General features: G+C 70.0%; 48 protein-coding genes and 1 pseudogene (2 of these 49 cut by a window edge). 31 read left to right on the top strand and 18 right to left on the bottom strand.

The features are described 5' to 3' along the window. Positions 1 to 318, top strand: partial view of a discoidin domain-containing protein gene (locus OCT49_RS23065; protein ID WP_283853740.1) — the final stretch only. 2,334 nt of this gene lie to the left of the window's left edge; only the last 318 of its 2,652 coding nucleotides appear in the window; its start codon lies off the left edge, out of view; its stop codon occupies positions 316 to 318. Between the two features lie 73 nt (positions 319 to 391). Here the strand turns inward: OCT49_RS23065 and OCT49_RS23060 are convergent, their stop codons facing one another. After that, a complete protein-coding gene (locus tag OCT49_RS23060; RefSeq protein ID WP_283853739.1) occupies positions 392 to 1,237 on the bottom strand; it encodes an N-acetylmuramoyl-L-alanine amidase in 846 nt (281 codons plus the stop codon). Between the two features lie 618 nt (positions 1,238 to 1,855). On the opposite strand from OCT49_RS23060, the gene OCT49_RS23055 reads away from it, so the two are divergent. The 9 genes and pseudogenes from OCT49_RS23055 (at position 1,856) to OCT49_RS23015 (ending at position 15,300) form a co-directional block, all read left to right on the top strand. After that, positions 1,856 to 3,391, top strand: a complete 1,536-nt coding sequence (locus OCT49_RS23055) for an alpha/beta fold hydrolase (RefSeq protein ID WP_283853738.1) — start codon at positions 1,856 to 1,858, stop codon at positions 3,389 to 3,391. 200 nt (positions 3,392 to 3,591) lie between these two features. Beyond that, positions 3,592 to 9,375 (top strand): hypothetical protein, encoded by a 5,784-nt coding sequence (locus tag OCT49_RS23050; protein ID WP_283853737.1) that lies wholly within the window; start codon positions 3,592 to 3,594, stop codon positions 9,373 to 9,375. A gap of 5 nt (positions 9,376 to 9,380) precedes the next feature. Continuing rightward, the gene (locus OCT49_RS23045; RefSeq protein ID WP_283853736.1) at positions 9,381 to 10,826 is read left to right on the top strand and encodes a hypothetical protein; all 1,446 of its coding nucleotides are present in this window, start codon (positions 9,381 to 9,383) and stop codon (positions 10,824 to 10,826) included. Positions 10,827 to 11,354: 528 nt separating this feature from the next. Next, positions 11,355 to 11,921 carry a DUF2690 domain-containing protein gene (locus tag OCT49_RS23040; RefSeq protein ID WP_283853735.1) on the top strand — a complete coding sequence of 189 codons (567 nt, stop codon included), beginning with the start codon at positions 11,355 to 11,357 and terminating at the stop codon, positions 11,919 to 11,921. A 679-nt stretch (positions 11,922 to 12,600) separates the two neighbouring features. After that, entirely contained in the window at positions 12,601 to 12,876 is a 276-nt protein-coding gene (locus tag OCT49_RS23035; RefSeq protein ID WP_030222583.1) for a hypothetical protein, read from the top strand. Further along, the gene (locus tag OCT49_RS23030; RefSeq protein WP_283853734.1) at positions 12,873 to 13,280 is read left to right on the top strand and encodes a PIN domain-containing protein; all 408 of its coding nucleotides are present in this window, start codon (positions 12,873 to 12,875) and stop codon (positions 13,278 to 13,280) included. Before OCT49_RS23035 ends, OCT49_RS23030 begins: the two co-directional genes overlap by 4 nt. 494 nt (positions 13,281 to 13,774) lie before the next feature. Beyond that, positions 13,775 to 14,482: a carbon-nitrogen hydrolase family protein gene (locus tag OCT49_RS23025; protein WP_283853733.1), complete on the top strand. Its 708-nt coding sequence runs from the start codon at positions 13,775 to 13,777 to the stop codon at positions 14,480 to 14,482. A 155-nt stretch (positions 14,483 to 14,637) separates the two neighbouring features. After that, positions 14,638 to 14,718 (top strand): annotated as a pseudogene (locus tag OCT49_RS23020) (IS5/IS1182 family transposase); the annotation flags it as partial. A 63-nt stretch (positions 14,719 to 14,781) separates the two neighbouring features. Beyond that, positions 14,782 to 15,300 carry a hypothetical protein gene (locus OCT49_RS23015; protein ID WP_283856038.1) on the top strand — a complete coding sequence of 173 codons (519 nt, stop codon included), beginning with the start codon at positions 14,782 to 14,784 and terminating at the stop codon, positions 15,298 to 15,300. On the opposite strand, the gene OCT49_RS23010 is transcribed toward OCT49_RS23015, so the two are convergent. Then, entirely contained in the window at positions 15,287 to 15,472 is a 186-nt protein-coding gene (locus tag OCT49_RS23010) for a transposase (protein ID WP_283853732.1), read from the bottom strand. The genes OCT49_RS23015 and OCT49_RS23010 overlap by 14 nt on opposite strands. A gap of 268 nt (positions 15,473 to 15,740) precedes the next feature. Then, a complete protein-coding gene (locus tag OCT49_RS23005; protein WP_283855907.1) occupies positions 15,741 to 16,742 on the bottom strand; it encodes an ArsR/SmtB family transcription factor in 1,002 nt (333 codons plus the stop codon). 60 nt (positions 16,743 to 16,802) lie between these two features. Between OCT49_RS23005 and OCT49_RS23000 the strand changes: the two genes are divergently transcribed. Continuing rightward, positions 16,803 to 18,032, top strand: coding sequence for an MFS transporter (locus tag OCT49_RS23000; RefSeq protein ID WP_283853731.1), 1,230 nt, complete (start codon positions 16,803 to 16,805; stop codon positions 18,030 to 18,032). Positions 18,033 to 18,257: 225 nt separating this feature from the next. On the opposite strand, the gene OCT49_RS22995 is transcribed toward OCT49_RS23000, so the two are convergent. Beyond that, complete coding sequence (locus OCT49_RS22995; RefSeq protein ID WP_283853730.1) at positions 18,258 to 18,986, bottom strand: ArsR/SmtB family transcription factor; 729 nt, start codon at positions 18,984 to 18,986, stop codon at positions 18,258 to 18,260. Positions 18,987 to 19,042: 56 nt separating this feature from the next. On the opposite strand from OCT49_RS22995, the gene OCT49_RS22990 reads away from it, so the two are divergent. Continuing rightward, on the top strand, positions 19,043 to 19,723 hold the full coding sequence (locus OCT49_RS22990) for a flavin reductase family protein (RefSeq protein WP_283853729.1): 681 nt from the start codon (positions 19,043 to 19,045) through the stop codon (positions 19,721 to 19,723). 208 nt (positions 19,724 to 19,931) lie between these two features. On the opposite strand, the gene OCT49_RS22985 is transcribed toward OCT49_RS22990, so the two are convergent. Both OCT49_RS22985 and OCT49_RS22980 read right to left on the bottom strand, forming a co-directional pair. Next, on the bottom strand, positions 19,932 to 20,285 hold the full coding sequence (locus tag OCT49_RS22985; protein WP_283853728.1) for a hypothetical protein: 354 nt from the start codon (positions 20,283 to 20,285) through the stop codon (positions 19,932 to 19,934). 23 nt (positions 20,286 to 20,308) lie between these two features. Continuing rightward, complete coding sequence (locus OCT49_RS22980; protein ID WP_283853727.1) at positions 20,309 to 20,857, bottom strand: TetR/AcrR family transcriptional regulator; 549 nt, start codon at positions 20,855 to 20,857, stop codon at positions 20,309 to 20,311. A gap of 123 nt (positions 20,858 to 20,980) precedes the next feature. Between OCT49_RS22980 and OCT49_RS22975 the strand changes: the two genes are divergently transcribed. Then, positions 20,981 to 21,316, top strand: coding sequence for a hypothetical protein (locus tag OCT49_RS22975; protein WP_502963407.1), 336 nt, complete (start codon positions 20,981 to 20,983; stop codon positions 21,314 to 21,316). Then, the gene (locus tag OCT49_RS22970) at positions 21,313 to 22,083 is read left to right on the top strand and encodes an alpha/beta fold hydrolase (protein WP_283853726.1); all 771 of its coding nucleotides are present in this window, start codon (positions 21,313 to 21,315) and stop codon (positions 22,081 to 22,083) included. Before OCT49_RS22975 ends, OCT49_RS22970 begins: the two co-directional genes overlap by 4 nt. 52 nt (positions 22,084 to 22,135) lie before the next feature. Here OCT49_RS22970 and OCT49_RS22965 read toward each other — a convergent pair whose 3' ends face one another. Then, positions 22,136 to 23,086 carry an AraC family transcriptional regulator gene (locus OCT49_RS22965; RefSeq protein WP_283853725.1) on the bottom strand — a complete coding sequence of 317 codons (951 nt, stop codon included), beginning with the start codon at positions 23,084 to 23,086 and terminating at the stop codon, positions 22,136 to 22,138. A 74-nt stretch (positions 23,087 to 23,160) separates the two neighbouring features. Between OCT49_RS22965 and OCT49_RS22960 the strand changes: the two genes are divergently transcribed. The 3 genes from OCT49_RS22960 to OCT49_RS22950 all read left to right on the top strand — a co-directional run bounded on the left by OCT49_RS22960 (position 23,161) and on the right by OCT49_RS22950 (position 25,313). Beyond that, the gene (locus tag OCT49_RS22960) at positions 23,161 to 23,976 is read left to right on the top strand and encodes an NmrA family NAD(P)-binding protein (protein ID WP_283853724.1); all 816 of its coding nucleotides are present in this window, start codon (positions 23,161 to 23,163) and stop codon (positions 23,974 to 23,976) included. Positions 23,977 to 24,408: 432 nt separating this feature from the next. Further along, the gene (locus OCT49_RS22955; RefSeq protein WP_283853723.1) at positions 24,409 to 24,795 is read left to right on the top strand and encodes a CPCC family cysteine-rich protein; all 387 of its coding nucleotides are present in this window, start codon (positions 24,409 to 24,411) and stop codon (positions 24,793 to 24,795) included. Next, complete coding sequence (locus tag OCT49_RS22950; RefSeq protein WP_283853722.1) at positions 24,792 to 25,313, top strand: HEAT repeat domain-containing protein; 522 nt, start codon at positions 24,792 to 24,794, stop codon at positions 25,311 to 25,313. The genes OCT49_RS22955 and OCT49_RS22950 overlap by 4 nt, the downstream gene beginning before the upstream one ends. 316 nt (positions 25,314 to 25,629) lie before the next feature. Here the strand turns inward: OCT49_RS22950 and OCT49_RS22945 are convergent, their stop codons facing one another. Further along, positions 25,630 to 26,157 (bottom strand): hypothetical protein, encoded by a 528-nt coding sequence (locus tag OCT49_RS22945; RefSeq protein ID WP_283853721.1) that lies wholly within the window; start codon positions 26,155 to 26,157, stop codon positions 25,630 to 25,632. Positions 26,158 to 26,180: 23 nt separating this feature from the next. Then, entirely contained in the window at positions 26,181 to 26,597 is a 417-nt protein-coding gene (locus OCT49_RS22940; RefSeq protein WP_283853720.1) for a hypothetical protein, read from the bottom strand. A gap of 201 nt (positions 26,598 to 26,798) precedes the next feature. Between OCT49_RS22940 and OCT49_RS22935 the strand changes: the two genes are divergently transcribed. After that, entirely contained in the window at positions 26,799 to 30,302 is a 3,504-nt protein-coding gene (locus OCT49_RS22935) for an ATP-binding protein (protein WP_283853719.1), read from the top strand. Between the two features lie 192 nt (positions 30,303 to 30,494). Here the strand turns inward: OCT49_RS22935 and ychF are convergent, their stop codons facing one another. Then, positions 30,495 to 31,583, bottom strand: coding sequence for a redox-regulated ATPase YchF (gene ychF / locus OCT49_RS22930; RefSeq protein ID WP_283853718.1), 1,089 nt, complete (start codon positions 31,581 to 31,583; stop codon positions 30,495 to 30,497). 403 nt (positions 31,584 to 31,986) lie between these two features. Between ychF and OCT49_RS22925 the strand changes: the two genes are divergently transcribed. Then, complete coding sequence (locus OCT49_RS22925; RefSeq protein ID WP_283855906.1) at positions 31,987 to 32,538, top strand: DUF6542 domain-containing protein; 552 nt, start codon at positions 31,987 to 31,989, stop codon at positions 32,536 to 32,538. A 156-nt stretch (positions 32,539 to 32,694) separates the two neighbouring features. Here OCT49_RS22925 and ppgK read toward each other — a convergent pair whose 3' ends face one another. Further along, positions 32,695 to 33,432, bottom strand: a complete 738-nt coding sequence (gene ppgK, locus OCT49_RS22920) for a polyphosphate--glucose phosphotransferase (RefSeq protein WP_283853717.1) — start codon at positions 33,430 to 33,432, stop codon at positions 32,695 to 32,697. A gap of 88 nt (positions 33,433 to 33,520) precedes the next feature. Beyond that, on the bottom strand, positions 33,521 to 34,528 hold the full coding sequence (locus OCT49_RS22915) for a 4-hydroxy-3-methylbut-2-enyl diphosphate reductase (protein WP_283853716.1): 1,008 nt from the start codon (positions 34,526 to 34,528) through the stop codon (positions 33,521 to 33,523). Between the two features lie 74 nt (positions 34,529 to 34,602). Here OCT49_RS22915 and OCT49_RS22910 point away from each other — a divergent pair, with 74 nt between their 5' ends. The 4 genes from OCT49_RS22910 (at position 34,603) to OCT49_RS22895 (ending at position 38,760) form a co-directional block, all read left to right on the top strand. Continuing rightward, positions 34,603 to 36,090, top strand: a complete 1,488-nt coding sequence (locus OCT49_RS22910; protein ID WP_283853715.1) for an APC family permease — start codon at positions 34,603 to 34,605, stop codon at positions 36,088 to 36,090. A gap of 222 nt (positions 36,091 to 36,312) precedes the next feature. After that, the gene (gene xseA, locus OCT49_RS22905) at positions 36,313 to 37,524 is read left to right on the top strand and encodes an exodeoxyribonuclease VII large subunit (RefSeq protein WP_283853714.1); all 1,212 of its coding nucleotides are present in this window, start codon (positions 36,313 to 36,315) and stop codon (positions 37,522 to 37,524) included. Between the two features lie 136 nt (positions 37,525 to 37,660). After that, positions 37,661 to 37,921 carry an exodeoxyribonuclease VII small subunit gene (locus tag OCT49_RS22900; RefSeq protein ID WP_283853713.1) on the top strand — a complete coding sequence of 87 codons (261 nt, stop codon included), beginning with the start codon at positions 37,661 to 37,663 and terminating at the stop codon, positions 37,919 to 37,921. Positions 37,922 to 38,169: 248 nt separating this feature from the next. Continuing rightward, positions 38,170 to 38,760: a malonic semialdehyde reductase gene (locus OCT49_RS22895; protein ID WP_283853712.1), complete on the top strand. Its 591-nt coding sequence runs from the start codon at positions 38,170 to 38,172 to the stop codon at positions 38,758 to 38,760. Positions 38,761 to 38,908: 148 nt separating this feature from the next. Here the strand turns inward: OCT49_RS22895 and OCT49_RS22890 are convergent, their stop codons facing one another. Continuing rightward, positions 38,909 to 39,427 carry a DUF4245 domain-containing protein gene (locus tag OCT49_RS22890; protein WP_283853711.1) on the bottom strand — a complete coding sequence of 173 codons (519 nt, stop codon included), beginning with the start codon at positions 39,425 to 39,427 and terminating at the stop codon, positions 38,909 to 38,911. Between the two features lie 143 nt (positions 39,428 to 39,570). Between OCT49_RS22890 and glpX the strand changes: the two genes are divergently transcribed. Then, positions 39,571 to 40,602 (top strand): class II fructose-bisphosphatase, encoded by a 1,032-nt coding sequence (gene glpX, locus OCT49_RS22885; protein WP_283853710.1) that lies wholly within the window; start codon positions 39,571 to 39,573, stop codon positions 40,600 to 40,602. 272 nt (positions 40,603 to 40,874) lie between these two features. Here glpX and OCT49_RS22880 read toward each other — a convergent pair whose 3' ends face one another. After that, entirely contained in the window at positions 40,875 to 41,258 is a 384-nt protein-coding gene (locus tag OCT49_RS22880) for a WhiB family transcriptional regulator (protein WP_148838976.1), read from the bottom strand. Positions 41,259 to 41,628: 370 nt separating this feature from the next. Then, positions 41,629 to 42,288 carry a DUF1707 SHOCT-like domain-containing protein gene (locus OCT49_RS22875; protein WP_283853709.1) on the bottom strand — a complete coding sequence of 220 codons (660 nt, stop codon included), beginning with the start codon at positions 42,286 to 42,288 and terminating at the stop codon, positions 41,629 to 41,631. Between the two features lie 312 nt (positions 42,289 to 42,600). On the opposite strand from OCT49_RS22875, the gene OCT49_RS22870 reads away from it, so the two are divergent. Next, positions 42,601 to 44,268, top strand: a complete 1,668-nt coding sequence (locus OCT49_RS22870) for a fumarate hydratase (RefSeq protein WP_283853708.1) — start codon at positions 42,601 to 42,603, stop codon at positions 44,266 to 44,268. 101 nt (positions 44,269 to 44,369) lie between these two features. Here the strand turns inward: OCT49_RS22870 and OCT49_RS22865 are convergent, their stop codons facing one another. Beyond that, positions 44,370 to 44,546, bottom strand: a complete 177-nt coding sequence (locus tag OCT49_RS22865; RefSeq protein WP_502963406.1) for a hypothetical protein — start codon at positions 44,544 to 44,546, stop codon at positions 44,370 to 44,372. A gap of 470 nt (positions 44,547 to 45,016) precedes the next feature. Here OCT49_RS22865 and OCT49_RS22860 point away from each other — a divergent pair, with 470 nt between their 5' ends. After that, the gene (locus OCT49_RS22860) at positions 45,017 to 46,318 is read left to right on the top strand and encodes a M18 family aminopeptidase (protein WP_283853707.1); all 1,302 of its coding nucleotides are present in this window, start codon (positions 45,017 to 45,019) and stop codon (positions 46,316 to 46,318) included. 151 nt (positions 46,319 to 46,469) lie between these two features. Here OCT49_RS22860 and OCT49_RS22855 read toward each other — a convergent pair whose 3' ends face one another. Next, positions 46,470 to 47,999 carry a ricin-type beta-trefoil lectin domain protein gene (locus OCT49_RS22855; RefSeq protein WP_283853706.1) on the bottom strand — a complete coding sequence of 510 codons (1,530 nt, stop codon included), beginning with the start codon at positions 47,997 to 47,999 and terminating at the stop codon, positions 46,470 to 46,472. Positions 48,000 to 48,104: 105 nt separating this feature from the next. Here OCT49_RS22855 and OCT49_RS22850 point away from each other — a divergent pair, with 105 nt between their 5' ends. The 4 genes from OCT49_RS22850 (at position 48,105) to OCT49_RS22835 (ending at position 54,260) form a co-directional block, all read left to right on the top strand. Then, positions 48,105 to 49,541: a class II fumarate hydratase gene (locus tag OCT49_RS22850; protein ID WP_283853705.1), complete on the top strand. Its 1,437-nt coding sequence runs from the start codon at positions 48,105 to 48,107 to the stop codon at positions 49,539 to 49,541. Between the two features lie 105 nt (positions 49,542 to 49,646). After that, positions 49,647 to 50,375 (top strand): cytidylyl-2-hydroxypropylphosphonate hydrolase, encoded by a 729-nt coding sequence (fomD, locus tag OCT49_RS22845; RefSeq protein WP_283853704.1) that lies wholly within the window; start codon positions 49,647 to 49,649, stop codon positions 50,373 to 50,375. Positions 50,376 to 50,746: 371 nt separating this feature from the next. Further along, positions 50,747 to 52,657 (top strand): ATP-binding SpoIIE family protein phosphatase, encoded by a 1,911-nt coding sequence (locus OCT49_RS22840; RefSeq protein ID WP_283853703.1) that lies wholly within the window; start codon positions 50,747 to 50,749, stop codon positions 52,655 to 52,657. A 133-nt stretch (positions 52,658 to 52,790) separates the two neighbouring features. Beyond that, positions 52,791 to 54,260 (top strand): catalase, encoded by a 1,470-nt coding sequence (locus tag OCT49_RS22835; RefSeq protein ID WP_283853702.1) that lies wholly within the window; start codon positions 52,791 to 52,793, stop codon positions 54,258 to 54,260. Between the two features lie 98 nt (positions 54,261 to 54,358). Here the strand turns inward: OCT49_RS22835 and OCT49_RS22830 are convergent, their stop codons facing one another. After that, a complete protein-coding gene (locus OCT49_RS22830) occupies positions 54,359 to 56,593 on the bottom strand; it encodes a transglycosylase domain-containing protein (protein WP_283853701.1) in 2,235 nt (744 codons plus the stop codon). A 220-nt stretch (positions 56,594 to 56,813) separates the two neighbouring features. On the opposite strand from OCT49_RS22830, the gene OCT49_RS22825 reads away from it, so the two are divergent. Beyond that, positions 56,814 to 57,671: the 5' portion of an SPFH domain-containing protein gene (locus OCT49_RS22825; RefSeq protein ID WP_283853700.1), read on the top strand. The gene runs 114 nt beyond the window's last position; 858 of the gene's 972 nt are visible here — the first part of the coding sequence; the start codon lies at positions 56,814 to 56,816; the stop codon falls past the right edge of the window.

Below are 57,671 nucleotides of genomic sequence, written 5' to 3'. Positions count from 1 at the left end.
ACGGCCACGTCGGAGACACCGGGTCTGTACGCGGTGGCCGCGGTGGACGGCAGCCCGGCCACGCCCTGGTCCCCGGACGGCGCGACGGGCGCCCTGACGGTGGACCTGGGGCGGGCGGCCCCGGTGACCTCGATCGCGCCGCGGTGGGCGGACGTGCCCCCCTCCTCGTACCGCCTGGAGGTCTCGAGGGACGGCGCCCGCTGGCGGCCGTACCGCTCGGGAGCCGATCCGGTGGCCCGGCTGGTGCGGCTGACGGTCACCTCCGACGACGCCCAAAAACCGCCGGGGGTGAGCGAGTTGACGGTCGGACAACCATGACCTCGAGGACGTACCGGGCGTCGGCGGCGAGCAGGTCACCGGAAAGGCCCAAGTCAAATCGCTCGACGCGCCGTCAATTCGCGGTGCGATACAGGCTTCCCAGGCTCACCGGGAGGTGCGCCCCGGCCGTGGTGCGCCGGGACCGGCCCTGGAGTTCGGCGGCGGCCTTGCGGATCGCGGGGAGCCGTGCGAACAGCGCCTCTCCCGGGCAGTCGGTGGCGAAGCCGTCCCGGTGGCCGGAAATGGCGTCGAAGACCACCGAAGTCCCCTTGGAGTAGCGGCTCTTGTCGTTCGTCGAGGTGAGCCGCACCTTGCCCGCCGGGTCGATGCCGCCGAGGCCGAGCTTCCAGGCGGCGAGGGCCGCGAGCGCCCGTTCCATGGCCGCCGGCACCGGCGTTCCCGCCCCGAAGGTGCCGATCGCCGCGATGCCGGTGGTGCCCTGGTTGAACCCGACGGTGTGGGAGCCGACGACGGCCCGCCCGGCACCGCCCGCCCGGCCCTCGTAGACGGTTCCGCACCGGTCGACGAGGAAGTTGTAGCCGAGGTCCCCCCAACTGCGGTCCCTGGTCTGGCCCGTGTACAGATTGCGCAGGGTGCGGGGGACGTCCGCGCAGTCGTAGCCGTTGGGGGTGTCGGTGTGGTGGACGAAGACCGCCGTGACCCCTCCCGCGTAACGGGCGTGGGGGTCGCGCCTGGTCTCGTCGGCCCGCCACCGGCCGCGCGAGACGATCGCGGGGCGGGGCGCGCCGTGGGCGAGGGACACCGACGCCGCCCCGAGGGCCGGGAACGTGGGCGAGAAGCCGACGGCCGGTTCGGTGGCGACGACCGCCCGCACCGGACGGGCCGCCCCCGGGGCCGTCTCACCGATGGCACCCGACGCCGTCACTCCGGTCGGCGCCGCTATGAGGGGAATGGCCATGGGGCCCGTGACCCACAGAGCTATTCGATGCAAACGCACAGGGGAACCTTCTTCGTCTTCGCCGGGAGGGCGGCGGGAGCACCGAGGGCCTGCCGGGCGGTCCTCGGGCAAGGGCCACCGACAGGCGCTTACGCCCACAGCCTCGCGGCGCGGGGGTCGCCGCGCGCGCCGGGTTAGTGCAGGCGGGCGAGGGCATGCCCCGAAGGCCCCACACCCGGCCCGGGAGCCCGCCCGGCTCGGGGGCCGACCAGTCCGGAGGAAGCCCCGCCCGGCCCGGGAGGCCGACCGGCCCGGAGAAGGAAGCTGCCTTCCTGGGCGTCGGACTCCCTCAGCAGGGTCTCGACGGCCTTCTCGTCCATGGCCGGATCCTGCCGGCCGAACATGCCGGGGCAGGGGCAGGGGCAGGGGCAGGGGCAGGAGCAGGGACACGCAGCCGGGGCCGAGGCACGCAGCCGACGCCGAGGCACGCAGCCGACGCCGGGACACGGAGGCGGTGCCGGGACACGGAGGCGGTGCCGGGGCACGGAGCCGACGCCATCCGGGTGATCGGAACCCTTGTTACGTTCCCACCATGTGCTCATGCAGGCCCCGTCATACGGGACCGGAACAGTCACCCGCATGACCACGAGTCCGCACACCCCACTCTCCCCACCCCGGTCCCCGTCCCCCTCATCCCCGAGGCGGCGGCCCCTCTCCGCACTGCTCCTCCTGGCCCTGGCCGCCTCCTCCCTCGCCGCGACCGCCCTGACCGCCCCCGGCGAGGCGGTCGCCCGGGAGTCGTCCGACGCCGCCTTCCGCGTGGCGCCGATCAGTTGGGGCGCCTGCCCCGCCTCCGAGCCGCCCTACCCCGACCCCAGCCCGCGGGCGCAGTGCGCGACGGTACGGGTGCCGCTGGACTGGTCGAAGCCGAAGGGCCCGAAGATCGGCCTCTTCGTCGCCCGCCACCGGGCCACCGACCCCGCACGGCGGATCGGCGTCCTGATGTCGAACCCGGGCGGCCCCGGGGCGCCCGGGGCCGACGACGCGCTGTACGCGGACGATCCCGTCAGCGGCTACACCCCGGACATGCTCCGGCGCTTCGACATGATCGGCTTCGACCCGCGCGGCATCGGCCGCAGCCGGAGCGCCGAGTGCGACGAGACGATCATCGAGTCGATCCCGGCCCGCCCGCGCGACGCGGCCGAGTTCGAGCGGCTGCGCACCCTGAACGGCCGACTGGCCGACAGCTGCCTGGAGCGTACGGGGCCGCTCGCCGCCCACATGGACGGCGAGAGCGTGGCCCGGGACATGGACGCGATCCGCGCCGCCCTCGGCGAGAGCCGGATCAGCTTCATCGGCCACTCCTACGGCACCTTCCTCGGTGAGCGTTACGCACGCCTGTTCCCCGGCAGGCTCCGCGCGTTGGCCCTGGACAGCGCGATGGACCCGGCCCGGCCGGACGCCGAGCGCTACCTCATCGACGGCAGCGTCACCACCGACAACACCCTGAAGCGGCTCGCGGCCTGGTGCGAGAAGGACACGGCCTGCGCGCTCAAGGGCAAGGACCTGGTCGCCGTCACCGACGAACTGTTCGCCCGCGCCGACGCCGGCACGCTCCGCGAGCCGGGTCCGGACGGCCCGACGAGCACCGAGGTCGACGCCGACCAGCTGTCCGACTTCCTGACCTTCGCCCTCGGCAAGGGCAGCCAGGAGGAGGCGGCGAAGCAACTGGCCGCCCTGTACACCGGCAGGGGCGAGGTCCACTGGATACCCCCCGGCACCGACATCTCCGCGCGGCTCGTGCTGTGCCGGGACTACGACTTCCGGATCCGCGACCACGCCCAGTACCGGGCCATCCTCAAGCGGGTCGCCGAGGCCGCCCCGCACGTCCGCTACAACTCCCAGGCCCTGGACACCGTCCTCGGCTGCCAGGGCTGGACCATGCCGCCCAAGTCCCGCCCCGCCCGGGCGAAGGGCCCCCTGCCGCCCGTCCTCGTGGTGAACGCCACCCACGACCTGGCGACCCCGCTGCCCGGCGCCCGCCGCATGGCGCACTCCTTCCCGAGGGCGACCCTGTTCACCATGGATGTCGTGGGCCACTGGATGTACCGCAGGGGCGGTACGGAGCAGGCGATGCGGGTGATCGACACCTACCTCACCGACCCGAAGGGCTGACCATCCGGAGGAGCACGGGGGGCGGGGCGGGCCGGACGTTTCCCCGCCCGCCCCGCCCTTGATCTCCGCCCGGGGCCGTCACCCGCAACGCCCCACAATCGCCTTACCCCTCACCCCGCTTCTGCCGAACGGAGCATGCCCCGACACCAGTGACCGTCATGGGACTTGGCCCTCCAAGTCCAGTCTGACAGGATCTCGTCATGGCAAGAGCGGGTGGGGACCTGAGGGCCTGGCTGATCGGGCTCGACGACGTACAGCTTCGTGAATTGATCCTGTTACCAGGACCGTTGCCCTTCTGGGCGAAGATCCCACTTCGTGGCCCGCAACCGCGTATCGGCCGTCGCGAACTGCTTTCGGGCCGGGCATGTCTGAACAGGGCTCATGCCCGCGACTTGAAGCAAATCGCCGATGCGGCAGCCGACTTGGCCCGCACTCTGTGGTCCCATCACGCAGAGGGACATTCCGTCGAGTCCGCCGAGACGGACCTCGACGCCCTGGAAGCGATGGTCGAGACCCTGCCCCCGGTACTGGCCCGGCTGACCCTGCACTCCATGTTGTTGGAAGACGGCACCCCACGGCGGGAACTGGTCGAGTTGCACCGGGACCGACTGCTCGACGCGGCGGACCGGCCGGTCACCGGCGCAGAGGTGGAATCCGAGGACCACGACCAGATCTCCGACTCGGACGTTGCGGAGCAAAACGGTGAGCCGGACACCGTGTCGCAGCAGCGGGCCGACGGTGCAGGAGGCACGGTGAAGGACGAGGAGACTCAGGACACGGAGACCGCGGTGCGTGCGTCGCCCGACACGGTAGTGAACGTGATCGGAGACGTGGCCGATGCCGCCGCGTCCGTGAACGCATTGCGGGTCCGGGCCACGGAATTCAGCGAGGCGCTGCGGCTGGCTGCGGAACGAGTGGCCGGTGGTTTTACCCTGCCCCCCACGTTGAAGGAAGAAGCCGTTGCCTGGACGCGGGAGCGTGAGGCCGTGGCCGACTTCTTCCGTAGCACGGGGCGCGACTGGGCCACCGAGGATGGTTTCGACGAACTCCAGACCCTCGTGGACAGCCTTCGGGAAGAACAGGAACGGGAAGCCGCCCGCAACGAAAGGCTTGCCGTGCTGGTCCAGCAACGGCAGACCCTGCTGCCGGTCCTGGACCTGGCCGAGCAGAGCAGCGGTGGCGCCTACTTGGACTCCCTGCGTGAGACGCTGCAGACCCTCGAAGCGGAGATAGCCGAACTGACCCCGGGCGGCAGTGGGCGCCCGGATACGACGACCGACGAGCCCGCTGCGGCCGAGACCGGAGTGAGGCCGGAGGCTGCGGACACCGGGGAACCGGCGCACTCCACCGACACCGCGCAGAACGTGGAAACTCACCGTTCCGCGCAGAACGTGGAAACTCACCGTTCCGCGGAGACGAAGGAGTCCACCGAGGCGGCCTGTGCCATTGAGCCTGCGAACCCCCCGCAGGCCGGGGAGCCCGCGGAGAAGGAAAAGCCCGCGGAACACGAGCCCGCCCCGGGCCGGCCAGTCACTGCAGAACCTGAAGCCCCCGGCGTCGAGCCTGTCCCGTCGCCCATGGCGGAGGCCGCCGAACCCACCCGGCCCGAGGAGCCCGTGCTGCCCTGGCACGCCCCCCTCACCGAGGCCGAAAGCAGCACCGACACCGCTGCCTCCCCCGTCGAGCAGTTGGTGAGCGCCGGCCGTTTCCAGGAGGCCTACTGGCTGACCGTCGCGTCTGCCGAGCCCGGTCACCGTGCGGAGTGTCTGGCGTTCGCGGACGCCGCCTTCTCCTGCGACACGCCCGAGGACGCGACCCCGGTGATGACACGGTTCGTCCCGCACCTGGAGAGCGTGCAAGGTGACCGGCCGGCGCTGGTCATGGCAGCCGTCGCCTCTGTCCGCGCGGGGTTCATCGTGGGATGGCCCAACGACCTGCTGTTGCAGACGGACCCCTGCGCCTCCCTTTCCGGCGCCTGGGGCGGACTGCTGCAATCTGCCATTGACATTTTGCGGCGCTACCAGCGGGTGGACCCCGCCACACTGCAGCCGGGCATGGAGACGAGCCCGACCCTGACACGTTCCGGGCTGGCCAAGGAGGCCGAGCGGCTCCAAGTCGACCTGCCGAAGCTCAAGATCGGCTATGCGCGCGCGACCCAGGTGCAAAACCTGCTGATGCGTGCGGAGCAGCCGTTGGGACACGCGTTGGAAGCGGTCCGGGAGTGGGCTTCCGGCAAGGCCGACGCCTCCGTACTGGATGATGCGTGGGAGACCTTTCGCAAGCGGGACTCCTCCGAACGCATCATCGAGGAGGCCGACGCGGCAATCCGCACGCCCAAACAGGCCAAGGAGCCCATCGAAGCCAAGGCCAAGCGCTCTCTGCTCAGCCGGATCGAGCAGGTCGTCACCCTCCTTTCCCAAGCCCGCGCACTCGCCGCACCCGACATCGAGGAGCGCAACGGCACCGTCACCGCTCTGCGCCATGCGCTCACGAAGGTGCAAGACCTGCCGCCGCTGCCGGGACTCGAGGGCGCGGCACTGTTGTGCCTACGGCGTTGGCTGACCGGGGGTGGCCGCTCACCGGTGTCCCGGCGAGTGCCCGACGTCGCTCACGACAGGACACGGTCGGCCCCGGACGCCGGTTTCGTGCCCGCCGCAGAGGCTCTGCTGGCCGCTGCGGACCTGCCCCGTACGGCCGAGGACGCACCCGATCCCCAGGCTCCGGGCTTCGCCCGGGCGGTGTTGTCGCTGCTGAAGCCGGTGGACGTGGCCGCCTTGGCGGTCACCTACGCCGAGCGGGGGGACCTCCACCTGGCGGACTCCTTGGTGGAGGCGCTGGAACAGGGACTGGTGCCTGCGGCGGATGCCGGTCCCGAGGCCCTGCCGTCCGACTGGCGGGTCCGCCGGGACGCGCAATGGGCCCGCTGGGCGAACATACGGGCCGAAGCCCACCGGGTCGCCACCGGGCTGCTCGCGGAACTGCGCGCCCAGAGCCTCAACCTCGTGACCGAACGGGAACTGGTCGGACGGCTGGAACAGTTGGAGCGCCCGTCGCCGGACGGCGCGTACCGGTACACGGTGGAAGCCATCCGGCGGCTGGAGGAGGAGGTACGGGACCAGATCCACACGTACGTGAGGCAGCTGAGCGAGCAGTTGGAGGAGCTGACGCTCACCGAGACGGACCGCGGGCGGATCTCCGCACTGTTGGAGGCGGGCGACACGATCACGGCGGAGGAGTGCCTGGCGCTGCTGCGCAAGGGCGACTCCCTGCCCCAGTGGAGCGGAACGGACCGCAGTGAGGACCTGAAGCAGTTCGTGGCAGGGCTGGAGTCCGTCACCCCGGTCAAGGCGGGCCAGCAGGGCTTCTCGGCGATGCCGTGGGCCGAGTACTACGCCGACGACCAGCCGTTGACCGAGGCCGCACTGGCCGGCCTCGAGTCCTGGAACGCGCTCAGCAAACCCTCCACCCGCGGCAGTGAGTGGCAGAAGCACGTGCCCACCGTCCTGCGTCTGCTCGGCCTCGAAGGCAGGCCCCCGGCCCGCGACGACAATCGTCAGCTCCGCGGTACCCTCCGGTTGACCGCGAAACTCCGGGCGAGCGGAAGCGCGCCGGGATACGTCGCCGAACTCGGTTCCGCGGCCACCACCTACACGATCCTGTTGGTATCGGACGAACAGCGTGGACGCAGTCCCCTGGAGTTGCTCGACCACAGTGACTCGGGCGCCTGCATCATCCTCTACTTGTACCCGCTGGGCCTGACCGGTCGCCGGGCGATGGCACTGCGGACACGTACCTCGGCCCAGCAGGCTCTGGTGGTGGACCCGGCCGTCTTCGGCTGGGTCACGGCACGCTCGCCCCGGTCGTTCCGGGCCCTGCAGCGCGTGACACTTCCCTGGACCGGTTTCAATCCGTACACGCCGTTCGTGGCCGGGCTCGTGCCGCCGGAGGTGTTCTACGGACGGACCCGGGAGATCGCCGCGGTCAAGGAACCGTTGGGCGCCCTCTTCCTTTACGGAGGGCGCCAGTTGGGCAAGTCGGCGCTGCTGCGGAAGGTGGAGGCCGACTTCTCCTCGACCCCCGACCACAAGGCCATCTATCTGGATCTGAAGGCGCGCGGGGTGGGCGAGGCGGAACCTGCGGACCGGATCTGGCCGGTGCTGGCCACGGAGCTCAAGCGCGTCGGGGTGCTGGGGCCGAAAGTGTCCACGGCCGTCTCCCCCGATGTACTGCTGGAGCAGGTGCGCCGTTGGCTGGAGGACAACCGTGAGCGGCGGGTCCTGGTCCTCGCCGACGAAGCGGACGCCTTCCTGACCGCGGACTCCAAGTCCGTGCGTGGCAGCGGCGGCGAGGGCACTTTCGCCAATGTGGCCCGGCTCAAGGGGCTGATGGACAGCACCGACCGACGCTTCAAGGTGGTCTTCGCCGGTCTGCATCAAGTGCAGCGGTTCAGCCGGCTGTCCAACGTGCCCCTGGCCCACGGCGGCGAGGAGCTGATAGGCCCGCTCAAGCCGGCCGAGGCGCAGCGCCTGGTGGTCGAGCCGATGGCAGCTTTCGGTTACCGCTTCGAACGCCCGGAGCTGGTTTGGCGCGTCCTGGCCGCGACCAACTACCAGGCATGCCTGGTACAGATCTTCTGCGAACGCCTCGTCACCACGTTGCGGGAGAAACCGCTCGGCTCGGCACAGTGGCCGGTCACGGTCACCGAGGACGACGTGCGGGCGGTAACGGGCTCGCCGGAGGTGCACAGAAACATCGCCGAACGGTTGCGGCTGACCATCAACCTCGAGGACCGGTACCGGGTACTCGCCCTGGTCATCGCTCTGCGCAGCCAGGCCGACGGTTTCCAGCGTGGCTACGACGCCGACGAACTGCTCAACGAGGCCAAGCAGAACTGGCCGGAGGGCTTCAGCCGGCTGACCGCCAGCGACGTGAAGATCTACCTGGAGGAGATGGTCGGGCTCGGCCTGCTGATCCAGCAGGCCGATCGTCGGCACTACGCGGTGCGCAGCCCCAATGTGGTGCACATGCTCGGCACCCGCGAGGATCTCGAACTGGAGCTGCGCCAGACGGAGTTCAGCCTGCCCTACGACTACAACCCGCGGTTCTCCCGGCGGCTGCTGGGGTCGAGCCAACAGTCCGGTGCGCATCGGTACAGCCCGCTCACCGAACAGCAGTTGTACGAGGCGACAAGTCCCGGCCTGAGTCTGGTCTGTCTGACGAAGGCCCACGGGCCGGAGCTGATGGAGTCGGCGATCCGCTCCTACGCCGGCGCGCGGGGGCTGGACGTGCACACCACCACTCCGGACACTCTGGTGGACACCCTCACGCAGGACACGCGCGGCAAGGACCCCAGCGTCGTCTTCGCCGACCTTCGCTACTGCGGCCTGGAAACGCTCGATCAGACTCTGGACCGTCTGCACCAGCACACGGTGCGCGGCAAGGCGGAGCCGTCACGCACGGGGATCATTCTGGTCGACCCGCGGGCGCAGGACGTGCTCAAGGACGAGCGGGTCACCCAGGTACTGCGGTCCGAGCGGTGGAACGCCGACAGTCTGCGTGCCTGGCCCGAGTGCCCCTTCGACACCCCGGACAAGCGGCGCCGGCTGATGGAGGCCACCGGTGGCTGGCCCAGCCTTGTGGAACGCACCGTCGACTACGCCACCCGGGGCGGGTTCACCCTGGAGGGGGCCCTGGAGGCGATCCAGGGCCAGTACGCCCAGGAAGGGGTCGCCCGCACTCATCTCGACCGGGTCGAACTCACCCCGGACATGCGGAACCTGCTGTCCGAATGGGTGCAGTACGTCGAGCCCGGTGAGGGGTGCAACCATGGCGACATCGCCGCCGTGATCGGCCTCGACCTGGCGGAGACCCGCGCGTTCACCGACCGCCTCGCCGACCACGGTGTGCTCGACGACGGCGAGGACGGATACGCGCTGGACCTCGTCACCTTCCGCGCGCTCACCACGGTGGGGAAGGAATCGTGACCGGCATGGCTGCGGCCGATGGGTTCTCCCTGCCGGGAATCAGGGTGTGGCTCGGCCGCCTGTTGGCCGACCTGGGCCGGGGCCGCAGCTGTCTGTGGCTCCTGCCCCAGAAGGTGTTGGACGACACCGGTCACCAAGCCGACCGGCTGCTCGACCACGTGCTGCACGAACTCGCCGATTTCGTACTGCTGCCCTCTGCCGAAACCCTCGCCCCGGCCTCCGCCCGCTCCACGACGGCCGGCCGGCCCCGGGCCGTCGGCCAATGGTCCGGCCTCGCCCCCGTGCCCGACTTCGACGACGGCTTGCCAGATCTGCCCACAGCCAGGATTCCCGTGCCCGTCGAGCGGGAGCCGCCGCCCCTGCCCACCCCGGCAGAAGCACTGTCCGGCCTGCTGGAGCGGCTCGCCAAGGAATTGGGCTTCACCGCCGGCCGGGACGGGGTCGGCCCGAACCCCACCGACGACGTCCTGGCCCGGCTCACCGGTGGCGGCACCGGCATCGTCGAGACCCGCCCGGTGGTCGTCCGGGCCTGGCGTGAACCGGTGCCGTCCGCCGCCACTCACCTGCTGCGACGGCTGGTGGCCACGGCCAAGGAGTCGGGTCTCCCCCCGAACCGCCGCCCCAGAGTCCTCGTCATGGCCTCCACCGGGACCTTGCCCGCGGGACTGCCCGACCAGCTGGCCCGGGAGGACATCGCGGTGCACTGGTGGTGGGGAACCACGGGCCGACTGGACACCGCCACGGTCGTCGCACTGGCACGCCCCCTCCTGCCTTCTGCCACGGAGCGTCGGCATCTGCACGAAGCGGTGGCCCAGGCCACGATCACCGAAGTGTGCGGGCCCTTTCTCGATATCGCCGACGCCCTGGCCGGCCGCTGGGAGGACGGCCGTCCGGAGACGCTGTTGCCGGCGCTCCACGACGTACTCGCAGATCTTCCTGGCCCGGCGGTGGTCCCGTCCCAGAGCATCGAGGGTGCCCGGCGCCCCGGCAGCCGCCCCGACGAAACACTGCTCGTGGCCTGGAACGCAGGCACTGTCGACAGTTGGGACGGTCGTCTCCGGGGCCGCCCCGGTAAAGACCTCACGCACGAACAGACCGTGGCCACCCGGGTGTGGCTGGCGCAGAATCATGTGTTGTTGCCGCTACTGGACGATGCCCGGGACCGGTTCACCGCCACCGTCCGTCGCCGTGCACGCGTCCCACTGACCCGGCTCGCACAGACCTACGGCCCGCGACGCGAACCCGGCGCGCCCCCCGAACCCGCCGGCTCCGCCATCGACATGATGGAGCTCGGCGCAATGTGGAGCGCCCACTGCGATGACGTCATCAGGCTCACCCCCACCGAACGCCGCCGCCTGCGTATCCTGCGCGAGGCCCGCAACCGCCTCGCCCACCGTGCCCCTCTCGACAGCTCCCAGCTTCAGTATCTGATCAAGGAGCTGTGCTGCTGACCAAGAGCCACCGGCCGTGGCAGCTCCCGGAGGAGCCGCCCCACCCGAACTGCATGTTCACCAAGCCCTCCGCCCACTCCACCGCAGGTCAGCGGCCTTGGAGACCATCGATACGGCCGTTGGCGCCAAGCACTCGACCTTGGTCGCCCAGCACACACGACCGGCCCGGGGTGGATCTTCGACGGAAGATCCACGATCACTGTCAGGGCCCGGGGCCACGGGCTGCGTCCGCTGCGTGACCCGGATGCCGTCGACCTCGACGATGACGACGACGGCCAGGAGGAGTGAGCCGTGGACGGCACCCGGCGCCGGCGCCGGGTGCGGACACCCCATTGCGGGGTCAGGCGGCCGGGCCTCCGACCGGGCGCCCGTTACTCGACCTGCGGTGCTGTCGTTGTCCGGACGAGGGGCGCATGAGAAGGCGGCTGCGCTCCTCCTACGCCTCCTGTGCCTCGGACATGAGCCTTTCCTCTGCGGCAACAGGGGTGGAATCTATCTCTCCCAGTCGGCCTACCAAGGTGGGTTCCTGTGACGACAAGCAGCAACAGCGACAACTCCGCAACGCCCCCCGAGCCCGAGTCGCAACCGTCCACACGCGGTGGACAGAACAGGCGCAACAGGCTCAGCGGTGCGACAAAGCTGGCCTATGCCGTGGCGATCGTCGGCGCCGTGGCGGCTGCCTTTGTGACCCCTCTCGGCGATCACCTGATGAAGGGCTTCCTCGAGGAACCGACCTGTCCGGGTGAAGCCTGCGAGGGGAAGAACCCTCAGAACCAGGGATGCGGCGAAGATGCGCGCACCTATAAGCCCGCCGTCGGCAACCCCGCCCTTCTCCAGCTCCGCTACAGCGAGGACTGCCAGGCGGTATGGGCCCGCGTCGAACGCGGGAGCCCAGGGGATCTGGTCACGGCAGAAGTCACAGGGGGAACCAAACGCACTGCCCAGATCGAGTACGGAGACGACAAGTTCACCGGCATGGTGAGCGTGGGTGACGGCGAGTTCCAGGTCACCGCCTGTGCGGTACCCAAGGCCGGTGGTGAGAGCACCTACGAGCGCTACTGCATCCATGCAACCGAGGCGACGGCTTGGCGGTGACCCGGGAAGCGCGACAGCAGGACGGGTGTACGACCTGAGAGGGGTTCCGGCTCCGGCCAGGTTGCCCCGCTGTCCTCGCGCGAGACAGAAAATTTTGGTCCCGCCGTAGTTGATGGCGGGAGCCCCGGAGAGCCCCTTGTCGTAGGCGGACTGCACGCGCGTGCCGCCCGCCCACCTGCCCACGCTGGTCCCGTTCCCACCGGGCTCAAATCACCGCCCGTGTCGCCCATCTCATCGTGGAGGTACGGGGCGTGAAGACCGGAAGGGTCATCACCGGCGGTCACCATGACGCCGAGATCCGCTGACACCGTGCCCACGACTCTCGCCCAGCACCTCACACGGTCGACGACCCGGCACGGGCGCTTCACGTCGTCCCAGCGCCACCCCTGCACGGGAAAACCAAGAGGCCCGACTCACAAGAGCCAAACCCCTTCTGACCTGTATGTTTGCCAGATCAGCCGCGGGGCGGTGCGTCACCCGCTACACGTTGAAGCGGAACTCCACCACAACCTGTCTGACCTGCGGTTATGTGGGCGCATCCCAGCACCATCCCAGCACGGGATTCACCGCAAAGTACAAGAAGATCCAGAAGCGCCAAGACTACGCATCAACGCCGCCCCGTACACAGGCCGCGCAGCACTCCAGACCCTGTAATAGTTTCTGTACTAGACTTGCGGCCATGAAGTCACCCCGCCCCGGCGGCACGGAGAACATCTCCGTCTCGATGCCCTCGGAACTCCTCGGTGCTCTGCGCACGCGCACCGGCAAGCGCGGCGTGTCCGCCTACGTGACCGCGGCGGTCCGGCACCAGCTGGCGATGGACGGCCTCGCCGAGATCGTGGCCGCCTACGAAGCCGAGCATGAGCCGCTGAGCGAGGCCGAAGTCCAGGCCGCGCAGCGCGAACTGTTCGGCGACGCACCGGCGCCGTACGCGTCGAACGACAGCGCCGCATGAAGGAGCCCGCCGCCAGGTCTCTGGTACTCGACTCCCAGGCGCTGTCGTTGCTGCTGCGCAACGACCGCCAGATGATCACCCGAATCGAGGCCGCTCGGCGCGTGGGCGTGCCCGTACTTGTGTCGGCGCTGACGGTAGTGGAGGCCGTCTACGGGAAAACGGACACTGCCCGGCTGCGCTGGCTGCTTTCCCGGCTTCGGGTCCAAGACGTCACCCAGGCGGACAGCCTCACTGCGGTGCAGCTCCTGAGCGACGCCGGTGGCCTGCACGGCCACAAGTACGCCATCGACGCCCTCGTCGCCGCGATGGCGCTCCGCTCCCCGGCACCCGTCCTCGTGCTGACCTCGGACCGCGACGACTGGTCGAAACTGTGCGGCGACCGCGTACAGATCAAGGACGTCTGAGGGCTTCGCGTGTAGCGGTGACCTCCTGCGGGGCAGACTCGACTCCCCGACTCACGCTCCGGCTTGAAACCGTGAAGCCCCGCCGAGGCCAGTGAGCAGCTCGGCGGCGGCACCCGGCTCTCCCGCCCGAGCACCGCAACAGGCGCGGGCCGACCCCGCTGGTCCGGTCATGAGCGCCGTTCACCCCGTCACGGGTCAAGCCGTGAGCAAGGCGCTTGCGACTGCGGCATGATCTGCTCCGCGGTGATTCCGATGACGGGAAACAATGAGGTTTTCCAACCTCAGACATGGTCACTTTCCGCGTAGTCGGGCCGGCCTGCGGACCTGGTGTCCGGCAGTTCCCGCGACCTGCTGCCACCCGTCTCAACCAGTCCACATGCCTCACGGTGATCAACGGTGGTCGCACCCGTTCCCGCAGTGCTCCCGCCCAGCAAGTTCATGACCTGCATAAACTGATCTGCGTTTCGCCTCGCCCGCCTGACCTGGAGTGCTGGATGCCTGGACCGCTGACCGTCGCAGTCTGCCAGCCCCGCTGTGCCGACCTGGACGTCGCCGCCAACGCCGCTCTGCACGCCGAGGCCGTGCTGAGCGCACAGGCCCGCCTGGTCGTCTTCCCGGAGCTCTCGCTCACGGGCTACGACCTCGCCGCCTCGGCGGTGGCCGCGGACGACCCCCGGCTTGCCCCACTCGTCGATGCGTGCCGCCGCACGGGAGCGATGGCGCTGGTCGGCGCTCCACTGCAGGGCGAGGACGGGCGCGAGTACATCGCGACGCTGGCCGTCACGGGCCAGGGGGCGGCGGCAACGTACGCGAAGATGTTCCTGCACGGAGACGAAAGGATCCGCTTCACCCCAGGCGAGAAACCAGCAGTGCTGGAGATCGACGGGTGGCGGTTGGGGCTCGCCGTGTGCCGCGATGCGGCGGTGCCGCAGCACGCGGCGGAAACAGCGGCACTGGGCATCGACGCATATGTGGCCAGCACGCTCTACGGTGCGGGCCCAGAGCAGTCGGCTCGCCGGGACGGGCACATGCAGGAGCGGGCAGCAGCGCACGGCGTATGGGTTGTGTTGTCGACCGCGGCGGGATCGAGCGGCGAGTTCCGGGAGACCTCCGGCGGCTCCGGGGTGTGGGCGCCCGACGGCACACTGGTAGCCCAGGCCGGCCCCGAGGCCGGTGCCGTGGTCACCGAGACCCTCAACTGACGGTTCGTGGCCGCCCTCCGAGTGCGGGAGGCCATCCGCGGGATCCGGTGTCCCATTTGGAGCGGGACCTGGACTCCGGAAGGAGCGAAGTTCCTGGTAGATGGGTTGTCGACCAAGATCAACCTGCCTGCCCGGAGCTTCACGTGCTTGTCTACGGGACACGATGGAGGCGCCTGACACCGGACCGGCAGGCCCTGCTCGTGTTGGCGCACCTGTGGTGCGGCCACACCTACGCAGCTCGCCACCGGGCTCGCGCCACGATCGCCACCCAGCTACTCAACGCCAAGGACCCATTATCCTTGGCTGACCTGCAGCAATGGCTAGGACACAGGGACCCATCCAGCACCCGTCACTACGCCAAGATCCTTCAGCGGACGCTATCCGCGGCCTACAAGCGCGCCGACTACTTCGCCAGGAACGTACGCACCATCCAGGTCCTCATCGACCGGGAATCCATTCTCACGGGCGCCGCCGCCGGCGGCGAGCAGCCCTGGAAGTACTACGACCTGGGCGAGGGCTACTGCTCCTACGACTTCTTCGCCAAGTGCCCCCACCGGCTCGCCTGCGCACGTTGCCCGTTCTACGTCCCCAAGACCTCAAGCCGCGGCCAACTCCTGGCCGTCAAGGACGGCATCGACGGAATGCTCGAACAGCTCAACCTCACCGACGACGAGCGAGAAGCCCTCGAAGGCGACCGCGAGGCGGTCGCCGCCCTCGCAGAACGGCTCAGCGATACCCCAACCCCAGCTGGACCCACCCCGAGAGAGCTCGGCACCACCAAGAGCTTCATCCCTCTCACCCAACTCACCGAAAGGTAACGCTCCTGCCCCGATTCTCAATAACTTGCCACTTCACGCCGTTGTCGACCAGGTAGCGCACCGCGTCGAGCATCGTCCGGTGGCAATACGCCTCCGCACGCCCGCCGCGCTTCAGGAGCCAGGCCGGCACCGGCATCACGGCGCGGACCTCGGCCCACTCCGCATCCGTCATGTCACTCGGATAGCAGCCTGCCCACCGTCCAGGAGCGAGCGAACCGAACCGGTGCACGTAGCAGTCACACCCAGGGGTGACCGCGGTGGACGCAGGCGCAGAGATGCTGCTCAACTGATCAGGCAACGGGCTTCCTTGGTCGTGCTGTGTCGTAACCGCGTCACTACCAAGGGGCCCGTTCTCTCATGCCCGCGACCGCACCCGAACCTCCGTCCGGATGATCACCCGCTGCCGCTCGAACGAGATCCGGTTTGCCACAACGCACTCACTAGGAGTCCTGCGCTCGCACCAGCGCGTCGCCGACAGCCGTGCGGTAGTAGAGCACGGACCGCCCCGTACGGCGGCGGCCTACCAGCCGGGCGTCCAGAAGCACCTTGAGGTGGCGGCCCACCGACCCGAGACCCTGGCCTGTCATCGCCACCAGGTGTGTCGTGCTCATGGGGCTGTCCAGGAGCGCCAGCACGCTCGCCCGCCCGGTCCCGAGCATTCTTGCCAGCGCCTCCGGGGTGGCTGCGCGCTCCGGCTCCGCGAGTGTGCCCGAGCACGGGTACACCACAGCGTTGCGGTGCACTGTTCCGTGGGAATCCGGCCGGTCCATGGAGATCCATCCCCTGCGCGGTGTGACCGGCGCGAGCAGCAGCTGTGCTCCTGTCAGTTGCCGGGGTGGGAAGTCGCGGGTGTTGATCTGCAGCCGGTTGCCGCCGAGCCACTGCATCTCCGGATGCATGTCGTCCAGTGCGGCTGCCCAGCCAGCCCGGCTCAGCTGGCCCGTACGCGCGACGACGTCGGCCTCGATGACGCGTCGCCGCCGCGGCCAGTCGGGCGCGACAATCTCCCGCCACACCCATTCCAGCAGGTCGGCGATGCGCTCCGGCAGATCTGTGCGCAGCAACGGGTCGGGCAGTGGTCCGCGGTGAGCGATCTCGAGGTCGGAGCGGGCAGTCTCGGCCGGCGTCTCGCGGATCCTTGCGAGCTCGTCGTGGAACTCCGCACCGCCCTGTGCCTCGCCCTCGTGGGAGGGCACCGGTGTCAGGAAGTCGGCGATCCACCGGTGTCTGCCCAGAGCGACGCGCACCAGCAGGGCTGTAACAGGATCGGCGGCCAGCCGCTCCCGGTAGGCGGGCCCGTGGCTGTCCAGCCAGCGGCGCTCGGCGGGATGCGCGGGTGAGCCCTTCGCCAGGACCATCAGGCTCGCGGTTGTCTCGCAAAGAGGCGACACGACGAACCGGCTGCTCGCGAGCGTATCCGCGTTGACTTCCCACCAGCCCAATAGTTTCACCTCCCCGCGAAACATTACATTCACGCCCGGACACCTGCCGACACTGCGGCCATGCGCACCTACCAGGAGCTTTTCAGCACCCCGGAGTTCAAACCTCTGCTCGCGGCCACCGCCGCACACGTGGCAGCCCAGACAGTGAGCAGAATGGCACTGGGCACTCTCGTCTACGACGCGACCGGCTCACCGCTCCTGACAGCCCTCAGCATGTTCGGCCCGTTGCTGGCGCAGATGATCGGCGCAAGTGTCCTACTGTCGGCGACCGACCGCCTGCCGCCACGCGTCGCGACCATCGGCCTGGCACTCTTCTTCGCCGCAGCCACCACCACGCTGGCGCTGCCCGGCCTGCCCATGGGGGCAATCTTCGCGATCCTGTCCGTACAGGGCATGCTCGGCTCGGTCGGCGGCGGAGTGCGCTACGGACTGCTCACCGAGATCCTCCCCACAGAGGGCTACCTGCTCGGCCGCTCGGTACTCAACATGTGCGCGGGAAGCCTGCAAATCTTCGGATACGCCGCCGGCGCCCTGCTCGTCAACATCCTGACGCCCCGCGGTGCCCTGCTCACCGGCGCCACCCTCTTCGTCGTCGCCGCAGCCGTCGCCCGCATCGGGCTCGCAAGACGGCCGCCGCGCGCACAAGGCCGTCCGTCCGCAAGCGAGACCTGGCGGACCAACGCCCGCCTGTGGGCGCCGAAGACGCGGCGCCGCGTCTACCTCGCCCTGTGGGTACCCAACGGACTCGTTGTCGGCTGCGAGTCCCTCTTCGTGTCCTACTCACCACGCCACGCGGGCCTCCTGTTCGCCGCCACCGCTGTGGGCATGCTGGCCGGAGACACCCTGACCGGACGCTTCCTGCCCACCCGCTGGCGCGACAGATTCGGCGCCCCGCCACTACTCCTGCTGCTCGCCGCCCCGTACCTGATCTTCTTCCTGCACCCGGCACTGCCCGTCGCACTCGCCGCCGTAACCCTGGGGTCGATCGGCTTCTCCGCCAACCTGCTGCTCCAGGAACGCCTTATGTCCATGGTCCCGAGCGAGCTGAAGGGGCACGCCTTCGGATTGCACTCCTCAGGGATGTTCACCATGCAGGGCATCGCCGCGGCCGTCGCAGGCGGCATCGCGCAACTCACCTCACCCGCCACTGCCATGACCGTGATGGCCGCCGCTTCTGCTGTGGTCACCCTCACCCTCACACCTGGTCTCCAGCACATGGGACCGCCGGCCCGAGCCGTGCCAGCCGGAGCTGAGGTTGGCCGCGAGGCTACGGACACGAACAAGGGATAGAGCACCTGACTGAAGGCGCGGCATCGCCACCCGCTATGACAGGACTCTGAGAGCTACCTCGCGGGCCTCCACCTCAGCGGGCCTCAGTGCGTTGCGGCAAACCGGATCTCGTTCGAGCGGCCCCCTGGGTCTGACTGCTACGTGCACAACGGATCCCGCGAGCGATGTGCCGGTTTGGTGCCGGTGGTCGGGTGTCAGTGAGTGTCCGCAGCCTCTCGCGGCTCCTCATTTCTGCGAAAGAAGTTCATCGGACAGGCCGAGGTGACAACGGAGTGCCTGTCGGCCGAGGGGTGTGACTGCGACGGCGCGCGTGGTGCCGACGGGGGTGATCCAGCCGGTTTCGAACGCGTGACGGCACAGGGCGGCACCGACGGCGCCGGCCAGGTGGGGGCGGCGTTCGGTCCAGTCCAGGCATGACCGCACCGACGGTCGGCGCGTGCCGGTCGGGACAGTGATGCCGAGCTCTTCGAGCCAGGTCGCGCCGGCACCAGTGAGCCCGAGTCCATGCTCCAGGTCCAGCAGCTTTCGCCCGAGCATGGCATCGGTGATGGCGACCCCGACGGTCCCCGCGAGGTGGTCGTAGCAGGTACGGGCGTGGGCGAGGGCCTGTCGACGGCCGGCCGCCGACAGGGAACGGGGTGCCGGGGTGCGCTGGGGTGCCATCGCAGCGAGGCTCTCGATCAGCTCGGCGACGTGCGGACCGGCCAGACGCACGTACCGGTGGCGGCCCTGCCGTTCCTCGGCGAGCAGGTTTCCGCGGACGAGTGCGTGCAAGTGCTCAGTCGCGGTCGAGGGCGCCACCCCCGCATGGCGTGCCAGTTCCGTCGCCGTCCACGCCCGGCCGTCGAGCAGGGCCAGACAGAAACCCGCCCGCGTGCCATCGGCCAGAAGCTTCGCCACGGTAGCCAGGTCGGGGCCGGCCGCATGTGCGCGCTGCATGTCCATGCGGTCCATTCTCACCCGTGTCACTTCGGCCGCAGCCGAAGTGTCCGGACCCTAGCCTGCTCACCATGAACACGGCACCTCTCAGCACCCTGCCCGCACGGACGGACACCACACGGACGGTCACCACACACCTGGAGATCGAGCCGAGCATCCTGTACTTCGGGACGCCGGTGGTGCTCCTGTCGACAGAAAACCAGGACGGCTCGTTCAACCTCGCCCCGATATCCTCCGCCTGGGCCCTCGGGCAGACGGTTGTGATCGGACTGGGCCGTGAGGGGCAGACAGCGCACAACCTCGGCAGCCGACCCGACCTGGTCATCAACCTGCCGGCCCCCGCCCAGTGGCCGGCCGTAGAGCGGCTGGCGCCACTGACCGGCCGCGATCCAGTACCCGCCGGCAAACCCGAGGGCTGCCGCTTCGAGCCGGACAAGTTCGCCGCCGCCGGCCTGACCAGCGAGCCCTCCCATCTGGTCCGACCGCCTCGCGTCGCCGAATGCCCGATCCAGTTGGAGGCCCGTGCCGAGCGGGTGCAGCCGGACACCTCCGGGGACTTCGTCATCGTCGAGGCCGTCGTGCGCAAGGTGCACGCCGACTCCCGCATCGTCGTTCCGGGCACCGACCACATCGACCCCGCCGCCTGGAGCCCCCTCATCTACAACTTCCGCCACTACTTCGGACTCGGCCCGGAACTCGGCCACTCCTACCGCACCCAGACACCCCGCGTCGACGAGGGACCTGCCGCATAGCCTGCGCCCGCGGACAGATGCAGCACCTCATATCGCTCGGTGGTGTCCTCGGCCTCAGGAACGGCGTGCTCCCGCAGGATGAAGCGCATCAGCTGCCAGTGACGGACGAGTTCCAGGGCTTGAGTGCTCACCGGCTGTGTGCGCTGAAGCCACGGGCCCACCGCACGTTCACACGCCGCCCCTGAAGACGCATCTCGGTCATGCGGGGTCAGTTGGACAGGGCGTTCTCCACGAGTGCCACACTCGCGTGGGGATCGGAAACCTGGACCACGAGGCGGGCGTAGCGCTCGTCGGCGAGTTGGACGACCACCGCCTTCGCAGGATCGCGGACGTCCCAGAAGACGCGCTCACCATCGACGTGGAAGGTGCCCGCGGTGATGAGGCCCGGGAAATGGGTGCCCGGAGCCCGAAGCCCCTTGGGCTCCTTGACGATCCCGGGGTCGACTGTGGCGCCGCGCACGTGCGCCAGTGGAATGGTCAGACGGCTCTTGAGCGTCCAGAGTTTGTCCAGCCCCTCGATCTCCACGATCAGGTTGCCGTTGTCGATGCTGATGTGTGCCATGTGCTTCCTTTGCTGTGAGATTGTCAGGGTCGGCCGAGGCGCTGTGCCAGGCCGACGCCGGCTCGGATGGTGCCCTCGTCGGTCGTTCCGGACCTGGCCCGTGTGCGCAGCCCGATGAGCAGTGCGGTGGCCGCTGCGGGAGCGGCGCGGGCGTCACCGTTCTCGGCCGCGCGGCTCGCGTCGCCTACTGCCCTGTCCAGCGCGGTGAAAGCCTCGCCGACCAGTCGTGCCACCTCGGCGTCCACCGGTGCCCGCTCGACCGCGGCCAGCAGGACCAGGTCGACTTCTGTTCCGGTGACCGCGTCGGCGAGGACCTCGTAGGCCCCTTCCGCATGGCCGCCCGCTTCGGCGACGCGCTCGGCCAGCCCGCTGACCTCGTGGTCCAGGGACCACTTCAGCGCGGCCAGGTAGAGCCCGCGTTTGCTCCCGAACGTCTTGTACAGGCTGTTTCGGTGCACACCGAGGTGTGACACCAGGTCGTCCACGGATGTGCCGTCATAGGTCCGGATGGCGAAGAGCTTCGCCGCCGACCGGACTACCTCAGCCTCATCGAATCCTCTCGGTCGTCCCATGGATTGACCGTACATAGTTAAGGAACGACCAGTCAAGAACGACCGTTCCTTAACTATGCTCCGGGCCCCTGGGACGGGAATGGCTCGTCGCGTGCCGAAGTGATCCGCCCCTACGCTTCGATCATGAAGATCGTTGAGCCCCTCGTCCGGCCCCGCTCCGGCGCCGACCCCTGTGGCTCCACAGAGCCTCTCCACCTGGAGGCACGTGCCGAGCACGTCCGGCCGGACGCCTGCAGTGAGTTCCGCATCGTCGAGGCCCACGCACTCAAGGTGCACGCCGACCCCCGCACAGTCACCGCCGGTACCGATCACATCGACCCGGCCGCGTGGAGTCCGCTCATCCACGACTTCCGGCACCACTTCGGCCTCGGCCCCGAACTCGGCCATTCCTACCGCTCCGCGACACGGCGCGAGCAGATCGCCGCAGCGCCCGGCGCCGAAGGAGGCGTGCACCGGTGACGGCGCCGTACGCCCACCACTACGGTGCGGCCGAAGGGCCTGCACTGCTTGCGCTGCACGGCATCAAGGGGCACGGCGCTCGCTGGCGGCACATCGCCGAGACGTCCTTGTACGACTTCTCGGTCATCGCGCCGGACCTGCGTGGGCATGGGCGCTCCGACCACGCCCCGCCGTGGAACACCGAGGCACATGTGGCGGACATGCTCGCTCTGCTGGACGCCCGTCGCATGCACCGTGTGGATCTGCTCGGGCACTCGTACGGCGGCCTGATCGCGCTGCGTCTGGCACACGCGGCCCCCGAACGCGTCGGCCGCATCGTCCTGCTCGACCCCTCGGTCGGCCTGCCGGCAGGGGATATGCACGACCAGGCCCGCCGGACCCTGAACTCCCCCTCCTTCACGGACCCCGAACAAGCGCGCGCGGAGCGGAGATCGGCCTGGCCGGCCGCCTCCGCCGCAGCCGTGGAACAAGAGGTCGCCGAGCATCTCGCACCACGCAGCGACGGGCGGTGGCAGTGGCGCATCGAGCCCGCAGCCGTCGTGACGGCGTGCTCCGAGATGGCGGGACCGCCCATCACTCCGCCTGCCACCGTGCCCACACTCCTGGTCATCGCCCGGCGATCAGGCTTCGTGTCTGCGGAGTACGTCCGGGCGTGCCGGGCGGCGATGGGCGAGCACCTCACGGTGTCAGAGGTGGATGCGGGCCACATGCTGTATCTCGAGCGCCCCGAAGAGACTGGCGAGCTGATCCGGCGCTTCCTGGCATAGCCGCGCAGGGGTGGGCTCTCCCGTTCGGTCTCCGCCATGCCCGGCTCACCGGTCACGGGGTGGCGGCGCGGTGGGCGGAGGGACTGATGCCTCGGGTCCGTTTGAAGGCCGAGCTGAAGGTGAACGCGTCGTGATAGCCGACTTCCTTGGCCACCGCCGCAATCGTCGCACCGGACTGACGCAGACGGTCTGCGGCCAAAGTCATCCGCCAGTGGGTGAGGTAGGCCAGTGGCGGGCGGCCGACCATGGACGTGAAGCGGCGAGCGAATGTGGTGCGTGACAGTCCCGCTTCGGCGGCGAGTGACGCGACGGTCCAGGGGTGAGACGGCTCCTCGTGCAGCCTGCGCAGCACGTGTCCCAGCAGCGGGTCGGACAGTGCCCGATATCCCGGGGGCGGGACGGAGCCGGCTTGGTCGAACCAGGCGCGCAGGGAGCGGACCAGGAGCAGGTCGAGCAGTCGGTCCAGGACGACCTGTTGTCCGGGCTTGTCGTCGGTGGTCTCGTCGGCGATGAGGTCGAGGAGTGGGGCGAGGCTGGGGTCGCTGGGTACGACAGCCACCTGCGGCAGGGTGTCGAGAAGGGGCAGGGAAAGGTCGCCGCCGATGCGGTAGCCGGCAGTGACCAGCAGGTCGGGGTCGTCGCCCGGCCGATCGTCTTCCGGGCTGGAGGTGCGGCCGGCGATCCGCCAGTTACGGCGCGGGGACGCGGGGTCACTGGCGGTGGTGCAGTGGTCGTCGCCGTCCACGAGGATCTGCGGGCTGCTGGCGGGGCGGTCTGCGACGGTGTACGGCTGCGTACTGCGGATCAGGACGATCTCCCCCTGCCGCAGTGCGGCCGGGTCTCCTTCAGCCGGAACGACCCAGCCGTCCCCGTGCAGCATGACAGCCAGCGCCAGAGGCGCGGGCTCGATGAAGCGCAGGCCCCACGGGGGTGTGCTGACCGTGCGGCAAAAGACGGCTCCGTGGGCCCGTACGCCGGCGAGGTAGTCATCAAGAACGTCCATACTGACACGATCACACATGCTTCAGGTCGTTTCGGCCATGGTTCGTGCCACCGCTTGCGGGTTCACTGGTCGTCATGACAGAGATCCTCGTTATCGGAGCCACCGGCAAGACCGGCGCTCCCCTCGTTCCCCGCCTCCGTGCTCTTGGGCACACCGTCCGCGCCGCCTCCCGCTCGAGCGAGACCCGTTTCGACTGGTCCGACCGTTCCACCTGGGACCCCGCACTCAGCGGCGTCCAGGCCGTGTACCTCGTTCCGACCGAGACCCTGGGCCTGGACGAGCGCGTAGAATTCGTGGCCCGCGCGAAGGCGGCCGGGGTCCGGCGCCTGGTCCAGCTGTCGGTGCGCGGCATCGACGAAGACGGCACGCACCCCACCGAGGCTGCCGTGCGGGGCTCGGGCCTGGAGTGGACGGTCCTGCGGCCGTCCTGGTTCGCTCAGGACTTCGCCGCGGCGGACTTCTTCCTTCCCGGTGTCCTCGAAGGTGAGGTACGGACCCCGGCCGGGGACGGGCGCGAGCCGTTCATTGACGCCGAGGACATCGCTGAGGTCGCCCTCGCGGTCCTCACCGGCGACAGCCACCACGGGCAGACCTACGACCTGTCGGGTCCGCGGGCACTGTCCATCACCGAGGCCGTCGAGCTGATCAGCAAGGCAACGGGACGCAGCATCGCGCACCGCCATCAGACCGAGGCGGAATACGCCGCCGACCTGGTCACGGCCGGGCTCACGCAGGACGACGCCGAATCCGTCGCAGGCTTCCTCGGCCAGGTGGGCCAGGGCGCGGACGACTACGTCAGCGACGGCGTCGAGCGCGTCCTGGGCCGTGCGCCGCGCACGTTCGAGGAATATGTGACGACGGCCGCGGAGAATGGCACCTGGACGCTCTGAGTGCGTTGCGGCGGATCACTGCCCGAAACCCAGCACGGGCGTTCTCATCCCACCCCAGCACGATCCCAGCACGGTACGGATGGCCAGGGATGACAACAGGTGACGAGGGGCCAGCTATCCCAGCACCATCCCAGCACGGGAAAAAGCTAAGGGCCCGACCCCGAAGAGTCGGACCCTCTCTGACCTGCATGTTTGCCAGATCGGCGACGTGGTGATACGTCAGCCGCTACACGTTGAAGCGGAACATCTGCGGCCTGATCCTGACCTGCGACGGAGCCCCGCGCAAGGCTCTGACCTGGGTTTTCCTCGTTGGCATGTGTTGGCTCCCGACAGCTGTTTACGGGTGTCCTGCGGACTGGCTGCGGACTGGCGAGTCGCCACTGGCCTGGAAATACATGGCGCCGGCGACAGCAGGTCAATGAGACTGCGCGGGTGAGCCGTCGCTACCCCTGCCCTTGCTGCGGGCATCTCGTCCTGGACGAGATGCCCGGCTCGTATGCCATCTGCCCCGTCTGCTTCTGGGAGGACGACGCCATCCAGTTCCGGTGGCCGACCATGGATGGCGGGGCGAACAAGGTCTCCCTGATTGAGGCCCAGCGCAATTACCAGGACTTCGGCGGCTGCGACCAGCACGGCCGACGGTTCGTTCGGCCCCCGGCAGCGGACGAACCGCTCGACCCGGCCTGGCGCCCGATCGACGTCACGCGAGACTCCTTCGAGGTCTGGGGAGCGGAGGACTGGGCCCCATGGCCGGCGGACTCCTCGGTGCTCTGCTGGTGGCTGCCCACCTTCTGGCGCCGCGACCAGCCGGTGTCATGACCTCCCACATCAAGAGACTCGTCCAGCAGCTCGACGGAGAAGCCGGCGAGTCCTACGACGCCCGCGCGGAGCTGATCTGGATCGGCGCCGACACCATACCCGCCGTCATCGACGGCCTGCCTTCCCTCGGCGGCTTCGGTCAGCTGACCGCCATCAAGGTCTTCGAGGAGGTGGGCGATCCCCGTTGCGGCCCCGCTCTCATCGGCCTGCTGGACAGCGACAATCCGACCGTCCGCGAATGGGCGGCGATAGCCCTGGCGAGCCTGGAGATCGACGGCGCGGTCGAGCCCGTGCGCCACGCCTATCGCGCCTGCCTGGAACGGGCGACGCCACCGGACTGGAGCGAGCCGGAAGGCATCCGCTGGGCCCTGACCGAACTCGGCGCCCGCATCCCTGTCGTCCCACCGCTCACCACGCGCCTACGAGCCTACGAGCCTCCACTGCGGACGACGCCCCTGGCTGGCCCTCAACCCACTTCACCGAGATCATCAACGACCTGGCCGACCACGCCCAGGTGATCCTCTACTCCCAGTTCTGGCGGGTGGACGCCGGCCGCACGTACGGCGTCTCCGACACCGGCCTCGGCTGGGAACTCGACTGGGCCGCGCTGGCAGCACCTGGTCGAAGAGTCCCGCACCTGGTCCCTGCTGGAAGCCTCAGAAGCCCCCACCGGCGACAACATCTTCGTCGCCCCACCTGGATCGACCGCACCGACCTGCGCCCTGGAAGGTGACCGATGCCGCACCTCGAGTTCTGCGGGACCTTGACGCGCGCTGTCAGCGTTCATGCGAGAGTGCACAACCCGGTACGCAGCGTTCGCGAGGGCAGCTGGTGCTACAACGGCCCCAGAGCCTCGGCGCAATTAAGGGCGAGACGTCCGATGCTTCCGGCTTCATCCGGGGATCGGATCAAGGAATAGATGAAGAGCCCTGCGGCAACCGATCCATGGAGAAACCTGACGTACCTGTCAGTTTCGAAGCTCCACGGGCTGCGGAGAAGTGCCTTGTTCAGCGTGATGACCTCAAGGGTCACACTGACGATCACTGCGCATGCCGTGTAGACCATGCCCCACCAGATTGAAGGTCCAGGCACAGCCTCGAAGACAAGCTGCAGACTGGTGCCAGCCACGAGTAAGGGCACCGGGGCAAGCAGATAGAGCAGAACCGTGATGGGGATATGCCACGGCCCCATATAGAAGACGTACTCGCCATCGTCGTCGTCATCGTCCTGAACCGTCTCGCGGTGGCGAGGTGCCGCGGGGTCAAAGTGGTAATGGTTCTGAACGAAGTGCTGATCTCTACCCGCCTGATGCACCTGAGCGGCATCGGAGGCATCGGCCCGCATCGACCAGAGCTCGTTCATCTCATCGTCACGCCGGGGCGGAGTCACGACTGGGTGATCTTCTGGTCACGCCCGGCCTGGAACACCTGTGCTTTGCCGCTCGCATGGGCTGTCATCTTCAGGGAGGGAGGGGGACCGCTGGCGCTCTCTTGTGTGAGGACCGTATTGAGGTGCCTGAGGGCGTCAAGAGCGTTCGGCTGTGCGACGAGTAACCCGAGAAAGTACCCGTTCCATGCAGCGATCAGTGCGGCGCGTGTGCGTTCGTCACCCGCTTGGAGAGAATCGACGAGGACCCTCCGGTTCCCTTCGAAATCCGCATGGACCGCCTCGGCGGACTCGGGTCGAAACCGTTGCCAGAGTGCTACGACGCCGTCCCTCGCGCGTTGCCAGCCATCCGCAGCCATTGCCGAAACGATGGCGGTGCCAGCCGCACCAGCTACTGCGACGATCTGCGGGTCCACCCATTCCCCCTGGAAGACGCGGGACGATCTCGTGACTCCTGGTGCTGTTGTGACCCTAAAGTCGCGTACAGCAAGTCATCACCTATAGCACGCATTTGATGGCTCGCAACAGGGGACTGTCAGTGGCGCCCTGCATGCTAGAGGGCGAGCCGAGGCCAAGGGGGGATGCACCACATGGGTGGAGTCGACACAGCACGGGGCATGGGGTTCCAGACGGCGTGCGCAATTCTCCAGCTGATCCGCACCCCGGACCAGTATCCGGAGGCGGAGACCTTCCGGGTGGAGGGCGCCGACGAGGCCATCGACTTCGAGGTGAGGGACGCGCGGGGACGACCGCTGCTGCTCGCCCAGGCGAAGACCCGGGTGGAGCCACGCACCTGGTCGGGACCGGAACTGGTGCGGCTCGCCCGCCGCTGGGGCGAGGCCGACCCCGACGGTACAGCCGTGCTGCGGTTCCTCTCCGACGGACCGGTGCAGGCGTCGGGGCAGGCCGTCCGGGACGCGGCGGATCGCGCCCGCGCCCTTCCCGATCCTGAGCAGTGGCTGGCTGAGTGCGAAGGCCTGGGAACCTCGATCGCGCTCACTGCCGAGGACCACGCGCTGATGCGCCGGCTGGAGATCAACACCCGTATCGGCCCGTGGGATCAGATCCTCGATGAAGTCAGAGTCGAACTGCTGCGGCTCTCCCCCACCGCCGTGGCGTCGACCGAGATCGACGCCACCGTCGACGCGTTGTTCGTAAAGATGTTCCAGTGGTCCGGGGAACGGCGGATCGACCGGCGCACGGTCCGGCTGGACGAGCTCCCGGGGCTCCTGCGCGGGCGCCGTACCACGCCCGGGCACAGGACGGACGCTTCTCAGGGTCCCCGCCGCACCCTGTTCCGGGGCGTCCCCTCAGCCACCGGTCTGCGCGGGCGGACCGAGGAACTGGACGCGCTGAAAAAGCTGTTCGACCAGGAGCCCGGCACCGGGACGACACGGGTCGTGGTGTCCGGGCTCGGCGGCATCGGCAAGTCGAGCGTCGCCCGCCTGTACGCCCACCGGAACCGGGAGGCGTACGAATTCGCCTGGTGGATCCCGTCCGATACCCGGGAGGACGTGATTGCCTCGTACCGGCAGTTGGTGGCCGAGGAGCAGCAGGAGGCCGAGCCCGCCACTGAGGCGGAGATCATCGAGCGTGTCGGCCGCCGTCTCGGGCACCTGGGCACCAGGCTCCTGTTGGTCTACGACAACGTCGCGAACCGGGAGCAGCTCCAGGGACTCCTACCCGTCGAGGGCGCCCACGTGCTGGTCACCACCCGTGACTCGGCCTGGGCTACGGCGGAAGGCGGACTGGTCGTGGGCCGGATGGCCACGGAGGAGGCCACCCGCTGGGCAGCGGAACGGCTGCCCCGAGTGTCCGAGCCCGAAGTGTCCGCGCTGGTCGACGCGGTGGAACGCATCCCGCTCGGGATCGCCCAGGCCACCGGTTACATCGCCGCGACCGAATGCCCGGTGGACGTCTATCTGGCGGAGCTCTCGGAATGCCGGGCCCGCCTGCTCGACAACCCCGGTTTCGTTCCCTTCGACTACCTCGCGGGAGTGACTCTGACGGCAGCGGTGACCCTCAGCGTGGGACGGGTACTGTCCCACGCACTGCGCTCACCCGCAGGGTCCGAACAACAGCTCGCCGCCGAACTGCTCGCCCGCTGCGCCCTCCTCGCCCCGGACTTCATCCCCCTGCACCTAGCTGCACTCGACATGCCGACCGGTTCCGCCGTGTACGGCGCCGTGGCGGAACTGCGCAGGTTCTCCCTGGTATCCCCCCAGGACGGCATGCTGGCAATTCACCGGATCGTCCAGGCGGTCGTCCGGGCGCTGATGGACGGCGAGGCCGTCCAGTCGATGTACGGACGTTTCCAGTACGAGCTGGTGACACGGCTGGTCGCCTGCCAGAAGCAGAACCAGTGGTCCGAAGCCGCGACGCTCATCGAGCACGCGGTGCATGTGGCACACCGTGTGCGCGAGGGCGGCCGTGTGGACGGCAGTACCGTCGCATTGCTGGCCAACGTCGCGGGGGCCATCTCCAATGTGCACGGTGACCTGGCACGCAGTGAGGGCCTGCTGCGCGAGGCTTTGGCCGTCGTGGACGAATTCGACGATGCCGCGATGGACGACGCCGTATACCGGAGAGCGGCGACGACCACCACACTGGCCCAGTGCCTGCAGAATCAGCAGAGGTTCGACGAGGCTTCAGAGGCGGCACAGACCGCCTGGACCCTACTGGAAGGCATGGACACGCTCAGCCCCGACGGGGTGGTGCACCTGCTTCTGGCCCACTCCACCGACATGCGCGCGGCCGTGGCGACGGACCGTTTGGCCGATGTGGCCCGCGCCGCCCTCAGGCTGGAAACGGCACTGAGGCGCGAGGACGTGGCCGCACCGGTCGAGTTAAAGGTCCGGCTGGAACAGGCTCAGGCACTTGTGTGGATCAAGAACTGGGACGCCGCGGCGATGACGATCGACGTGGCCCGGGGGCTCATCGGCCGCGATGACGAGCCGAACGCGGAGCTGCTGTTCCTGGACGCCATAGTGAAGGCGTCCACGGGACGCTTGGAGGAGGCCCTGGCCATCGCCGCGGGTATCCCAGAGCCCACGGAACGCACAGCTGTGACGATCATGCGTCATCACGCGGACCAGATGGTGGACATGGCTCACGCCGTAATCGTCGGCAGCCTCGGGCGGGACGATGAGGGGGTGCTCACCGACGTCTGGATTTTGAACGCCGCCCAGTCTCTGCTCGAACGGGCCGAGGCCCTGCTCAAAGCACACACCGAAGCAGGACCGGGCGTACTGGCCCACGTTCGGCAACGATTCGCGGTATTGGCCTGGACCCGGCACACACTCGGGCACCCCGGCAGCGACCCGGAACAATCGCGCGCCCTCATGCGCGAAAGCCTGGACATGTTCGAGGCGACCGGGCAGGGCCATGTGCCGCTCGCGGTCACCGCACGCGAGTTCCTGGCGATGGATGGGCAGGAGGACGACGACCCCGTGGAACAGCCGGTCACGAACGCGCCTCCTCGCTCCGCCCCTGGGCTGCCAGGGGGCAAAGAGACGCACCTGCTCTCCGCACTTCCCTGGGAGAACGTCCTGTCCTGGGTCCGCAAGGTACCGGCGGACGCGCGTTCGCTATACGCCCTGCTCGGAGCCACCGCTTACCATCTCGGTGAGCGAACGGCACCCTCACCCGCCTTCGTCGCCCTGGCGGTCACCGCCGCGGCGCGCACCCTGGGTCTGACATGCCGCATGATCCCCACCTCGCTCCGGGTGACCATCGACGGCGTGCCCCTCGACCTCCCGGATCAGGCAGCCGAACCGACGATCACGCCCACCGGCGAGATCCGCGGCCACATCACCCTCTGGTGCGAGGAGGCCGGACGCCTGGTAGACCCGGCTCTGCTGCTCGCCCAGGGTCAGTTCCCTGCGGGCGCCGACGAGCGGGAGGCATTCCTGGCCCCCGTGGTCTTCCCCGCACCCGATGTGGACTCCCTGTTCGTTTTCCGTCCGACCACTCCCCGCGGGCGATACCTGCTCGTGTACCACTTCCGCCCGGAGTGGGAGGAGCACCTCGTCAAGGTCCTCCCCTACCTGGACAGGACAGCGGTGGCGACCTTCGCCCAACAGATCGCCTCCACGGCGGCCCTCGCCACGACCGCCTCCTGAGCAACTGGGGGTCTGGATCGTTCACCTGGGACACCGGTCCATCGTTTACGACACCTGATTAATTGCCGACCGTGCGTCAGAGCATCCAGCGCCCATCTAGCACGGCGACGCCGAAGGGGTCGGACTCGACAGAGCCCGACCCCTTCTGACGTGCACGTTCGACTCAACTCCTAGCGTGGAGTATGCGCATGACTACACATTGAAGCGGAACTCCACCACGTCGCCGTCCTGCATGACGTAGTCCTTGCCCTCCATGCGGGCCTTGCCCTTGGCGCGGGCCTCGGCGACCGAGCCGGTCTCGACCAGGTCCTCGAAGGAGATGATCTCCGCCTTGATGAAGCCCTTCTGGAAGTCGGTGTGGATCACACCGGCCGCCTCGGGGGCGGTGGCACCCTTCTTGATCGTCCAGGCCCTGGCTTCCTTCGGGCCCGCCGTGAGGTAGGTCTGCAGGCCCAGGGTGTCGAAGCCGACGCGGCCGAGGGTGGCCAGGCCGGGCTCTTCCTGGCCCATGGACTGGAGGAGTTCGAGGGCCTCCTCGTCGTCGAGCTCGATCAGCTCGGACTCGATCTTGGCGTTCAGGAAGATCGCCTCGGCGGGGGCGACCAGGGCGCGCTGCTCGTCCTTGAAGTCCTCGTCGACCAGCTCGTCCTCGTCGACGTTGAAGACGTAGAGGAAGGGCTTGGTGGTCAGGAGGTGCAGCTCGTGGAGGAGCTTGCCCTTCTCGGTGCCCGCGGTGATGCCCGCAGCGAAGAGGGTCTGGCCGGACTCCAGGATCTTCTGGGCCTCCTCGACGGCGGCGAGGACCGCGACCTTGTCCTTCTGGAGGCGGGACTCCTTGGTGAGGCGCGGGACGGCCTTCTCGACCGACTGGAGATCGGCGAGGATCAGCTCGGTGTTGATCGTCTCGATGTCGTCCTTGGGCGAGACCTTGCCGTCGACGTGGACGACGTTCTCGTCCTTGAAGGCGCGGATGACCTGGCAGATCGCGTCGGACTCGCGGATGTTCGCCAGGAACTTGTTGCCCAGGCCCTCACCCTCCGAGGCGCCGCGGACGATGCCCGCGATGTCGACGAAGTCCACCGTGGCCGGGAGCAGCCGCTGGGAGCCGAAGATCTCCGCCAGCTTGTTCAGGCGGGGGTCCGGGACGCCCACGACGCCTACGTTCGGCTCGATCGTGGCGAACGGGTAGTTGGCCGCCAGCACGTCGTTCTTGGTCAGGGCATTGAACAGGGTCGACTTGCCGACATTCGGCAGACCGACGATTCCGATCGTGAGCGACACGTTGGCGACTTCCTGAGGAGTGAGGAGTGAGGAGGTGGTGGGTGGAGCGGTTGCGGACCCGGTGGGCCGATTCTTCAGTTTACGGGCGAGGGCGAGCGGGCAACCACGGGTCCGGCCCGGGCGAGAAGCAGGGGGAAGCGAGGAGGGAAGCAAGAGGGAGGTAAAGGGAGGCAGGGGGAGTCCCGGGGCGGTACGGATGAGCGGGCGGGCGGTTCCCGTTCGGCCGTGTGGCATCGAACTCATCGCCTAGGTCGCCCAAAGCGCGTGTCCCGCACCCGCTTCCTCCCGCCCGGCGACCTACGTTGTCCCGGTGGAGCAGCACAGGACACGTCCCCCGCAGCGCAGGCAGGCCCAGCAGGCCCCGCAGGGCACCATCGAGGAAACCGCGACCGTCTACCGGGTGATCAGGGCGCCCGAGGGGCGGTCCCGGCCGGTGCCGCCCGTCGTGCTCGCGTTGCGCAGGCTGCCCAACCCGCGGCTGACGGGTATCGGCGCGGGACTCTTCGCCGCCGTCTCCATGCTCGGGCTGGGCTGTCTCGACCTGCTGCTCCTCGACGGTTCGGCAGCCGTGTTCGGGGCGCTGTTCCTGCCGGTCAGCGCGCTGACGGCGCTGTGGGTGCGGCCCGCGGACCTGGTGACCGCGCCGATCATCGTGCCGATCGCGTTCACCGTCGGCGTCATCCCGATCGCCGGTGGCACGGGCGGTTTCGGCGGGCGGACCATGGCGGTCGTCACGGCGCTCGCCGTGCAGGCCGGGTGGCTGTACGGCGGAACCCTCGTCGCCGGTGTCATCGCGACCGTGCGGAAGGTACGGCTGATGCGGCAGCGGCAGCGCCGTCTGCTGCTCGCCGCCCAGACCGCGCGGCCCGGCCAGGCGGCGGCGCGGTCCCCGCAGGCCCCGGCCCGGCCCTCGGCCTCCCGGCCCGCGCAGACGCCCCGTCGTCCCCAGCGGTGACCGGCCCCGCACCCGCTCGTCGTGTGACTGGCCCCGGCCCTTCGGAAGGGCCGGGGCCAGTCGCACGACGGGGTGACGTCGGCGGTCCCTCGCCGAGGCCGTACGGCGGCGCCACGACGGGAGCGGCGGCCCCCGGGAAGAGGGGTCGTCGCGCCGTCAGTGGCCGGCGGCCGCCATCGCCGCGCCCACGATGCCCGCGTTGTTCTGCAACTGCGCCGGCACCATCTCGGCCCGTACGTTCTCGATCAGCGGCAGGAACTTGTCGGCCTTGCGGCTGACCCCGCCGCCGATGATGAAGAGCTCGGGCGAGAACAGCATCTCCACATGGGCCAGGTACTTCTGCAGCCTGCGCGCCCAGCGGTGCCAGCTCAGGTCCTCGTCCTCGCGTGCCTTGGTGGAGGCGCGCTTCTCCGCGTCGTGGCCGTTCAGCTCCAGGTGGCCCAGCTCGGTGTTGGGCACGAGCCGGCCGTCGATGAACAGGGCGCTGCCGATTCCCGTACCGAGCGTCAGCACGATCACCGTCCCCTTGCGGGCGCGGCCCGCGCCGAACGTCATCTCGGCGATGCCCGCCGCGTCGGCGTCGTTCAGGATCGTGACGGGCTGTCCCAGCCGGTCGCCGAGCAGTTCACGGGCGTCCAAGTCGATCCAGCCCTTGTCGACATTGGCCGCGGTACGGGTACGGCCCCCGGTGACCACGCCCGGGAAGGTGATGCCGACCGGTCCCGACCAGTCGAAGTGGCCGACCACCTCGGCCACGCACCCGGCCACGTCCTCGGGCGTCGCCGGGTGGGGCGTCAGTACTTTGTGGCGCTCCTGCGCCAGCTCCCCGCGGTCCAGGTCCACGGGAGCACCCTTGATCCCGGATCCGCCGATGTCCACGCCGAAGATCTGCATGCGGTCCACGGTACGGGCAGCCGACCCGGCGCACTCCCCGGAACGCGAGGACTCGTCCGCTGGAGGAGGGGTGCGCCGGAGCAGTTCCTCACTTCCCGGCGGGGGCGGGCTTCCCGGAGAGTGCGGCGGCCTCGGCGCGCAGGTCGCGGCGGAGCTCCTTGGGCAGCGAGAACGTGATCGACTCCTCGGCCGCCTTCACGATCTCCACGTCCTCGAAGCCGCGCGCGGACAGCCACTCCAGGACCCCGTCGACCAGCACCTCGGGCACGGACGCGCCGGAGGTGACGCCGACCGTGGAGACGCCGTCGAGCCACGCCTCGTCGATCTCGTCGGCGAAGTCGACCAGGTGGGCGTCGTTCGCCCCGGCGCCGAGGGCGACCTCGACCAGGCGGACCGAGTTGGAGGAGTTCTTGGAGCCGACGACGATCACGAGGTCGGCGTCCGCACCCATCTGCTTCACGGCGGTCTGGCGGTTCTGCGTGGCGTAGCAGATGTCGTCGCTGGGCGGCGAGATCAGGAGCGGGAACTTCTCCTTGAGCGCGCCGACCGTCTCCATCGTCTCGTCGACGGAGAGCGTCGTCTGGGAGAGCCAGACGACCTTCGACGGGTCGCGGACCTCGACACCGGCGACGTCCTCGGGGCCGTCGACCAGGGTGATGTGGTCGGGGGCCTCGCCGGAGGTGCCGATGACCTCCTCGTGGCCCTCGTGGCCGATGAGGAGGATGTCGAAGTCCTCCTGCGCGAAGCGGACCGCTTCCTTGTGGACCTTGGTGACCAGGGGGCAGGTCGCGTCGATCGTGGCGAGCTTCCGCTCGGCCGCCTCCTGGTGCACGGTCGGCGCGACGCCGTGCGCGGAGAACATCACGATCGAGCCCTCGGGGACCTCCGCCGTCTCCTCGACGAAGATCGCGCCCTTCTTCTCCAGGGTCTGCACGACGTACTTGTTGTGGACGATCTCGTGGCGCACGTAGACCGGGGAGCCGTACTGCTCCAGGGCTTTCTCCACGGCGATCACGGCACGGTCCACGCCCGCGCAGTAGCCACGGGGAGCGGCGAGCAGGACGCGGCGAGGTGTCGTAGCAGTCATGCGTCCCATCGTAAGGCCGAGCAGGACGCGCAAAAGATCGGCACTGTCGCAAAACTGATGCGTACGCGGACAACGGAGGGCTCATGTCGCAGACCGGCAGCAGCGACAGCAGTGGCAGCAACGGTGGCAGCAGTGGCAGGGACGGCGTGGGTACCGGCGGGGGCGACGGCAACGGCGTGGGTACTGGCAGGGGCGACGGCGTCGGCGGGGGCACGGAGGCTCGGGGCCCTGCGGGAGCGCATCAGGAGAGCGGCAGGCTGCGGCGGACGCTCGGCTTCCGGGACCTGGTGGTCTACGGGCTCCTCTTCATCGCGCCGATGGCACCCGTCGGGGTGTTCGGCACGCTCGACGCGAAGTCGGGCGGCGCGGTCGCGCTGGTCTACGTCGCGGCGACCGTGGTGATGGCGTTCACGGCATTCAGCTACGCCCAGATGGTGCGGGTCGCGCCGCTGGCGGGCTCGGTCTTCGCCTACGCGCGCAAGGCGCTCGGGGAGGGGCCGGGGTTCATCGCCGGGTGGATGGCGATGCTCGACTACCTGCTGATCCCGGCGGTCGCCTACCTCTTCTCCGGGATCGCGCTGAACTCGCTCGTCCCGTCGGTCTCGCGGTGGGTGTGGACGGCGCTCGCGGTCGTCGTCACCACGCTGCTCAACCTCTGGGGCGTACGGGCCGCCGCCCGGGTCGGCTTCGCGGTGCTGGCGATGGAGATCGTGGTGCTGCTGGTGTTCCTGGTGTCGGCGGTGGTGGTCCTCGTGCGGGACGGGGCGCAGCGCGGCTGGCTGACCCCGCTCACCGGGGATTCCGCCTTCTCCGCGGCGGCGGTGGTGGGGGCGGTCTCGGTGGCCGTGCTGTCCTATCTCGGCTTCGACGCGATCGCCTCGTTCGCGGAGGAGGTGACGGGGGGTTCGCAGAAGGTGGCGCGGGCGGTGCTCTTCTGCCTGGTGCTCGCGGGCACGCTGTTCGTGGCGCAGGCGTATCTGGCGGCGCTGCTGGAGCCGATGACGTCGGCGGAGCTGGCCGCCGATCCGGCCGCGCAGGGGTCGGCGTTCTACGACACGGTGGACGCGGCGGTCGGGAGCTGGCTGCACGATCTGGTGGCGCTCAGCAAGGCGATCGGCGCGGCCTTCGCGGCGCTGGCCGGGCAGGCCGCCGCGGGGCGGCTGCTCTTCGCGATGGCCAGGGAACGGCGGCTGCCCCGGGTGCTCGCCGGGGTCGATCCGGCGTCGGGGGTGCCGCGGTTCGCGATCCTGCTGGCCGCGACGGTGACGCTGGTCGCCGCGGTGTGGGCGGCCCGGCGGGACGACGGTCTCGATCATCTGGTGTCGGTCGTCGACATCGGCGCCCTGACGGCGTTCGTGCTGCTGCACGCGTCGGTGGTCGGCTGGTTCGCCGTGCGCCGGATGGAGGGGCCGCCGAGCTGGTGGCGGCACGTGCTGGTGCCGGTGGTGGGCGCGGGGGTGCTGATCGCGGTCATCGTGGAGGCGACGGCGAGCGCGCAGGTGGTGGGGGTGTGCTGGTTCGGGGTGGGGCTGGTGGTACTGGCGGTGCAGTGGGGACGCCGCGCGGCCTGAGGAGTCCTTCGCGCGACCTGAGGGGTCCTCCGCGCGGCCCTGCGGGACTCTTCGCGCGGCCCGAGGGGTCCTTCGCGCGGCCCTGCGGGACTGACTCTTCGCGCGGCGGCGGGGCGGCCGAAGGGCACCCGGCCGGTCCGGGAACAGGGTTGCCGGAAGCGGGGCCGTGGCGGCCGTCGTCGTAGCCGCCCGATTGTCGGTGGGGGCGGATACGCTCGCCGCATGGCTCTCCAAACGTCCGCGGAAGCTCCGCTGCCCGTCGGTGAAGTGTCGCGGCTCATCGGCGGCTGGATCGACCGGCTCGGAGCGGTCTGGGTGGAGGGGCAGATCACCCAGCTGTCGCGCCGGCCGGGCGCCGGGGTGGTGTTCCTGACGCTGCGTGACCCGTCGCAGGACATCTCGGTGGGGGTGACGTGCTTCCGCCAGGTCTTCGACCGGATCGCCGACGTGGTGACGGAGGGCGCGCGGGTCGTCGTCCTCGCCAAGCCCGAGTGGTACGCGCCGCGCGGCCAGCTGTCCTTGCGGGCCACGGAGATCCGGCCGGTCGGCATCGGCGAGCTGCTGGTCCGGCTCGAACAGCTGAAGAAGTCGCTGGCCTCGGAGGGGCTCTTCGCGGCGGGCCGGAAGAAGCCGTTGCCGTTCCTGCCGCAGCTGATCGGCCTGGTCTGTGGGCGGGCGTCGGCCGCCGAGCGCGATGTCCTGGAGAACGCCCGGCGGCGGTGGCCCGCGGTCCGCTTCGAGGTGCGCAACACGGCGGTGCAGGGCGTCCACGCGGTGAACCAGGTGGTCCAGGCGGTGAAGGAGCTGGACGACCTCCCGGCCGTCGATGTGATCGTCGTGGCGCGGGGCGGCGGCAGCGTGGAGGACCTGCTGCCGTTCTCGGACGAGCAGCTGATCCGGACGGTGGCCGCGTGCCGTACGCCGGTGGTGTCGGCGATCGGCCACGAACCCGACTCCCCGCTGCTCGACCTGGTCGCGGACCTGCGCGCCTCCACCCCGACGGACGCGGCCAAGAAGATCGTGCCCGACGTGGGCGAGGAGCTGGAGCGGGTGCGGCAGCTGCGCGACCGCGCGCTGCGGATGGTACGGGGGCTGCTGGACCGGGAGGAGCGCGGTCTCGCGCACGCCCTGGCCCGGCCCTCGATGGAGCGCCCCCACCGGATGGTGGACGAGCGCGCCGCGGAGATCGACGCGCTGACCGGCCGGAGCAGACGGGTGCTGGGGCATCTGCTGGACCGGGCGGATTCGGAGCTCGCGCACACCCGGGCGCGGGTCGTCGCGCTGTCACCGGCGGCGACACTGGAGCGCGGATACGCGGTGCTGCAACGGGCCGACGGCCAGGTCGTGCGCTCCCCCGAGGACGCGGGGAAGCCGGGCGAGGTGCTGCGGGCCCGGGTGTCGGGGGGCGAGTTCGCCGTCCGGGTGGACGAGTGAGCGGGCCCGGCGCCGGTGCGCACGGGTTCGGGGCCGCGCCCACGCGCGCGCCCGAAGGCAGGGACGGACGAGGCCACAGGCCCCTGACGGGCCGGAGAACCAGGCCCCTGACGGGCCGGAGAACAGGGTGGAACACATGACGGACGAAACGACCGCAACGGCCGATGCCGCGGACACGCTCGGCTACGAGCAGGCCCGCGACGAGCTGATCGAGGTGGTGCGCCGCCTGGAGGCGGGCGGCACGACGCTCGAGGAGTCCCTCGCGCTGTGGGAGCGGGGCGAGGAGCTGGCGAAGGTGTGCCGGCACTGGCTGGAGGGCGCGCGCGCCCGGCTGGACGAGGCCCTGGCGGGACCGGCCGCCCCCGAGGACGCCGACGCGAGGGCCGACGCCGGCTGAACCGGGCGGACACAGGGCGGACGTAAACAGGGTCGGAAGGAACGAGGCGGGCGGAAACGAGGAGGGCAGGCCGGACCGGACGTGGGCGGGCCAGGAGCAAGAAGGGCGGACGGGCGGGACGGGCGGACCGAGGCGCACTCTGTGCAACGGGTCACTCCCCCACCGCTTTAGTTGAAAGTTAACCTACTTCTCCCGTACGGTGTTCCTCGTTGCTCGATCCCGTGTACGCCCGGAAGGTAATACGCACGATGTCCCTCACCCTTGACCCCGCCGCCCAGGATCTCCTCTTCCGCGAGGCCCGCACCGCCAACACCTTCACCGACGAGCCCGTCGGCGAAGAGCAGATTCAGGCGATCTACGACCTGGTCAAGTACGGCCCCACCGCCTTCAACCAGTCGCCGCTGCGCGTCGTCCTGGTCCGCTCCGACGAGGCCCGCGCCCGCCTGGTGAAGCACATGGCCGAGGGCAACCAGGCCAAGACCTCGACCGCCCCGCTGGTCGCGATCCTCGCCGCCGACAACGAGTTCCACGAGGAGCTCCCGGCGCTGCTGCCGCACTTCCCGCAGGCCAAGGACGCGTTCTTCTCCGAGCGCCCGGTCCGCGAGTCGGCCGCCACGCTGAACGCCGCGCTCCAGGCCGCGTACTTCATCATCGGCATCCGCGCCGCCGGCCTGGCCGCGGGCCCGATGACCGGCCTCGACGCCGCGGGCATCCAGAAGGAGTTCCTGGACGACGACCACAACGTGCTGATGGTCGTCAACATCGGCAAGCCCGGCGAGGACGCCTGGTTCCCGCGCCTGCCGCGCCTCTCCTACGACGAGGTCGTCACGACCGTCTGACCGTCGCCGCGCACACGGGGAAGGCCCCGGAATCCAGGAGCCCCCTCCATGGATTCCGGGGCCTTCCCCGTACACGTCACACGTCTGCGCGCGCACGTCACACCTCTGCGCGCGTCCGTACGCGGGACACCCCGCGCACCCGCCCGGGTCAGGACTCCTTGAGCGCCGCGGCCATCTCCGCCAGCCGCTCCGTCGAGGCGGAGCCCGTGACGACCGTGGTCGAGCCCTTGTCGAGGCGCACGAGGGCGTCGTACTTGTCGCCCTTCCAGTGCTGCCAGTCCTCGCCCGCGACCTGTCGCGTACGGCCGGTGTCCCGGGCGTCCTGGCTGACCTCGGTGACGTACTTCTTCGCCGGGGAGGTGGACTGCTCCACCGCGACGTACTTGCCGTCCGGGTCGAGGAAGCCCAGGTGCCAGCTGTCGCCCTCCTCGCGGCTGTAGCTCACCGAGGTGGGCTTCCAGTCCCCGGCCAGTCCGTCCGGGGCCACCACGGGGTACGGCGCGGCGCGGCGCGCCGTCAGAAGCTCCACCCGGTAGTCGATCGCCTTGACCGGGTTGGCGTTCTCGTCGTGCGGAATGAAGATGTAAGCACTCCCCGCGACGGCGGAGATGACCGCCATCGACAGGAACATGTCCCGCACCGTCTGCTTGCCTCGCTTGCTAGCCACGGGTCCATCGTCGCATCAGGCCCGGCGGGCCCGAGCCCGGGGGCAGCCCGCTCATAAGTGACCCGGTCTGCTCATTTTGTCGACCTGACGATAGAGTCACAGCACCCTCTTCCGGTCGTCGTCGTACAGAAAGGTGCGCTCCGATGTCCGAGCATCATCTGCCGTCCCAGCTGGAGGTCTCCCCGGAGGCCCCCGACCGCAACCTCGCCCTGGAGCTGGTCCGGGTCACCGAGGCCGCCGCCATGGCAGCCGGGCGCTGGGTGGGCCGCGGCGACAAGATCGGCGCCGACGGCGCCGCAGTGAAGGCCATGCGGACCCTCGTCTCCACCGTCTCGATGAACGGCGTCGTCGTCATCGGGGAGGGCGAGAAGGACGAGGCGCCCATGCTGTTCAACGGCGAGCGCGTCGGCGACGGCACCGGCCCCGAGGTCGACATCGCCGTGGACCCGATCGACGGCACCACCCTGAACGCCAAGGGCATGCCGAACGCCATCGCCGTACTGGCCGCCGCCGACCGCGGCGCCATGTTCGACCCGTCCGCCGTCTTCTACATGGACAAGTTGGTCACCGGCCCCGAGGCCGCCGACTTCGTCGACATCAACGCACCCGTATCGGTGAACATCCGCCGTGTCGCGAAGGCGAAGAACTCCACGCCCGAGGACGTCACCGTCGTCGTGCTCGACCGCCCCCGCCACGAGGGCATCGTCAAGGAGATCCGGGAGACCGGCGCCCGGATCAAGTTCATCTCCGACGGCGATGTCGCGGGTTCCATCATGGCCGCCCGCGAGGGAACCGGCGTCGACCTGCTGATGGGCGTCGGCGGCACCCCCGAGGGCATCATCTCGGCCTGCGCCATAAAGTGCCTCGGCGGCGTCATCCAGGGCAAGCTCTGGCCCAAGGACGAGGCCGAGCGGCAGCGCGCCCTGGACGCCGGGCACGACCTGGACCGGGTGCTGTCCACCGACGACCTGGTCAGCGGCGACAACGTGTTCTTCGTCGCGACCGGCATCACGGACGGCGAGCTGATGCGCGGCGTGCGGTACCGCGCGGAGACGGCGACCACCGAGTCGATCGTCATGCGGTCCAAGTCCGGCACCATCCGGAAGATCGACTCCACGCACCGGCTGTCGAAGCTGCGCGCCTACAGCGCGATCGACTTCGACCGCGCGAAGTAGCCACCACCACGCCGAGGCCGAGGCCGACTCCGAAGCCACGGGGTCATGGAGCCCCAGGGCCCCGGAGCCGCGGGACCGCGAGGCCCGGGCCCCTCAGGGGTCACGGGAGCCCCACGGGCCACGGCGGAAGAAACGCGAAGAGGCGCCCCCCTGTGCGGTGGGGGCGCCTCTTCGCGTCATCCGGCCCGCGTGGTCCGGCCCGGTCCGTCAGCCCTCGTCATCCGGCCCGATCCGGCCGGTACGCGCGGTCCGGCCCGATCCGCTCGGTCCGGTCAGCCCGCCGCGGCGATGCGGTCCGCCGCGGCGGAGGACGCGGACGAGGCCTTGAGCTCCATCTCACGCCGTCTGCGGCGGGCGAGCACCACCCGGCGCTCGGCGGCGGTGAGCCCGCCCCACACCCCGTACGGCTCCGGCTGTATGAGCGCGTGCTCCTGGCACTCGATCATCACGGGGCAGCGCGCACAGAGCCGCTTCGCCGACTCCTCGCGCGCGAGTCTGGCAGCAGTCGGCTCCTTCGACGGGGCGAAGAACAGCCCGGCCTCGTCCCGGCGGCACACCGCCTCCGAATGCCAGGGGCCGGCCTGGTCCTCCCGCGCGGGGGTGCGCTGGGGAGGGACGGCGGCGACCTGCAGGGGCTGATGCGGCAGTTGCAGCACGGTCTACTCCTGACGACTTCGCGAGCGGGAGACGATGCAGCTTCCCCTACCCGCTGTGCGCGCGCCTATGCACTGAGTGGCTCTTCCTCCGGGTGCACCAAATCACGTCCGGGCGACATTTTGGCTTGTTCTCGAAGGAGTTCGAAGCAGTTCGATTGCGTTCCGGAAAACCGGGGGAACGGGGAGCGAACCGGAAGCGCCGGGAGTGTTTCGGAGAAGTCCGGAACAGTCCGGACGGCTTCGGATGACTTCGGATCACCCGGGAGAAGTGCGACAAGGGCCGAAAGGTTCGGCACGGGCGGGTCGGCCGGAATCCGGGTACGGCGAACCCCGCCGCCCCTGGAGACGTACTGGCTGGTGGGACGCCCCGTCAGCCGAAATGCTTGCGCAGCCGGTCGTGAAGGTCCGCGATGAACTTTCCGCGCCTGGGCCTCGCCTCGACACTGCCGAACACCGAATAGCCGTTGACGACGACCACCGGCGCTTCCGGATCCGCGGATTCCAGCGTGGTGACTTCGAAATTACCGAAGACACCCGTGCCGCTGCCGCGCAGCGAGATGTTCTCGGGAACCCTGATATCGACACTCCCGAAGATGGAAGTGGCGTTGATGACCGTGAGTCTCTGGCCGAAAAGAGCCTCGGTCAGATCGATCTCCACACTGCCGAAGAGCGCAAAGGCGTTCGTACGGCTGCCGACCCGCCAACGGCCCTTGCGGGTGGACCCGCTGAAGATCGCCACCATGTTCTCGGCCGGGCCCGCGGGGCCGTCGTGGACGGGGGCGCCGGCGGCCGCCGGGCGGGCGGCGGTCGAGGCGGCGGGCAGATCCCGTACCAGCGGTTCGAGCTCACCGACGGTCTTGGCGCGGTAGACCGCGTCGACCCGCTCGGCGTGTTCCTCGGCGGTGAGCCGGCCCTCGGCCATGGCTTCCCGCAGGATGTCCGCGATCCGGTCCCGGTCCGCGTCGGAGGCGCGGATACCGGCCGGCTCCGCGGGGGCTACGGGCTGCTGAGGCTGCTTTTCGAGGTCCACCGGCCCAGGGTACCGAAACGCGATAGATCGCGACTACCCCCGCGGACCCTGTCGTGTCGCCCCGAGCACACCCGCCGCACCCCGGCCCGCCTCCCCTCACACACTCCCGCCGCATCCGGCGCCCCTCGCCCGCCACCCCGGCCACCTCTCGCCCGCCACCCAGCCGCACCGCCCCGCCTTACCACGGCCCCGCCCCGGAAGGGCGGAACTGAGCCTTACCTCACAGCTTCGGCGCCCGTGCGGCGTTCTACCCTGGTGGATGCGCTGCCCGAGGGAGGTCAGCCGCCGTCTGCCGAGTGAGGAATGGCCGTAATGCCAGAGTTTGCGTACTCCGATCTGCTCCCCCTGGGCGAGGACACCACGCCGTACCGCCTGGTGACCTCCGAGGGTGTCTCCACCTTCGAGGCCGACGGTCGTACGTTCCTCAAGGTCGCCCCGGAGGCCCTGCGCGCCCTGGCCGCCGAGGCCATGCACGACATCTCGCACTACCTGCGCCCCGCCCACCTGGCGCAGCTGCGGCGGATCGTGGACGACCCCGAGGCGTCGTCCAACGACAAGTTCGTCGCGCTCGACCTGCTGAAGAACGCGAACATCGCCGCGGCGGGCGTCCTGCCGATGTGCCAGGACACCGGCACCGCGATCGTCATGGGCAAGCGCGGGCAGAACGTGCTCACCGAGGGCGGTGACGAGGAGGCCCTGTCGCGCGGCATCTTCGACGCCTACACCAAGCTCAACCTCCGCTACTCGCAGATGGCTCCGCTCACCATGTGGGAGGAGAAGAACACCGGCTCGAACCTGCCCGCGCAGATCGAGCTGTACGCCACCGACGGCGGCGCGTACAAGTTCCTCTTCATGGCGAAGGGCGGCGGCTCGGCCAACAAGTCGTTCCTCTTCCAGGAGACGAAGGCCGTGCTGAACGAGGCCTCCATGATGAAGTTCCTGGAGGAGAAGATCCGTTCGCTGGGCACGGCCGCCTGCCCGCCGTACCACCTGGCGATCGTCGTCGGCGGCACGTCGGCCGAGTTCGCGCTCAAGACCGCCAAGTACGCCTCCGCGCACTACCTGGACGAGCTGCCCGCCGAGGGCTCCCCCACCGGTCACGGCTTCCGGGACAAGGAGCTGGAGGAGAAGGTCTTCGAGCTGACGCAGAAGATCGGCATCGGCGCCCAGTTCGGCGGCAAGTACTTCTGCCACGACGTGCGGGTCGTCCGCCTCCCCCGGCACGGCGCCTCGCTGCCCGTCGCGATCGCCGTGTCCTGCTCGGCGGACCGCCAGGCCGTCGCGAAGATCACCGCCGAGGGCGTCTTCCTGGAGCAGCTGGAGAAGGACCCGGCCCGCTTCCTGCCGGACACCACCGACGAGCACCTCGACGAGTCGGGCGACGTCGTGAAGATCGACCTCAACCGGCCGATGGACGAGGTGCTGGCCGAGCTGACCAAGTACCCGGTCAAGACCCGGCTCTCGCTGACCGGCCCGCTGGTCGTGGCGCGCGACATCGCGCACGCCAAGATCAAGGAGCGGCTGGACGCGGGCGAGGAGATGCCGCAGTACCTGAAGGACCACCCGGTCTACTACGCGGGCCCGGCGAAGACGCCCGAGGGGTACGCCTCCGGCTCCTTCGGCCCGACGACGGCCGGCCGCATGGACAGCTACGTCGAGCAGTTCCAGGCGGCGGGCGGCTCCAAGGTGATGCTCGCCAAGGGCAACCGCTCCAAGCAGGTCACCGACGCCTGCGACGCGCACGGCGGCTTCTACCTCGGCTCGATCGGCGGCCCGGCCGCGCGCCTGGCGCAGGACTGCATCAAGAAGGTCGAGGTCGTCGAGTACGAGGAGCTCGGCATGGAGGCGGTCTGGCGGATCGAGGTGGAGGACTTCCCCGCGTTCATCGTCGTCGACGACAAGGGCAACGACTTCTTCACCGAGCCCGCCCCGGCGCCGACGTTCACCAGCATTCCGGTGCGGGGCCCCGGCCTCGCCTGAGGCACCGGCACGACACGCCCGCGGGGGCGTACCGGCGGCACGACCGCCCGGTACGCCCCCGCGCGCCGTTCCCCGCCGCCCTCGTTTCCCCTCCCCGGGGCTCACTCCTCCAGCAGGCCCGACGTCGCGACCAGGTAGCCGAGTTGGGCCCGGCTGCTGCTGTCCAGTCGCTCGGAGACCTTCCGCACGTGCTCGGCGACGCCGCGGCGGCTCATGCCGGGCCGACAGGCGATCGACTCGGCCGCGCTCGACGCCGCGCGCCCCGCCGTGTTCGTCATGCACCGGACGCGTCGGAGCGGTCCGTCGCCGAGCGTGACGGACAGGGCCGGTGAACCGTCGTACCCGACGAAATCAAGCCAATCTTGAGCTCCCCGGCTCCGGGGCCCGCCCGACCGCCCCCGGAGCCCGCCCGCACGGCTCCGGACCCCTTCCGCACGGGTCCTTCCGCACGGGCCCTTCCGCACAGGACGCGCCCGCACGGTGCCCGTCGCCCCGGCCCTCGTCGCCCCGGGTCCGGGCCGGGTGCGGTCGTGCCCGGTCCGCGGTCCGGCACCGCCGCTTTCACGCAGCGGGCGGCGGACCGGACTTGCGTCTCCCCCGGCCGCTGCGGTGAGTTGTCAAACGTTCCTGCAGTACTCCGCCGACCCGGCCGGACACCGCACCGCACCGCATGCACCGCAACGGGCCGGGCCGCCCGCTGCGGGTCCCTCCACCCTCACCGTCGAATCACCGGAAAGGCGGACGCCGAATGACGCCGCTTCCCCACCTCAGCCACGCCGATGACCTGCTGTCCTTCATCAGCGCCAGTCCTTCCCCGTACCACGTGGTGGCGAGTGTCGCCCAGCGCCTGGAGAAGGCCGGTTTCCGCGAGTTGCGCGGCACGGACGACTGGACGGGAACGACGGGCGGCAGTTTCGTCGCCCTCGGCGGTGCGCTGATCGCCTGGTACGTCCCCGAGGGCGCCCCGGCCCACACCCCCTTCCGGATCGTCGGCACCCACACCGACTCCCCGAACCTGCGGGTCAAGCCCTCCCCCGACACCTCCACCGCCGGATGGCGGCAGATCGGCGTGGAGATCTACGGCGGCGTTCCGCTGAACACCTGGCTGGACCGCGACCTGGGCATCTCCGGGCGGCTCGCGCTGCGCGGCCCCGCCGGCACGGCCGATTCCCGGCTGGTGCAGATCGACGAACCGCTGCTGCGGGTGCCCCAGCTGGCGATCCACCTGGACCGCACGGTCAACGAGGGGCTCGCGCTCGACCGGCAGCGCCACCTGGCCCCGGTGTGGGCGCTCGGGGAGCGCGCGGAGGGCGCCCTGCTGCGCCGGGTCGCGGCGGCGGCCGAGGTCGAGCCGGAGCGGGTGATCGGCTGGGACCTGATGCTCCACGACGTCCAGCCGCCCGGATACCTGGGCGCGGACCGGGAGTTCGTGGTGTCGTCGCGGCTGGACAACCTGGTGTCCGTGCACGCGGGCGCCACCGCCCTGGTGGCCGCCTCGACCGCGGCCGAGGAACCCGCGTACGTGCCCGTCCTGGCCGCCTTCGACCACGAGGAGGTCGGCAGCGGGTCGGAGACCGGTGCGCAGAGCCCGCTGCTGGAGCGGGTGCTCAACCGCTCGGTCCTGGCGCGCGGCGGCGGTGCGGAGGACTGGTCGCGCGCCCTGTCCGGGGCCTTCTGCGTCTCCGCCGACATGGCCCACGCGGTGCACCCCAACTACGCGGAGCGGCACGACCCGGACCACCGTCCGCTGCCGAACGGCGGCCCCGCCGTCAAGGTCAACGTCAACCAGCGGTACGCCACCGACAGCACCGGTGTCGCGGTGTTCGCGTCGGCGTGCGAGCGGGCGGGCGTGCCGTGGCAGCCGTTCGTCTCCAACAACGCGATGCCGTGCGGCACGTCGATCGGTCCGCTCACCGCGGCCCGGCTGGGCGTGGCGACGGTCGACGTGGGGGTGCCGGGGCTGTCCATGCACTCGGCGCGCGAGCTGTGCGGGGCGGCCGACCCCGGTCATCTGGGCGCCGCGCTGGGCGCGTTCATGATGTCCGGCTGAGAGCCCGTCGGGGCGCCCCGGGGACCGTAGGGGCGCCCCGGACACCGCCGGGGGCGGGACGGCTGCTGCCGTTCCGCCCCCGGCGCGTTCATCGGCCGGACCGGTCGCCGTTCCGCCCCCCGGGTCGTTCATCGGCCGGACCGGTCGCCGGTCACGCGAACCGCTGCTGCGCGCTGCCGTCGCAGTTCTGCAGCTTCAGCGGTTCCTTCGCCCCCGCCAGCGTCAGGCACAGCCCGGTCGAGGCCGCCGGGCGCAGGGTGCCCGACTGCCGCACGAACTGCTGGTTGGCCGCGCCCGAGCAGTTGTACAGGATGGCCGTGACGCCCGCCTCGTAGTCGGCGCCCGGCACGTCGAGGCAGCGGTCGTGGCTCAGTGCCGTGCGGAGGGTCTTGGTGCCGGAGTCGTACCACCAGTCCTGGTTGCGGCCGCCGTGGCAGTCCCAGCCGCCGATCTTCGTGGCGTTGCGGGTCACCGAGCCGGGGGCGTCCACGCAGGTGCCCGTGGCCTCGTTCCTCAGGGGCTCGAAGAGGTCGTCCCACGCCCCGGCCCGCAGGACCGGCTTTCCGGTGCTCGCCGGGTCGGCGCAGCTCGCCTCGCGCAGGTTCGACTGGTAGAGCTGGGTCAGGCAGGACGCGAAGGCGCCGTGGCCGGCCGCGTTGGGGTGGAAGGACTGCCGCAGCGAGTTGGAGTCCGGCGGGAAGTGCCCGAGGTCGATGTAGAGGCCGCGGGCCCAGGTGGACTCGCTGCAGACCTCGTGGCCGTGGAAGAGCCGGGAGTTGTCGAGGTAGACGGCTCCGGTGTCCGCGGCGACCTTGCGCATGCCGCGCTCGAAGGCGGGCACGGCGACGTTGCGGCCCCAGGCGGCGTCGGAGTCGTAGCCGGCGCAGCCACCGGGAAGCTTTCCGGGGAAGTCCGGGTTGTCGTAGAAGTCCGGGCCGATGGGGCTCGGGTAGCCCATGACGACGAGCTTGTAGTCGCCGTCGGCGTAGCCGGCCCCCGACATGACGGTCCGCAGGTCGCGCACCGTCCTCTCGACCTTGGGGACGAGTCCGTCGACGCGCGCCTGCCAGCCGCCCTCGTACTTGGGCTGGCAGGTGCCCTGGGAGAACACCCAGCGCGTGACGCAGTCCGTCATGACCGGACCGAACTGGAGGTCGTCGTTGGCACCCGCCACCAGCACGATCATCTTGATGCGGGTGTTGCGCGCCTTGATGGCGAGGTTGTCGCTCTGCACCAGCTCGTCGGCGTACTGCTTCGAGCCGCCGATCACGATGTTGCCGGTGTACGCGCCGGAGCAGGAGACGTTGTACGTGACGTCCGCCGGGATGCCGGTGCGGTGGATCGCGGAGTCGGGCGAGCGGTGGCACCAGTTGTCGGGGCCGTTGGTGCCGGACTCGTACGTGCCGACGCCCTCGCCGGATATCTCGCTGTCGCCGAGCGAGATCAGGCCCGTCTTGCGCTCGGCGAGCGGGCGTTCGGCCGGGTCGCCGTACAGCCGGGTGGCCTCCGCGGCGCGGATGGCCTCCAGTTCGGGCGACAGGGGGGTGGATGCGATAGGGGTGGTGGTGGGCCGTTCCGCCGCGCCTGACGGTCCTGCGGCGGCGACCGCGCCGCCGAGCGCCGCCGCCATGGCCGCGGCGGCCGCGACCGTACGACGAAGCCTGTGCCTCGTGCGCCTCATTGCGCCTCCCGAGTTGTGGTTACCCCCGGTATTTACTGGTCGGTAGCCATCTTGGGAATAGAAACAACAGGACAAGTGCTCAACTTTTTCAGGAGGTTGAACCCCATGGACGATGCACAGGGCGGCGCACAGGGCAGCGCCCCGGCCCCCGCGGACGGCACGGAATTCCGCGTCGAGCACGACTCGATGGGCGAGGTGAGGGTCCCGGCGAACGCCAGGTGGCGGGCCCAGACGCAGCGCGCCGTGGAGAATTTCCCGGTCTCCGGACAGCGGCTGGAGCGGGCCCACATCGAGGCCCTGGCCAGGATCAAGGCCGCCGCCGCGAAGGTGAACGCCGAACTGGGGGTGCTCGACGCGGACATCGCCGTGGCGATCCGGGAGGCCGCCGGGGAGGTCGCCGAGGGGCGGTGGGACGACCACTTCCCGGTCGACGTCTTCCAGACCGGCTCGGGCACCTCGTCCAACATGAACACCAACGAGGTCGTGGCCACCCTCGCCACCGAGCGGCTGGGCCGCGAGGTCCACCCCAACGACCACGTCAACGCCTCGCAGTCGTCCAACGACGTCTTCCCCTCGTCCATCCACATCGCCGCGACCGCGGCCGTCACCGGCGACCTGATCCCGGCACTGGATCACCTGGCGTCCTCCCTCGAACGCAAATCCGACGAGTTCGCGACGGTGGTGAAGTCGGGGCGCACCCATCTGATGGACGCCACGCCCGTCACCCTCGGCCAGGAGTTCGGCGGCTACGCGGCGCAGATCCGGTACGGCGTCGAACGGCTGCGCGCTTCCCTCCCCCGCCTCGCCGAGCTGCCGCTGGGCGGCACGGCCGTGGGCACCGGCATCAACACGCCGCCCGGCTTCTCCGCCGCCGTCATCGCCGAGGTCGCCCGCGCCACCGGACTGCCGCTGACCGAGGCCCGCGACCACTTCGAGGCGCAGGGCGCGCGGGACGGCCTCGTCGAGACCTCGGGCCAGCTCCGTACCATCGCCGTCTCGCTCACCAAGATCTCCAACGACCTGCGCTGGATGGCGTCGGGGCCGCGCACCGGCCTGGCCGAGATCAGCCTCCCCGACCTCCAGCCGGGCTCGTCGATCATGCCGGGGAAGGTGAACCCGGTCGTCCCCGAGGCCGTGCTGATGGTCGCGGCCCAGGTCACCGGGAACGACACGACGGTCGCCGTGGCGGGCGCCGCGGGCAACTTCGAGCTGAACGTGATGCTCCCGGTCATCGCGAAGAACCTGCTGGAGTCGGTGCGGCTGCTGGCCAACGTCTCGCGGCTGCTCGCGGACCGCACGGTCGACGGGATCACCGCGCACGTGGAGCGGGCCAGGGAGTACGCCGAGTCCTCCCCGTCCGTCGTCACCCCGCTGAACAAGTACATCGGTTACGAGGAGGCGGCGAAGGTCGCCAAGCGGTCCCTCGCCGAGCGCCGCACGATCCGCGAGGTGGTGCTGGACTCGGGCTACGTCGAACGCGGCGACCTCACCGTGGAACAGCTCGACGAGGCCCTGGACGTGCTGCGCATGACCCGTCCCTGACCCGCCCCGCGGCCGACGGGCACCGGGCCGCCGGGGGGCGTGTTCCGAAAGTTCCGTCCGTCGGGCGGACGACGCCGCTCCCGGAACACCCCCTAAGATCCGTCCATGGCAGGTACGGACAGCGGACAGATCGAGCACTGGGCACCGGGGGACCACATCCTCTGGCGCTACCGTCGCAACGGCCGCCCGCCCGCGCCGGGGCGGACCGGCGGCCCGGCCCCGTCGGGGCGGGAGGGCGAATCCGCCCCGTTCCACATCTGCCGCCCGGTCACCGTCGTGCAGGACACCGACGAGTTGCTCGCCGTGTGGGTGGCGCCGGGCACCGAGTGCGTGAAGCCGGTGCTGGCGAACGGCACCGACGTGCACGCCGAGCCGCTCGCCACCCGTTACACCGCCCCGCGCACCACCGCCCGCACCAGCTGGGCCGGCAACGGCGTGCTGAAGCTCGCCCGGCCGGGCGAGCCGTGGTCGGTCTGGCTGTTCTGGGAACCGGCCTGGCGGTTCCGCAGCTGGTACGTGAACCTGGAGGAACCGCACACCCGGTGGGAGGGCGGCGTCGATTCCGAGGATCACTTTCTCGACATCTCCGTGTACCCGGACCGCAGCTGGGTGTGGCGCGACGAGGACGAGTTCGAGATGGCCCGGCGGGTCGGTCTGATGACTCCCCGGGCCGCCCGCGACGTGCGGACCGCGGGTCTCGCGGCCGTCGAGGTGATCCGGGAGTGGGGCGCTCCGTTCCGGGACGGCTGGGAGGACTGGCGGCCCGATCCGCGGTGGCGGGTTCCGGTGCTTCCGGATGACTGGGACCGTACCCCCACGCGTATGCCGTCGTGAGACCCTTGATGCATCCCAGGGGGGCAAACGTAGGATCGTCCTCCGGAGGGCCGCTCCACTCCAACCGGGAGGCGCGGCGCAGCACCTGACCACAAGTCACCGCACGATCACCGCGCACTGCATGAGCTGTATGAGCCGCATCAGTCGTATGAATCGTATGAGCCACTACGAGGGGGTGGAGACGTGCTCGCCGTTGCCCGCCCCGTCGCCGGAAACGGTGTCGTCGACCCATCCCGCAGGCATCCGGTTTCAGCCCCGCGTCCCGGGGCATCCGATGACAGCCGTTGTTATCGCCGCTCTTGCCGGGGCACAGTAACGCCTCACAAGGCGATTGCCTCATACAACCGGCCCGGACGGACGGAATCCCACGCGTGACGGAGCATCCCACCTCCCACGAAGGCCGGCAGCCTCTCGCCGCCCGGTCGCAGGAACGCACCCGGCCGCGGCAGCAGGACGCCGCGCCGGCCGCTTCCCCTGCCGCCGCCGCGATCCCCGGGCCGGCCTCGTCGCCCGGCCCCGCGGCGGGCACTGGCCCCGCCGGACCCGACCCCCAGGCCGCGGCCCGTCGCGAGGGCGACCGGCTGCGGTTCGTCGGCGCCGCCACCCGGCGGATCGCCCGGGGCATAGACCTGGACGAGATCGTGCTGGGCCTGTGCCGGGCCAGTGTGCCGACGTTCTCCGACGCCATACTGGTCTACCTCCGCGACCCGCTCCCGGTCGGCGACGAGCGGCCGGTCTCCCCCTTCGTGCTGCGGCTGCGCCGGTCCGACCGGCTGCGGCTGAACGAGGAGGGCACGGACAGCGCCTCGGAGATCGAGCGGCTGCGGCTGCCCGTCATCGACCCGCACAGCGACCTGACGCCCGCGGCCGAGCTGTGCGAGGTCAGCTCCGGCGGCGCGCTGGCCGAGGTGCTGCGCGGGGTGCGCCCGGTCTTCGGGGACTCCGCGGCGGCCCGCGCCGCGCTGCCCGAGCTGCTCGGCGCCGACCGCACCGTGCCCACCGGGCACCGCGCGATCCTCGCCCCGCTGCGCGGACGGCGGCGGGTGATCGGCGCCGCCGTCTTCCTCCGCGGCACCGAGCGGCCGCCCTTCGAGGCCAACGACCTGCTGGTCGCGGCCCAGCTGGCGACGCACACCGCGCTCGGCATCGACAAGGCGGTGCTGTACGGGCGCGAGGCGTACATCGCCGACGAGCTCCAGCGCACCATGCTGCCCGACTCGCTGCCGCAGCCGACCGGTGTCCGGCTCGCCTCCCGCTACCTCCCGGCCGCCGAGACGGCCCGGGTCGGCGGCGACTGGTACGACGCGATCCCGCTGCCCGGCAGCAGGGTCGCCCTGGTCGTCGGCGACGTCATGGGCCACTCCATGACGTCCGCGGCGATCATGGGCCAGCTGCGCACCACCGCGCAGACCCTGGCCGGGCTCGACCTGCCGCCGCAGGAGGTGCTGCACCACCTCGACGAGCAGGCCCAGCGGCTGGGCAGCGACCGCATGGCGACCTGCATGTACGCGGTGTACGACCCGGTCGCACACCGGATCACCGTCGCCAACGCCGGGCATCCGCCGCCCGTCCTGCTCCACCTGGGCGGCCGTGCGGAGGTGCTGCGGGTGCCGCCGGGCGCGCCGATCGGGGTCGGCGGGGTGGACTTCGAGGCGGTCGAGCTGGACGCGCCCGCCGGGGCCACGCTGCTGCTGTACACCGACGGGCTGGTGGAGTCCCGGCTGCGGGACGTGTGGACCGGCATCGAGATGCTGCGCGAACGGCTCGCCGCCACCGCCCGGCTGACCGGTCCGGACCACTCGCCGCCGCTGGAGGCGCTGTGCGACGACGTCCTGGACATGCTCGGCCCCGGTGACCGGGACGACGACATCGCGCTGCTCGCCGCCCGGTTCGACGGGATCGCGCCGAGCGACGTCGCCTACTGGCACCTGGAGCCGGAGGAGACCGCCCCGGGCCGGGCCCGCAGGCTGGCCCGGCGCGCGCTCGGGCGGTGGGGTCTGGACGACCTCTCCGACTCGGTGGAGCTCCTGGTCAGCGAGGTGGTCACCAATGCCGTCCGCTACGCGGAGCGACCGGTTTCGCTGCGGTTGCTGCGCACCGACATCCTGCGCTGCGAGGTCGGCGACGACGCCCCGCAGCTGCCCCGGCAGCGCCGGGCGCGGGACATGGACGAGGGCGGTCGCGGTCTGTTCCTGGTGAACCGGCTGGCCAGGCGGTGGGGGGCGACCCGGCTCTCGACCGGCAAGGTGGTCTGGTTCGAGATGCCGACCCGGGGCCAGTAGGCGCGGTGCGGTACGGGCCCGGGGAAGGGCTCGTACGGACAGTGACGAAATGTTGCCGACCTCCTGTCGGCGGGTTTGACTTCAGTCGTGAACGAGACGACCTGACCGAAACCCCACCGACGGGAGGACGCTCGTGTCCGAGGAATCCAAGACCCGGAACACCCCCTACACCACGAACAACGCCGGAATCCCGGTGGAGAGCGACGAACACTCGCTCACCGTCGGGGCCGACGGGCCGATCCTGCTCCAGGACCACTACCTCATCGAGAAGATGGCCCAGTTCAACCGTGAACGGGTGCCGGAGCGAGTGGTCCACGCGAAGGGGTCGGGGGCCTACGGCACCTTCAGGGTGACCAACAACGTCAGTCAGTTCACCAAGGCCGACCTCTTCCAGCCGGGCAAGGAGACCGCGATGCTCGCCCGCTTCTCCACGGTCGCCGGCGAACAGGGCTCCCCCGACACCTGGCGCGACCCCCGCGGATTCGCCCTGAAGTTCTACACCGAGCAGGGCAACTACGACATGGTCGGCAACAACACGCCGATCTTCTTCGTCCGCGACCCGATGAAGTTCCAGGACTTCATCCGTTCGCAGAAGCGGCGCCCGGACAGCGCGGTGCGCGACCACGACATGCAGTGGGACTTCTGGACCCTGTCCCCCGAGTCCGCGCACATGGTGACGTGGCTGATGGGCGACCGGGGCATCCCGAAGACGTACCGGCACATGAACGGCTACAGCTCGCACACCTACATGTGGGTCAACGCGGGCGGCGAGCGGTTCTGGGTGAAGTACCGCTTCAAGACCGACCAGGGCATCGACTTCTACACCCAGGAGGAGGCCGACCGGATGGCCGGTGTGGACGGCGACGTCCACCGCCGGGACCTGTTCGAGGCGATCAGGCGCGGCGACCACCCGAGCTGGACGCTGTACGTCCAGGTCATGCCGTTCGAGGACGCGCCGAACTACCGGTTCAACCCGTTCGACCTGACGAAGGTGTGGCCGCACGCCGACTACCCGGAGATCGAGGTCGGCCGGATGACGCTCGACGAGAATCCGGAGGACTTCTTCGTCCACATCGAGCAGGCGTCCTTCGAGCCGTCGAACCTGGTGCCCGGCATCGGGCCCTCGCCCGACAAGATGCTGCTCGGCCGGCTGTTCTCGTACCCGGACACGCACCGGTACCGGATCGGCCCGAACTACGCGCAGCTGCCCCCGAACCGCCCGCGCTTCGGCCGGAACTCGTACGCGAAGGACGGCCCGATGCGGTACGAGCCGAGCCGTACGGGAGCGGTCTACGCGCCGAACTCCTACGGCGGTCCGGCCGCGGACACCGCGCGCTTCGGCGACCCGGCGGGCTGGGCGACGGCGGGCGAGATGGTCCACGAGGCGTACAAGCTGCACAGCGAGGACGACGACTGGGGCCAGGCGGGCACGCTGGTGCGCAAGGTGCTGGACGACGCCGCCCGGGAGCGGATGGTGGGCAATATTTCCGGCCATCTGCTGGACGGGGTGAGCCCCCCGGTCCTGGAGCGGGCGCTGGAGTACTGGCGCAACGTGGACAAGGACCTCGGCGACCGGATCGCCAAGAAGGTCAACAGCGGCTGAGGCCGTCGTAAGCGGAACGGGGCGGGGGCGGTGCTTGCCGGCACTGCCCCCGCCCCCTGCGCTTCGGCCCCGCCCCCCGGCCTCTGCGCTTCAGCCGCTTACCGCGGGGGCGCGTTCTCGGTGAGGCCGTTCTCGTCGCCGTCGCCCGGTTTGCCGGGGACTCCGCCGGTCGGCGGCTCCGGGGACTGGCTCGGCGGCACCTCGGGCGACTGGCTCGGCGGCACCTCGGGCGACTGGCTCGGCGACTGGCTGACCGTGTCGCTCGGACTCTGTTCCGGGACCTCGGGCGACTGCGAGGCCGGCGGCTCGGTGCTCGGCGACTGCGAGGGGCTCTGCGAGGGCGGCGGCAGGCTGACCTCGCCCTGCTCGACGTCCTCCAGGTCGAACGTGGCGTGGGTGCCGTTCAGCGCGCCGAGCGTGTAGTCCCCCCAGATCTCCGCCGGGAAGCCACCACCGTTGGCCCGGCCGGAGTTGGCGGTGCCGGTCAGGGTGACCTGGCCGCCGCCCTCCTTGGGCGACTCGCCGAAGAGCGCGACGACCGTGGTCAGGTCCGGGGTATAGGCGGCGAACCAGGCCGACTTGTTGTTCTCCGACGTACCCGTCTTGCCCGCCGCCTCGTAGGACATGCTGGCCGCCCTGCTGCCGGAGCCGTTCTTCACGACGCCCTGGAGGACGGAGGTGACGGTGTCGGCGGACTTGCGGCTGATGACCTGGCTGCCGATGCCCTCGACCGGTTCGACCGTCCGCTCGCGGTGCTTGGCGGACTTCACGATGAACGGCGTGACCTTCTTGCCGTGGTTGTCGAGCGTGGCGTACGCGCCCGCCATGTCCCAGGTCGAAGCGTTCATCGTGCCCAGCGTGATGGCGGGGCGCTCGGGGAAGTTCTTGTCGGGGACGCCGAGGGCGAGCGCGGTCTTCTTCACCTCGGCCGGGCCGACGTCGACGACCATCTGTGCGAAGGCCGAGTTGATCGACTTGTTCATGGCGGTCTGCACGGTGACGTCGCCGTAGCTGCGGTCGTCCTCGTTCTGCGGGGCGAACGGGGTGGTGCTGCCCACGACGGGCCGCTTGCTGGTGCCGTCGTAGCGGGTGTTGACGCCGATCAGATCGCCGTTCTGGGTCTTGGACCCGTTCTCCAGCGCGGAGGCGAACACCAGCGGCTTGAAGGTGGAGGCGGGCTGGTAGTCCTGGCGCGTGGCGTTGGAGATGTAGTGCTTGGTGTAGTCCACGCCGCCGTACATCGCGACGACGGCGCCGGTCTTCGGGTTCACGGAGGTGGCGCCGGCCTGGACGGTCGCGTCGACCTTGTTGCCCTCGCGGTCCAGCTTGGACTCCAGCTGGCGGTCGACCGAGGCCTCCAGCTGCTTCTGCCGCTTCTTGTCGATGTTGAGCGTGAAGGTCCAGCCGCCGGCCTGCCGCATCTCCGCGGTGACGCCCTGCTCGTCCAGCTCCTTGTTGGCCGCCTCGACGAGGTACCCGGTCTGGCCCTCCATGCCCTTGGCGGGCTTGGCCTTCTGCGGGACCGGGAACTCCAGCTTGTCGCGCTCGGCCTTGTCGAGCCACTTCATCTCGACCATGTTGTCGAGCGTGTAGGCCCAGCGGTCCTTGACCAGCTTCTTGCCGGTCTCGCTCGCGGTCTGCCAGTCGTACTGGCTGGGGGCCTGGAGCACGGAGGCCAGGTAGGCGCCCTGGGAGACGTCGAGGTCCTTGGCGTCGACCCCGTAGTAGGCCTGCGCCGCGGCCTGGATGCCGCTCGCGCCGCGGCCGTAGTACGCGGTGTTGATGTACCCGGCGAGGATGTAGTTCTTGCTCTTCTTGCTGTCGACCTTGAGGGAGATCACCAGCTCCTTGAGCTTCCGGCTGATCGTCGGGTCCTGCGTCAGGTAGTAGTTCTTCACGTACTGCTGGGTGATGGTCGAGCCACCCTGCTTGCCCTTGCCGCTGAGCGTGTTGAGGATGCCGCGGGCGGTGCCCTTCAGGTCGATGCCCTCATCGTCGTAGAACGTCTTGTTCTCGGCGGCGACGAAGGTGTGCTGCACGTCCTCGGGGACCTCCCCGAGGTCCACGATCTGGCGGTTGACGCCGTTGCCGACCCGGGTCAGCAGGGAGCCGTCGCTGTACTGGTAGACGTTGCTCTGCCGCTCGGCCATGGCGTTGGCCTTCGGGATGTCCACGTACAGGTAGAGCGCCACGAAGGCGCCCATGACCAGCAGGCAGAGCCCGAAGAAGGTGCCCAGCATCTTCTTCCAGGTGAAGAGTCTGCGTATGCCGCCGCCATTGGGGGCCCGCCGCGCTCCGCGCCGCTGGGCTCGTCGCGCATCAGCTCGACCCATCGCTGTGTTGCTCCTGTTTCTCTGCTGGACCGGATCACTCGGCCCAGCCAGCTAACACCGTCGGCGAGGACAAAAAGCAAGCGATGCGGTCTTTCTCGGACGTGACAATCAGCACCCGTTCTCTAGGGAACCGACTCACGAGGGGTGCCCAGGGTTGCGAAAACCGTTAATGTGTAATCACATTGCTAGCACGAGCCAGCCGTACGAAACGGGGGATTCCATGACCGACCACAGCAATCCGCGCGATGTGGCCACCCTGCCCGCCGAACTCGCGCCCGATGCCCCGCAGATGCCCGAGCCGCAGGTGAGAGAGGTGACGGCACACAGCATTCCCGGCGGCCTCGGCCTGCTGCTGACCGTGCTCGGGGTGATCGCCGGCATCGGCCTGGCCATCGTCGGCGGTGTCGTCGGCTCGAACGGGAACAACGGCGTGGGCGTCCCGGTGTGCATCTTCGGGGTCCTGCTGGTCATCGCCTCGTTCTTCTGCATGACGGGTGTGAAGATGGTCGCACCGGGCGAGGCCCGGGTGATCCAGCTCTTCGGCCGGTACGTCGGCACGATCCGCACGGACGGGCTGCGCTGGATCAACCCGCTCACCAGCAGCCAGAAGATCTCCACCCGGGTCCGCAACCACGAGACCGCGGTCCTGAAGGTCAACGACGCCTACGGCAACCCGATCGAGCTGGCCGCGATCGTCGTCTGGAAGGTCGAGGACACCGCGCAGGCCCTCTTCGAGGTCGACGACTTCCTGGAGTTCGTCGCCACCCAGACCGAGGCGGCCGTCCGGCACATCGCGATCGAGTACCCCTACGACGCCCACGACGAGGACGGCCTCTCGCTGCGCGGCAACGCCGAGGAGATCACCGAGAAGCTGGCCGTGGAGCTGACCGCCCGGGTGCAGGCGGCCGGCGTCCGGATCATCGAGTCGCGCTTCAGCCACCTCGCGTACGCCCCCGAGATCGCCTCCGCGATGCTCCAGCGCCAGCAGGCCGGAGCGGTGGTCGCGGCCCGGCAGCAGATCGTCGAGGGCGCGGTCGGCATGGTCGAGATGGCGCTGACCCGGATCGCCGAGCAGGAC

The organism is Streptomyces sp. ML-6 (genome assembly GCF_030116705.1).
Lineage (GTDB): Bacteria > Actinomycetota > Actinomycetes > Streptomycetales > Streptomycetaceae > Streptomyces.
The sequence above is the reverse complement of the archived record's forward strand: the minus strand, read 5'-3'. Positions and strand labels throughout refer to the sequence as shown.

Bases quoted from the DNA above. Each gene is read 5' to 3' on its own strand.
- OCT49_RS22975 (WP_502963407.1), top strand. From the start codon at position 20,981: ATGAAGATCGTTGAGCCCCTCGTCCGGCCCCGCTCCGGCGCCGACCCC.
- OCT49_RS22935 (WP_283853719.1), top strand. From the start codon at position 26,799: ATGGGGTTCCAGACGGCGTGCGCAATTCTCCAGCTGATCCGCACCCCG.
- OCT49_RS23000 (WP_283853731.1), top strand. From the start codon at position 16,803: ATGCGCACCTACCAGGAGCTTTTCAGCACCCCGGAGTTCAAACCTCTG.
- OCT49_RS23010 (WP_283853732.1), bottom strand. From the start codon at position 15,472: ATGACGGATGCGGAGTGGGCCGAGGTCCGCGCCGTGATGCCGGTGCCG.
- xseA (WP_283853714.1), top strand. From the start codon at position 36,313: ATGGCTCTCCAAACGTCCGCGGAAGCTCCGCTGCCCGTCGGTGAAGTG.
- OCT49_RS22965 (WP_283853725.1), bottom strand. From the start codon at position 23,086: ATGGACGTTCTTGATGACTACCTCGCCGGCGTACGGGCCCACGGAGCC.
- OCT49_RS22950 (WP_283853722.1), top strand. From the start codon at position 24,792: ATGACCTCCCACATCAAGAGACTCGTCCAGCAGCTCGACGGAGAAGCC.
- OCT49_RS22980 (WP_283853727.1), bottom strand. From the start codon at position 20,857: ATGGGACGACCGAGAGGATTCGATGAGGCTGAGGTAGTCCGGTCGGCG.
- OCT49_RS22860 (WP_283853707.1), top strand. From the start codon at position 45,017: ATGACGCCGCTTCCCCACCTCAGCCACGCCGATGACCTGCTGTCCTTC.
- OCT49_RS23055 (WP_283853738.1), top strand. From the start codon at position 1,856: ATGACCACGAGTCCGCACACCCCACTCTCCCCACCCCGGTCCCCGTCC.
- OCT49_RS22910 (WP_283853715.1), top strand. From the start codon at position 34,603: ATGTCGCAGACCGGCAGCAGCGACAGCAGTGGCAGCAACGGTGGCAGC.
- glpX (WP_283853710.1), top strand. From the start codon at position 39,571: ATGTCCGAGCATCATCTGCCGTCCCAGCTGGAGGTCTCCCCGGAGGCC.
- OCT49_RS22990 (WP_283853729.1), top strand. From the start codon at position 19,043: ATGAACACGGCACCTCTCAGCACCCTGCCCGCACGGACGGACACCACA.
- OCT49_RS22865 (WP_502963406.1), bottom strand. From the start codon at position 44,546: ATGACGAACACGGCGGGGCGCGCGGCGTCGAGCGCGGCCGAGTCGATC.
- OCT49_RS23060 (WP_283853739.1), bottom strand. From the start codon at position 1,237: ATGGCCATTCCCCTCATAGCGGCGCCGACCGGAGTGACGGCGTCGGGT.
- OCT49_RS22895 (WP_283853712.1), top strand. From the start codon at position 38,170: ATGTCCCTCACCCTTGACCCCGCCGCCCAGGATCTCCTCTTCCGCGAG.
- OCT49_RS22855 (WP_283853706.1), bottom strand. From the start codon at position 47,999: ATGAGGCGCACGAGGCACAGGCTTCGTCGTACGGTCGCGGCCGCCGCG.
- OCT49_RS22900 (WP_283853713.1), top strand. From the start codon at position 37,661: ATGACGGACGAAACGACCGCAACGGCCGATGCCGCGGACACGCTCGGC.
- OCT49_RS22870 (WP_283853708.1), top strand. From the start codon at position 42,601: ATGCCAGAGTTTGCGTACTCCGATCTGCTCCCCCTGGGCGAGGACACC.
- OCT49_RS22985 (WP_283853728.1), bottom strand. From the start codon at position 20,285: ATGGCACACATCAGCATCGACAACGGCAACCTGATCGTGGAGATCGAG.
- fomD (WP_283853704.1), top strand. From the start codon at position 49,647: ATGGCAGGTACGGACAGCGGACAGATCGAGCACTGGGCACCGGGGGAC.
- ppgK (WP_283853717.1), bottom strand. From the start codon at position 33,432: ATGCAGATCTTCGGCGTGGACATCGGCGGATCCGGGATCAAGGGTGCT.
- OCT49_RS23025 (WP_283853733.1), top strand. From the start codon at position 13,775: ATGCCTGGACCGCTGACCGTCGCAGTCTGCCAGCCCCGCTGTGCCGAC.
- OCT49_RS22830 (WP_283853701.1), bottom strand. From the start codon at position 56,593: ATGGGTCGAGCTGATGCGCGACGAGCCCAGCGGCGCGGAGCGCGGCGG.
- OCT49_RS22915 (WP_283853716.1), bottom strand. From the start codon at position 34,528: ATGGGACGCATGACTGCTACGACACCTCGCCGCGTCCTGCTCGCCGCT.
- OCT49_RS23030 (WP_283853734.1), top strand. From the start codon at position 12,873: ATGAAGGAGCCCGCCGCCAGGTCTCTGGTACTCGACTCCCAGGCGCTG.
- OCT49_RS23050 (WP_283853737.1), top strand. From the start codon at position 3,592: ATGGCAAGAGCGGGTGGGGACCTGAGGGCCTGGCTGATCGGGCTCGAC.
- OCT49_RS22945 (WP_283853721.1), bottom strand. From the start codon at position 26,157: ATGAACGAGCTCTGGTCGATGCGGGCCGATGCCTCCGATGCCGCTCAG.
- OCT49_RS23035 (WP_030222583.1), top strand. From the start codon at position 12,601: ATGAAGTCACCCCGCCCCGGCGGCACGGAGAACATCTCCGTCTCGATG.
- OCT49_RS22850 (WP_283853705.1), top strand. From the start codon at position 48,105: ATGGACGATGCACAGGGCGGCGCACAGGGCAGCGCCCCGGCCCCCGCG.
- OCT49_RS22960 (WP_283853724.1), top strand. From the start codon at position 23,161: ATGACAGAGATCCTCGTTATCGGAGCCACCGGCAAGACCGGCGCTCCC.
- OCT49_RS22995 (WP_283853730.1), bottom strand. From the start codon at position 18,986: ATGGACCGCATGGACATGCAGCGCGCACATGCGGCCGGCCCCGACCTG.
- OCT49_RS23045 (WP_283853736.1), top strand. From the start codon at position 9,381: ATGGCTGCGGCCGATGGGTTCTCCCTGCCGGGAATCAGGGTGTGGCTC.